General features: G+C 53.9%; 49 protein-coding genes and 2 tRNA genes (1 of these 51 running past the window's edge). 36 read left to right on the top strand and 15 right to left on the bottom strand.

Translation table 11 applies throughout. The features are described from left to right. The 9 genes from AAC086_RS20790 to AAC086_RS20750 form a co-directional block, all read left to right on the top strand. Positions 1 to 3,153, top strand: partial view of an AsmA family protein gene (locus AAC086_RS20790; RefSeq protein ID WP_339781650.1) — the 3' portion only. It extends 399 nt beyond the left edge of the window; 3,153 of the gene's 3,552 nt are visible here — the last part of the coding sequence; its start codon lies beyond the left edge, outside the window; the stop codon is at positions 3,151 to 3,153. Positions 3,154 to 3,379: 226 nt separating this feature from the next. Then, positions 3,380 to 4,858 (top strand): inorganic phosphate transporter, encoded by a 1,479-nt coding sequence (locus AAC086_RS20785; RefSeq protein ID WP_339781648.1) that lies wholly within the window; start codon positions 3,380 to 3,382, stop codon positions 4,856 to 4,858. A 234-nt stretch (positions 4,859 to 5,092) separates the two neighbouring features. Then, positions 5,093 to 5,653: a queuosine precursor transporter gene (locus AAC086_RS20780; protein ID WP_339781647.1), complete on the top strand. Its 561-nt coding sequence runs from the start codon at positions 5,093 to 5,095 to the stop codon at positions 5,651 to 5,653. Between the two features lie 38 nt (positions 5,654 to 5,691). Next, positions 5,692 to 6,750 carry a tRNA preQ1(34) S-adenosylmethionine ribosyltransferase-isomerase QueA gene (queA, locus tag AAC086_RS20775; RefSeq protein ID WP_339781646.1) on the top strand — a complete coding sequence of 353 codons (1,059 nt, stop codon included), beginning with the start codon at positions 5,692 to 5,694 and terminating at the stop codon, positions 6,748 to 6,750. Further along, positions 6,747 to 7,889: a tRNA guanosine(34) transglycosylase Tgt gene (gene tgt, locus AAC086_RS20770; RefSeq protein WP_339781645.1), complete on the top strand. Its 1,143-nt coding sequence runs from the start codon at positions 6,747 to 6,749 to the stop codon at positions 7,887 to 7,889. The genes queA and tgt overlap by 4 nt, the downstream gene beginning before the upstream one ends. An 18-nt stretch (positions 7,890 to 7,907) precedes the next feature. Then, complete coding sequence (queF, locus tag AAC086_RS20765; RefSeq protein WP_339781644.1) at positions 7,908 to 8,375, top strand: preQ(1) synthase; 468 nt, start codon at positions 7,908 to 7,910, stop codon at positions 8,373 to 8,375. A 251-nt stretch (positions 8,376 to 8,626) separates the two neighbouring features. Beyond that, the gene (locus tag AAC086_RS20760) at positions 8,627 to 9,154 is read left to right on the top strand and encodes an RNA polymerase sigma factor (RefSeq protein WP_339781643.1); all 528 of its coding nucleotides are present in this window, start codon (positions 8,627 to 8,629) and stop codon (positions 9,152 to 9,154) included. 100 nt (positions 9,155 to 9,254) lie between these two features. After that, entirely contained in the window at positions 9,255 to 10,415 is a 1,161-nt protein-coding gene (locus tag AAC086_RS20755) for a FecR family protein (protein WP_339781641.1), read from the top strand. Positions 10,416 to 10,575: 160 nt separating this feature from the next. Further along, positions 10,576 to 13,092, top strand: coding sequence for a TonB-dependent siderophore receptor (locus AAC086_RS20750; protein ID WP_339781640.1), 2,517 nt, complete (start codon positions 10,576 to 10,578; stop codon positions 13,090 to 13,092). Positions 13,093 to 13,218: 126 nt separating this feature from the next. On the opposite strand, the gene AAC086_RS20745 is transcribed toward AAC086_RS20750, so the two are convergent. Genes AAC086_RS20745 through AAC086_RS20735 form a run of 3 tightly spaced genes read right to left on the bottom strand, consistent with a single transcriptional unit; the run spans position 13,219 to position 15,839 of the window. Further along, on the bottom strand, positions 13,219 to 14,121 hold the full coding sequence (locus tag AAC086_RS20745; RefSeq protein ID WP_339781639.1) for a zinc ABC transporter substrate-binding protein: 903 nt from the start codon (positions 14,119 to 14,121) through the stop codon (positions 13,219 to 13,221). A gap of 36 nt (positions 14,122 to 14,157) precedes the next feature. Beyond that, positions 14,158 to 15,039, bottom strand: coding sequence for a metal ABC transporter permease (locus AAC086_RS20740; protein WP_339781637.1), 882 nt, complete (start codon positions 15,037 to 15,039; stop codon positions 14,158 to 14,160). Then, positions 15,036 to 15,839, bottom strand: coding sequence for an ATP-binding cassette domain-containing protein (locus tag AAC086_RS20735; RefSeq protein WP_339781635.1), 804 nt, complete (start codon positions 15,837 to 15,839; stop codon positions 15,036 to 15,038). The genes AAC086_RS20740 and AAC086_RS20735 overlap by 4 nt, the downstream gene beginning before the upstream one ends. Positions 15,840 to 16,213: 374 nt before the next feature. Here AAC086_RS20735 and queG point away from each other — a divergent pair, with 374 nt between their 5' ends. Further along, entirely contained in the window at positions 16,214 to 17,389 is a 1,176-nt protein-coding gene (gene queG, locus AAC086_RS20730; RefSeq protein ID WP_339781633.1) for a tRNA epoxyqueuosine(34) reductase QueG, read from the top strand. A gap of 9 nt (positions 17,390 to 17,398) precedes the next feature. On the opposite strand, the gene AAC086_RS20725 is transcribed toward queG, so the two are convergent. Next, positions 17,399 to 18,181 carry a phosphodiesterase gene (locus AAC086_RS20725; RefSeq protein WP_339781632.1) on the bottom strand — a complete coding sequence of 261 codons (783 nt, stop codon included), beginning with the start codon at positions 18,179 to 18,181 and terminating at the stop codon, positions 17,399 to 17,401. A 112-nt stretch (positions 18,182 to 18,293) separates the two neighbouring features. Here AAC086_RS20725 and AAC086_RS20720 point away from each other — a divergent pair, with 112 nt between their 5' ends. The 3 genes from AAC086_RS20720 to AAC086_RS20710 are packed head-to-tail and all read left to right on the top strand — an operon-like array spanning position 18,294 to position 21,657. Beyond that, on the top strand, positions 18,294 to 18,566 hold the full coding sequence (locus AAC086_RS20720) for a ribbon-helix-helix domain-containing protein (protein WP_339781631.1): 273 nt from the start codon (positions 18,294 to 18,296) through the stop codon (positions 18,564 to 18,566). Further along, on the top strand, positions 18,567 to 19,550 hold the full coding sequence (locus AAC086_RS20715; protein ID WP_339781630.1) for an NAD-dependent epimerase/dehydratase family protein: 984 nt from the start codon (positions 18,567 to 18,569) through the stop codon (positions 19,548 to 19,550). Positions 19,551 to 19,563: 13 nt separating this feature from the next. Continuing rightward, on the top strand, positions 19,564 to 21,657 hold the full coding sequence (locus AAC086_RS20710; RefSeq protein ID WP_339781628.1) for an asparagine synthetase B: 2,094 nt from the start codon (positions 19,564 to 19,566) through the stop codon (positions 21,655 to 21,657). On the opposite strand, the gene AAC086_RS20705 is transcribed toward AAC086_RS20710, so the two are convergent. After that, positions 21,649 to 22,749 carry a response regulator gene (locus AAC086_RS20705; protein WP_339781626.1) on the bottom strand — a complete coding sequence of 367 codons (1,101 nt, stop codon included), beginning with the start codon at positions 22,747 to 22,749 and terminating at the stop codon, positions 21,649 to 21,651. The genes AAC086_RS20710 and AAC086_RS20705 overlap by 9 nt on opposite strands. Before the next feature lie 321 nt (positions 22,750 to 23,070). Here AAC086_RS20705 and AAC086_RS20700 point away from each other — a divergent pair, with 321 nt between their 5' ends. The 3 genes from AAC086_RS20700 (at position 23,071) to AAC086_RS20690 (ending at position 26,515) form a co-directional block, all read left to right on the top strand. Further along, positions 23,071 to 24,051 carry a TAXI family TRAP transporter solute-binding subunit gene (locus AAC086_RS20700; RefSeq protein WP_339781624.1) on the top strand — a complete coding sequence of 327 codons (981 nt, stop codon included), beginning with the start codon at positions 23,071 to 23,073 and terminating at the stop codon, positions 24,049 to 24,051. A gap of 719 nt (positions 24,052 to 24,770) precedes the next feature. Then, on the top strand, positions 24,771 to 25,649 hold the full coding sequence (locus tag AAC086_RS20695; protein WP_339781622.1) for an SUMF1/EgtB/PvdO family nonheme iron enzyme: 879 nt from the start codon (positions 24,771 to 24,773) through the stop codon (positions 25,647 to 25,649). Positions 25,650 to 25,783: 134 nt separating this feature from the next. Next, a complete protein-coding gene (locus AAC086_RS20690; RefSeq protein WP_339781621.1) occupies positions 25,784 to 26,515 on the top strand; it encodes a hypothetical protein in 732 nt (243 codons plus the stop codon). 111 nt (positions 26,516 to 26,626) lie between these two features. On the opposite strand, the gene AAC086_RS20685 is transcribed toward AAC086_RS20690, so the two are convergent. Beyond that, positions 26,627 to 27,025, bottom strand: coding sequence for a c-type cytochrome (locus tag AAC086_RS20685; RefSeq protein WP_339781619.1), 399 nt, complete (start codon positions 27,023 to 27,025; stop codon positions 26,627 to 26,629). Positions 27,026 to 27,282: 257 nt separating this feature from the next. Between AAC086_RS20685 and AAC086_RS20680 the strand changes: the two genes are divergently transcribed. Further along, positions 27,283 to 28,416 (top strand): DUF2336 domain-containing protein, encoded by a 1,134-nt coding sequence (locus tag AAC086_RS20680; RefSeq protein WP_339781617.1) that lies wholly within the window; start codon positions 27,283 to 27,285, stop codon positions 28,414 to 28,416. A 178-nt stretch (positions 28,417 to 28,594) separates the two neighbouring features. Here the strand turns inward: AAC086_RS20680 and AAC086_RS20675 are convergent. Continuing rightward, positions 28,595 to 28,671: transfer RNA gene (locus AAC086_RS20675), tRNA-Pro, on the bottom strand. 211 nt (positions 28,672 to 28,882) lie between these two features. Continuing rightward, on the bottom strand, positions 28,883 to 29,875 hold the full coding sequence (locus AAC086_RS20670) for an AraC family transcriptional regulator (RefSeq protein WP_339781615.1): 993 nt from the start codon (positions 29,873 to 29,875) through the stop codon (positions 28,883 to 28,885). 61 nt (positions 29,876 to 29,936) lie between these two features. Between AAC086_RS20670 and AAC086_RS20665 the strand changes: the two genes are divergently transcribed. Beyond that, a complete protein-coding gene (locus AAC086_RS20665; protein ID WP_339781614.1) occupies positions 29,937 to 31,187 on the top strand; it encodes an MFS transporter in 1,251 nt (416 codons plus the stop codon). 88 nt (positions 31,188 to 31,275) lie between these two features. Here AAC086_RS20665 and AAC086_RS20660 read toward each other — a convergent pair. Together AAC086_RS20660 and AAC086_RS20655 are read right to left on the bottom strand one after the other, a co-directional pair. Next, a tRNA-Pro gene (locus AAC086_RS20660) sits at positions 31,276 to 31,352 on the bottom strand. Positions 31,353 to 31,439: 87 nt separating this feature from the next. Next, positions 31,440 to 32,450 carry a polyprenyl synthetase family protein gene (locus AAC086_RS20655; RefSeq protein ID WP_339781613.1) on the bottom strand — a complete coding sequence of 337 codons (1,011 nt, stop codon included), beginning with the start codon at positions 32,448 to 32,450 and terminating at the stop codon, positions 31,440 to 31,442. A 386-nt stretch (positions 32,451 to 32,836) separates the two neighbouring features. Between AAC086_RS20655 and AAC086_RS20650 the strand changes: the two genes are divergently transcribed. The 9 genes from AAC086_RS20650 (at position 32,837) to AAC086_RS20610 (ending at position 43,889) form a co-directional block, all read left to right on the top strand. Next, positions 32,837 to 33,118 (top strand): DUF2007 domain-containing protein, encoded by a 282-nt coding sequence (locus AAC086_RS20650; protein ID WP_339781612.1) that lies wholly within the window; start codon positions 32,837 to 32,839, stop codon positions 33,116 to 33,118. A gap of 34 nt (positions 33,119 to 33,152) precedes the next feature. Continuing rightward, positions 33,153 to 33,959, top strand: a complete 807-nt coding sequence (locus AAC086_RS20645; protein ID WP_339781610.1) for a methyltransferase — start codon at positions 33,153 to 33,155, stop codon at positions 33,957 to 33,959. Between the two features lie 85 nt (positions 33,960 to 34,044). Further along, entirely contained in the window at positions 34,045 to 34,290 is a 246-nt protein-coding gene (locus AAC086_RS20640) for a hypothetical protein (protein ID WP_339781608.1), read from the top strand. A gap of 377 nt (positions 34,291 to 34,667) precedes the next feature. Next, positions 34,668 to 36,356 (top strand): methyl-accepting chemotaxis protein, encoded by a 1,689-nt coding sequence (locus AAC086_RS20635; RefSeq protein WP_339781607.1) that lies wholly within the window; start codon positions 34,668 to 34,670, stop codon positions 36,354 to 36,356. Between the two features lie 931 nt (positions 36,357 to 37,287). Continuing rightward, positions 37,288 to 38,178 carry a glycine--tRNA ligase subunit alpha gene (locus tag AAC086_RS20630; RefSeq protein WP_339781605.1) on the top strand — a complete coding sequence of 297 codons (891 nt, stop codon included), beginning with the start codon at positions 37,288 to 37,290 and terminating at the stop codon, positions 38,176 to 38,178. A gap of 3 nt (positions 38,179 to 38,181) precedes the next feature. After that, a complete protein-coding gene (gene glyS / locus AAC086_RS20625) occupies positions 38,182 to 40,245 on the top strand; it encodes a glycine--tRNA ligase subunit beta (RefSeq protein WP_339781603.1) in 2,064 nt (687 codons plus the stop codon). 47 nt (positions 40,246 to 40,292) lie between these two features. Further along, positions 40,293 to 42,956: a pyruvate, phosphate dikinase gene (gene ppdK / locus AAC086_RS20620; protein ID WP_339781601.1), complete on the top strand. Its 2,664-nt coding sequence runs from the start codon at positions 40,293 to 40,295 to the stop codon at positions 42,954 to 42,956. A 146-nt stretch (positions 42,957 to 43,102) separates the two neighbouring features. After that, a complete protein-coding gene (locus AAC086_RS20615) occupies positions 43,103 to 43,381 on the top strand; it encodes a hypothetical protein (RefSeq protein WP_339781600.1) in 279 nt (92 codons plus the stop codon). Continuing rightward, positions 43,365 to 43,889 (top strand): hypothetical protein, encoded by a 525-nt coding sequence (locus AAC086_RS20610; RefSeq protein ID WP_339781598.1) that lies wholly within the window; start codon positions 43,365 to 43,367, stop codon positions 43,887 to 43,889. Before AAC086_RS20615 ends, AAC086_RS20610 begins: the two co-directional genes overlap by 17 nt. 88 nt (positions 43,890 to 43,977) lie before the next feature. Here the strand turns inward: AAC086_RS20610 and AAC086_RS20605 are convergent, their stop codons facing one another. After that, on the bottom strand, positions 43,978 to 44,880 hold the full coding sequence (locus AAC086_RS20605; RefSeq protein ID WP_339781596.1) for a folate-binding protein: 903 nt from the start codon (positions 44,878 to 44,880) through the stop codon (positions 43,978 to 43,980). A 204-nt stretch (positions 44,881 to 45,084) separates the two neighbouring features. On the opposite strand from AAC086_RS20605, the gene AAC086_RS20600 reads away from it, so the two are divergent. The 8 genes from AAC086_RS20600 (at position 45,085) to AAC086_RS20565 (ending at position 53,107) form a co-directional block, all read left to right on the top strand. After that, positions 45,085 to 46,119 carry a glycosyltransferase gene (locus AAC086_RS20600; protein WP_339781594.1) on the top strand — a complete coding sequence of 345 codons (1,035 nt, stop codon included), beginning with the start codon at positions 45,085 to 45,087 and terminating at the stop codon, positions 46,117 to 46,119. A 2-nt stretch (positions 46,120 to 46,121) separates the two neighbouring features. Further along, positions 46,122 to 47,072, top strand: a complete 951-nt coding sequence (locus AAC086_RS20595; RefSeq protein WP_339781592.1) for a glycosyltransferase family 9 protein — start codon at positions 46,122 to 46,124, stop codon at positions 47,070 to 47,072. A gap of 4 nt (positions 47,073 to 47,076) precedes the next feature. Then, positions 47,077 to 47,871: a glycosyltransferase family 2 protein gene (locus AAC086_RS20590; protein WP_339781591.1), complete on the top strand. Its 795-nt coding sequence runs from the start codon at positions 47,077 to 47,079 to the stop codon at positions 47,869 to 47,871. 4 nt (positions 47,872 to 47,875) lie between these two features. Continuing rightward, the gene (locus tag AAC086_RS20585) at positions 47,876 to 48,913 is read left to right on the top strand and encodes a glycosyltransferase family 4 protein (RefSeq protein ID WP_339781589.1); all 1,038 of its coding nucleotides are present in this window, start codon (positions 47,876 to 47,878) and stop codon (positions 48,911 to 48,913) included. A gap of 227 nt (positions 48,914 to 49,140) precedes the next feature. Beyond that, the gene (locus AAC086_RS20580) at positions 49,141 to 49,413 is read left to right on the top strand and encodes a hypothetical protein (protein ID WP_339781587.1); all 273 of its coding nucleotides are present in this window, start codon (positions 49,141 to 49,143) and stop codon (positions 49,411 to 49,413) included. Between the two features lie 44 nt (positions 49,414 to 49,457). Further along, a complete protein-coding gene (locus tag AAC086_RS20575) occupies positions 49,458 to 49,703 on the top strand; it encodes a DUF1232 domain-containing protein (RefSeq protein ID WP_339781585.1) in 246 nt (81 codons plus the stop codon). 122 nt (positions 49,704 to 49,825) lie between these two features. Beyond that, positions 49,826 to 50,833, top strand: coding sequence for an MDR family oxidoreductase (locus AAC086_RS20570; RefSeq protein ID WP_339781583.1), 1,008 nt, complete (start codon positions 49,826 to 49,828; stop codon positions 50,831 to 50,833). A gap of 303 nt (positions 50,834 to 51,136) precedes the next feature. After that, on the top strand, positions 51,137 to 53,107 hold the full coding sequence (locus AAC086_RS20565) for a response regulator (RefSeq protein WP_339781582.1): 1,971 nt from the start codon (positions 51,137 to 51,139) through the stop codon (positions 53,105 to 53,107). A gap of 188 nt (positions 53,108 to 53,295) precedes the next feature. On the opposite strand, the gene AAC086_RS20560 is transcribed toward AAC086_RS20565, so the two are convergent. Together AAC086_RS20560 and AAC086_RS20555 are read right to left on the bottom strand one after the other, a co-directional pair. Then, on the bottom strand, positions 53,296 to 53,961 hold the full coding sequence (locus AAC086_RS20560) for a response regulator transcription factor (RefSeq protein WP_339781580.1): 666 nt from the start codon (positions 53,959 to 53,961) through the stop codon (positions 53,296 to 53,298). Between the two features lie 298 nt (positions 53,962 to 54,259). After that, the gene (locus AAC086_RS20555; protein ID WP_339781579.1) at positions 54,260 to 55,168 is read right to left on the bottom strand and encodes a putative metalloprotease CJM1_0395 family protein; all 909 of its coding nucleotides are present in this window, start codon (positions 55,166 to 55,168) and stop codon (positions 54,260 to 54,262) included. A 263-nt stretch (positions 55,169 to 55,431) separates the two neighbouring features. On the opposite strand from AAC086_RS20555, the gene AAC086_RS20550 reads away from it, so the two are divergent. Continuing rightward, positions 55,432 to 56,463: an NAD-dependent epimerase gene (locus AAC086_RS20550; RefSeq protein ID WP_339781578.1), complete on the top strand. Its 1,032-nt coding sequence runs from the start codon at positions 55,432 to 55,434 to the stop codon at positions 56,461 to 56,463. A gap of 84 nt (positions 56,464 to 56,547) precedes the next feature. Here AAC086_RS20550 and AAC086_RS20545 read toward each other — a convergent pair whose 3' ends face one another. Both AAC086_RS20545 and AAC086_RS20540 read right to left on the bottom strand, forming a co-directional pair. After that, entirely contained in the window at positions 56,548 to 57,387 is an 840-nt protein-coding gene (locus AAC086_RS20545; RefSeq protein WP_339781577.1) for a hypothetical protein, read from the bottom strand. 60 nt (positions 57,388 to 57,447) lie between these two features. Next, a partial coding sequence (locus tag AAC086_RS20540; protein ID WP_339781575.1) for a hypothetical protein occupies positions 57,448 to 57,671 on the bottom strand: 224 nt, incomplete at its 5' end.

The following is a 57,671-nucleotide window of genomic DNA, read 5'->3' as shown; positions in this document are numbered from 1 at the left end:
AGCCACGGCCCGGTAGCCGGGACAATCAACAATCCCCAGGATCAACCCGCCGCCCCGTCGGGCACCGCACAGGATGCGGCCCCATCCGCTGCCGACAATAACAGCAGTTCTTTTGCCAGTTCGGTGCGCATCGACAGCCTGTCGGTTGAAAACGCCACCATCATTTACCGTGCGCCTGGCACCGAAGAAAAAATCGAGGGCCTGACCCTGAGCGTGGAGGCCGATAGCCTGAATGGCCCGGCTACGGGCGAAGGTTATGTTTTCTATCGCGGCATCCCGATGACCTTTAAGCTTAACCTGGGCGAATTTAGCCAGACCAAACCGTTCCCGGTTTCGGTGCGTTTGGGCATTGACGATGTCGATGGCGGCATTGATGTGGGCGGGCAGGTTGACCTTTCCGGCGCGGCCCCCGATTTTAATGGTGAAATTAACGGCAAGTTCGACGATTTGCGTAAAGCCGCCTTGCGCATTGCGGGCGACGATGCCGACATTCCCGATATTGCCGCCAAGGAATTTGATCTGTCGGGCAAACTTGCGGCTAATGCCAAGGCGGTAACGGTGAATGATCTTGCCGTCCGGTTTGGCGAAACCCGTGGGTCGGGGGCGCTGTCGGTTGCGACTGAACCCAAAATGAAGGCCGACCTTGCCTTGCGTTTTAACCAGCTGGATCTGGATGCGATCATGGCGCTGGCCACGGCATCGGGCGGACATAAGGATGCTGCGGCCCAAAGCAGTGCCGATGCAAAAACCGCCGCCGATATGTCGGATGCCGCCAAATCAGCCGGGCAGTTCATTCCCTCGCAAGGTCGTAAAGACGATGCCGCCAGGGCCAGCACGGCACCGCTTATTCCTGCGGACCTGACCGGATCGATTGATCTGGAAGTGGAATCGCTGATTTATAATCAGACGCCAATCCACAATGCGCGCATCAATGCCGGTATTGCCAATAGCAAAATCACGTTAAATGAAGTCTCCGCCGGGTTGCCCGGTGGCACGGATTTGCAGGTTTTTGGCTCTATTTCCGGGGCAAAGCCCACAGTCAGTGCCGATTTGCGCTATGAAATTGCATCGGAAAATATCCGCGCTGTCATGCGGTGGCTGGGTGTCGATATTGAAGGTGTGCGTGCCGATCGCTTGCGTCGGTTCTCGCTGACTGGCGGGTTAAAAGGCACGCCCGACCAGATAAATATCAATAATGTTGATATGCGCCTGGACGATACCGCCGTTCGCGGTGCGATTGTTGCCAACCTTGATAGCAACGGGCTTCCCGCCCTTGGTATTGGGTTGAAGCTCGATAAAATCAATCTTGATCAATATATCGGTGCGTCATCGGCGGCAAAACCGGCCATAGACGACACCGCAAGCAGTGGTGCATCTGGCGCGGCCAGTGTGGGCGCTGGTGGCAGCGGGGCAAAGCAGGATCTGGTGAAAACCATCCATGATGGCCTGGCACCGTTAAACGGCCTTGCCATTAATTACCGCATCGGCGCCGATGAGGTTATTTCGTCGGGCGTTTCCATTCGCGGGATTTCGGTTGAAGGTAGCCTGCGCGGCGGCGACATCACCCTGAAAAACCTGGCTGTTGCCGATGCCGCGGGCATGTCGCTTCAAGGCAGTGGCACGTTTTTGGGCCAAAAGGATGTGCCGGAATTTCAAAATCTGAAACTGGGTGTGACGGCGAAAAACCTGGAACCCCTGGTCAAGCTGACAGGGATTACCTTGCCGGCCCCGGCGGCAAATTATAAATCGATGAAGGTTGATGTGGCCCTTGATGGTGCCATCACCGGGCCCGATATTGACGCCAGCCTGTCAAATTCGACGATGCAGGTTGCCCTGAAAGGCCAGTTGCAAGACCTGTTGGGCGATGCGCCTGGCCTTAAAGGCGACATTACCGCACAGGCAGGCAGCCTGAACCGGGCCTTGCCATTGGTCGCCCCGACCTATGAGCCATCGGGCGATTTGGGCCGCCTTGCTTTGCAAGGAACGGTTAATGGCAATGCCAAAAACGTTGCCATCACGATTGCCAGGCTGGCTGTCGGGGCGTTTGAAACCAGTGGTAGCGTTAAAATGGATGCCACAGGTGAACGGACCAAACTTGATGTCAGCCTGAAAGGCGGCAAACTGACGGTGGATCCGTTTTTGCCTGCCGCCAAACGGGCCTCGATTGAGGTGCCGCGCACCGGTATGCGCCGGGCGGCCCTGCCCGCATTTGATAATGAGATGCTGACCCGTGTCGATGCCCGGGATGGCACACCGTGGGACGATACGGTTATCGATGTATCGGCCCTTCGTTTAATTGACGGCACCATCGCTATTGCGCTGGACCAGCTTGATTACGATCATTTTTCGCTGGTGAATCCGGACCTGTCGGTAAAGATGGATCAGGGGCTGGTGACGATTGACAAGCTGACTGGCAAGCTCGGCGATGGCCCGCTAGTGGTTTCCGGCGCCTTTGATGCCCGCAAGGATACCCCGAAGCTGGATCTGACCGGTACGCTCGATAATGCCAATGTCGCCAGGGTTTTCCCGATCCGGGTGGCAAACGATGATGTGACCGGCATTGCGGGAACCAAATTTACGGTAACGGCGACCGGTAAAACGTCGCGCGCCCTGGTCAAGGCCCTGAACGGGACGGCGACTTTTGCCCTTAAAGACATACGGTTTAGCAATGCCGATAAACGGTCGGTCGATCCCAAGCTGGATCTGCGGGCGTTGCTGCGTCAGGGGCCCGCGTCGATGGTGGTTGAAGGGGTTGGCAATAACGATCTTTTGCGCACACTTGATGCGGATCTGAGCATCACCAATGGCATTGTTAAAACAACACGGGTTGATGCAACATCGCGGGTGGGCACGGCCGATGCCGATGCGACCCTTGATTTGCCGAAATGGATTATGGATACCACGGCCGATTTCGATTTTTCCCAGAAAATCACCGATCTGCCGCCGTTCAGTGTTTATGCCAAAGGCAAAATCGATGATCCCGCCATTAGTGGCCGTATGGACAAGGTTGCGGTTAAAACGCTGGAAAACCTGCTGGGCAAGGCGCTGGGAACTAAAAATTCCGATAGCGGTGAAGACCGGTCTGACCGGGACAAGGCAAAGGATGCTGCCAAAGATGTTCTTAAAGGCCTGTTCAACCAGTTTGGGCGTTAATTTTTCCGCCTGATACGGATTAAAAGTGCAAAAACGGCTCCGATTTTGGGGCCGTTTTTGTATTTTTGGGCACACGCAATACGGACATGTTCATAAATACGTAAAAAAACCTTAACAAATAGCGATTGCTTCGACATGATCCGCCCGTCGATTCCCCGCAAAGGTTATGGTTGGTATGGTCGCGAAAAAGACGGCGCTCGATAAAGACCTGAAGTGGCAGCGCAGAATGGACGCCGGCCTTGGCGAAACGGGCTCGCTTAGCGCAAAGCTGGGCTTGTCACTTGTATTCCTGCTGGCGTGCAGCGCATTTGTTGCCTTTCATATGGGCGGGCTGCCACGAAGCGGCTTTTTGATCGCAGCGGCGGTCATTGGTGGCTATATGGCGCTTAACATTGGCGCCAACGACGTTGCCAACAATGTTGGACCCGCCGTGGGGTCTCGGGCGTTAAGCATGCTGGGCGCGTTGATTGTGGCCGCTGTGTTCGAAGCCGCCGGGGCCATTCTGGCCGGTGGCGATGTGGTCAGTACCATTAAAAACGGTATTATTGATCCTGCCCAGATGCCCGATGCCCAAACGTTTATCTGGGTGATGATGGCAGCGCTGCTGGCTGCGGCCTTGTGGTTGAACCTTGCGACTTATCTTGGTGCCCCCGTATCCACAACCCATTCCATTGTGGGCGGGGTGATGGGGGCCGGTATGGCCGCTGTGGGCACCCATGCTGTCAACTGGTCCAATATCGGCGCCATTACGGCAAGCTGGGTGATATCGCCCGTGCTGGGCGGCTTGATTGCGGCGGGGTTTTTGGCCTTCATCAAATTCAGGGTGTTATTTGTGCCCGACCGCGTGGCGGCGGCGCGCAAATGGGTGCCGCTTCTGGTCAGCGTCATGGTGTCGGCTTTCACCATGTATTTGATGATGAAGGGGATTAAGAAGGTTTGGAAGGCCGATACTTTCACCATCATTCTGGTGGGTATCGGTGCCTTTGCGCTTACCTTGTGGCCGGTGCGCAAGGCGGTTTGCCGGGCATCGCGCGATATGACCGGGCGGCGCAAGGAAATTGCCTCGCTGTTTCGCATTCCGCTGATTGTGTCGGCGGCATTGTTGTCTTTTGCCCATGGCTCAAACGATGTGGCCAACGCGATTGGCCCGCTTGCTGCGATTGTATCGGGTGTGGATCAGGGGCAAATTGTGACATCGGCACCCATTCCGATCTGGGTGATGGTGATTGGGGCTGTGGGTATTTCAGCCGGGTTGATCCTGTTTGGGCCGAAGCTGATTAAAACCGTTGGCAGCAAAATCACCAAGCTAGACCCGATCCGGGCCTATACCGTGGCCCTGTCGGCGGCAGTAACCGTGATTGTGGCATCGGCCTTTGGCCTGCCGGTCAGTTCAACCCATATTGCGGTGGGGGCGGTGTTCGGGGTTGGTTTCCTGCGCGAAACCCTAAGCCATCGTCGCCGCCTGCATGATGCACCGATGCTGATTGATCAAACCGGCGACCTTAATGCGCAAAACCAGGATATCGAAGCCCTGCGCCAGTTGGACCCCAACCTGGCCGAACGGGCCGAGCGCAAATTGCATAAACGCCTGCTGGTGCGTCGCCGATATGCGCTGACGATTGCTACCGCGTGGGTGGTTACCGTGCCTGCCGGGGCGTTTTTAGGCGCGCTGTTATTCTTTACCATCCGCGGCATGATGCTGTGAGCATGGAATGGCTTCGCTGCATTTCTCTATAATTCCCCGGAGCAAATGCGCGATCTGCGGCAAAGGCCGGAACATTCTTTTGAGTGTTCCGGTCTTTGTTTTTGCTTGACCGGGGCCGGTGCGCGGCGTAAACAGCGCGCACTATTTTTGCGACCCGATTTGCGCATCGTCGTTCCGGATACCGGCACCGCGAGATTTGTTATGCGCGGGTTTTACCAACAAGGTTCTAAAAAGATGAAAGCCATCATTGCAGGCATTCTGGCAATGGCCGCCACGGTTGTTGCGTCGAACATTCTGGTCGAATATCCGTTGCCCGGTGTTTTGGCAAATTGGCTGACCTTTGGGGCCTTTACCTATCCGGTGGCGTTTCTGGTAACCGATCTGACCAACCGCGCACGCGGGGCACGTGCCGCGCGCTTTGTGGTGTTATCGGGCTTTGCCATTGCGGTTGTGCTGTCATTGCTGTTTGCCGATGCGCGCATTGCCATGGCATCGGGCACGGCATTTCTGGTGGCGCAATTAATGGATGTTACCGTATTTGACCGCCTGCGCCAGGCCAGTTGGTGGAAAGCCCCATTGGTGTCTTCCACCATCGGGTCGATGCTTGATACCGCCCTGTTTTTTTCAATCGCCTTTGTTGGCACCGGCCTTCCGTGGCATACATGGGCGCTGGGCGATTTTTCGGCGAAAATGATCATGGCCATGACCTGCCTGGCGCCGTTCCGTTTGTTGATGTCGGTTGTGCGCCCTGTGCGCCGGGACGGGGGCGTTTCGGCCCAGTCTGCCCGTGCCTGATCGCAAAGCCGCCCTGATTTTGCCAAGATGGAAAACCAATGAAAGTCGATCTGTTCGATTTTGACCTGCCGCGCGACTGCATTGCCGAACATCCGGCTGACCCGCGTGATTCCGCCCGGATGCTGGATTTAACCGGTGGGCTGATGAATGATCGTATTGTGCGCGAACTGCCCGATATGCTGCGCCCCGGCGATTTGCTGATTTCCAACGATACCCGTGTTATTCCCGCCCGCCTGTTTGGCAAACGCGGGGACGCCAAAATTGAAGTCACCTTGCACAAGCAAGAAGGGCTGGGGCAATGGCGTGCCTTTGCCAAACCGGCCAAAAAGCTGCGCATCGGCGAGATTTTCAAAGTGAATGACACCTTTGAAGCCGAGGTGATGGACAAAAAGGACGGCGGCGAAGTTTTGCTGCGCTTTAACGTTTCGGGTGCTGATCTGATTGCCGCACTTGAAAAATATGGTGTGATGCCGTTACCGCCCTATATCCGGCGCGAGGCCGGGGGCGATGACCAGGACCGCCACGATTATCAAACCATTTTTGCCCGCCATGACGGGGCCGTGGCAGCCCCCACTGCGGGTCTGCATTTTACGCCCGAATTGCTGGCAAACCTGGATGCGCGCGGCATTGCCCGGCGGACGATTACGTTGCATGTGGGGGCAGGTACATTTTTGCCCGTGAAGGTCGATGATACTAATGATCATAAAATGCATGCCGAATGGGGCAGCATTTCGCCCGAAATTGCCGCATTGATCAATCAAACCCGCGCCAATGGCGGGCGGATTGTGGCGGTGGGCACCACATCGTTGCGCCTGCTCGAAAGTGCGGCGCGCGAAGACGGTGTGGTGGAAGCGTTCGAAAATGAAACCAGCATTTTCATTACACCGGGCTATAAGTTTCGCGGTGTTGATATGTTGCTGACCAATTTCCACTTGCCGCGATCCACCCTGTTTATGCTGGTATCGGCCTTTGCCGGGTTTGAGCGCATGAAGGCGGCCTATGACCACGCGATTGCGCAGAAATACCGTTTTTATTCCTATGGCGACTGTTCGCTTTTAGAATGCGCCCACCCTGTTGAAGCACTGAAAAAGTCATGACCGAATTTCGTTACGAACTGCTGGCAAAAGATGGCAAGGCGCGGCGCGGGCGTATTCACACCGCGCATGGCACCATTGAAACCCCGGCCTTTATGCCGGTGGGAACGGCGGCCACGGTAAAGGGCATGATGCCCGAAAGTGTGGCCGCGACCGGTGCACAGATTTTGCTGGGCAATACCTATCATTTGATGTTGCGCCCCGGTGCTGAGCGCATTGCGCGCCTGGGGGGATTGCACAAATTCATGAACTGGGACAAACCGATCCTGACCGATAGCGGCGGGTATCAGGTGATGTCGCTGTCCAGCCTGCGCAAAATTACCGAAGAGGGCGTAACGTTTAAAAGCCATATTGACGGGCGCAAATTTTCGCTTTCCCCGGAACGGTCGATGGAAATTCAGCATTTGCTGGGATCGACCATCACCATGGCGTTTGATGAATGCACCCCCTTTCCCGCCACCGAAGATGTTGCGGCCGAAAGCATGCGCATGTCGATGCGCTGGGCCAAACGGTCGCGCGATGCCTTTGTGAACCGCGAGGGCTATGCCCTTTATGGCATTCAGCAAGGCAGCGTGTTTGAAAACCTGCGCCGCGAAAGTTCGGAAAAACTGACCGAGCTGGATTTGCCGGGTCATTCTGTGGGCGGGCTTGCGGTGGGCGAAGGCCAGCAGGTGATGTTTGATACGCTCGATTTTTGCGTTGATATGCTGCCTGCCAACAAACCCCGTTATTTGATGGGGGTTGGCAAGCCGTCTGACCTTGTTGGTGCTGTCATGCGCGGGATTGATCAGTTTGACTGTGTGTTGCCGACCCGGTCGGGCCGTAATGCCCAGGCCTTTACCCACCGTGGCACGGTTAACCTTAAAAATGGCCGTCACCGCGATGATGACCGCCCGCTAGATGACACCTGTTCCTGCCCGGCCTGTTCGCACTATTCGCGCGCTTATTTGCACCATCTGATCAAGGCCAACGAAATTTTGGGGGCGATGCTGTTAACCTGGCATAACTTGCAATATTATCAGGACCTGATGCGCGGCATGCGCGACGCCATCGCCGAAGGCCGGATGGATGCCTTTGTCAAACAATTTTATGCCGACCAGGAAGGCGGGGATATTGATCCTGTGCCGATGATCGCGGATTAAGGCCAAGGAACCAATATCATGTCAGACCAAAGCATTTATCAGAACCTGACCATGCTGGGCGGTGATACCAAGCAGCCCGCCAGCCCCGAAGAAGCCGTGCTGGAAAAAGTGCAAAACCCGCAGGCCGGAACCGATTATTGCGTGCGGTTTGTCGCCCCGGAATTTACATCGCTTTGCCCGATTACCGGCCAGCCCGATTTTGCCCATATCGTGATTGATTACATCCCCGATGGCTGGCTGGTTGAAAGCAAGTCATTAAAGCTGTTTTTAACCTCGTTTCGCAATCACGGTGCCTTTCACGAAGATTGCACAGTGAGTATTGGTAAACGCATTGCCGAAACATTGACCCCCAAATGGCTGCGGATTGGCGGTTACTGGTATCCGCGCGGCGGCATACCGATTGATGTGTTTTATCAAACCGGCCCGGCCCCTGCAGGGGTGTGGATCCCCGATCAGGGTGTTGCCCCCTATCGCGGGCGGGGCTGATAAGGCTGTTGGCGGCGGTTCATGCAAGAACGATTATTTAAAATTGTATCTGTGGGACATGTTCTTGAGGCATCATATTACATCAGCAGGGCATCTTTTGGGGTGCCCTGCTTTTTATTGGCAATTTGATAATATTGATACTTATTCTCATTGCGAGGCAGCAAAGTTGTTGTTATGCAAGGGGCGTTGTACGCAGCTGTAATACCATGCGGCGGGATGTGCAGCATGTATGTGCAAGATGGGCCTGATAGATGCGTCGCGATACAGCGTCGATTTTACTTTGCAGTTTTCAGGAAAATTACGATCATTTGGTGCGGTTTTTAACCCGCCGTATGGGCGGAGATTCCCAGCGGGCTGCCGATATTGCCCAGGATACCTATTTGCGTCTGGCATCATCGCCGCCCGGTGATGTGCCAATTGATAATCCGCGCGCCTATATTTACCGTGTTGCCGGTAATCTGGCGATTGACTGGTTGCGCCATGAAAAACGCCATACTGCCAGTGGCGCGGATACAGCACAGGATGCCAGCCTGGTGGCCGACCCAAAACCGTCGCCCGAGGCAACGGTGATGGGCCGCGAACAGCTGGCCCTGCTGGATCGTGCGTTGGACCGGTTGCCGGAAAATCCGCGTCGGGCCTTGTTGATGTTTCGGGTTGATGGCCTGCCTCATGCTGAAATTGCGGTGCAATTGGGGGTTTCCGAAAGCATGGTTGCCAAATATATTGCCCGCGCCTTGCAACAGTGCCGCGATGAACTTTGGCGGGCGGACCAAAAATAATGACATTTGAATTGCCGGTTTGGCCGTGCCTGAACGTCTATAGAGCTGGGGGTGGATTTTCCCTGTGCCTGATGGATGGCCAAACAACAGGAATGCGCCGGTGACCAAGCATACAGACGGGCTAGACCGCGATCAAAACCATGACAGCACGGATATTAGCGATATCGCCATTGACTGGTTGGTTCGTTTGTCGTCCGGGCATGTCAGTGCTGATGTGCAACAGCAATATCAACACTGGCTGGCGCAATCGGCGGATCATGCCGTGGCAATGGATGAGGCGCGCCTGTTATTGTATGGCATCGGCCAAACCAGGACGGCACAGCATTGGCGGGATGAAAACGCCGCCAATTTGGGTGATACCGCTTCGTCCGTAATGCCGCCTGCATCGCGCCAGAATATCCCCGCTGCCACGCCGGGCTTTGGTCAAGCGCCGCGCCGCGCAATATCGGTTGAGCCAGCATGGAAAAAGCGCTCTGGCGCGTATTTCCTCGCCAGCGGGGATGTGAAAATGCGCACATCGGCATGGCGATTGGGGCGTGGTGGCGGAGCCGCTGTGGCAATGCTGGCTGTGCTTGTTTGTTTGGCTGCAGGGGTAATTGTGCCGGGCATGGTTGGCCCGGTGGCCGGGATGTTTGCCGATTACGCAACGGGTATTGGCGAACGTCGCACCGTTTCGTTGCCCGATGGCACATTGGTGCATTTAAATACTGCATCGGCATTGTCGGTTAACTATTCGCCCACCCGGCGCGAAGTGCATTTGGATGCGGGCGAGGCCTTGTTTGAAGTGGCCAAAAATCCGGCCCGGCCCTTTGTCGTGCTGGCACAAAACGGGCAGGCACGCGCCGTTGGTACCGTTTATGACGTGCAATTGACGGATGATACGGTGCGTGTTGGGGTGCGCGAAGGTATTGTTGCGGTTTCAACCCGGCAAGGTGCGACAACGCCGGTGAATGTGACGGCAGGGCAACGGGTTTCCTATAACGGGGCCGGGCAGGTGTCGAACATTGTCGCCGATGGGCCAGATACCCAGACCGCATGGTTGCGCGGCAAGCTGATTTTTAATCGTCAGCCCTTGTCGCTGGTGATCAATGAAATTCAACGCTATCGCAAAGGCCGGATCATTTTGGCAAATCAGCACCTGGCGGACCTTAAAGTCAGTGGTGTTTTCGATTTGAATGACCTGGATGACCTGTTGAAATCGATTGATGAAACCACTGATGCCCATGTTTTTTCAACCCCTGTCGCAACGGTAATATATTGATTTAAAGGTAATAAATAACATCAGGCAGAATGCGCACAAAAATTTCTGAAATTTTTGCTGCAAGTTTGGCGTGCCGGTTTCGTCATATGACCAATAGCAAGTGATAACAATTATCAAAATCATTTGCATTGGGGTGACCAAGATTAAAAGGTTCAACAATATGACGCTGGGTTTCAACCGTGCCAACCGGCAGGCCGCAGCCTTTTTTGCGGCATCTTCAAATCGTGCAGCGGGTCGTGCTGCCACATGCTGGGCTGGTCGGCTGCTGATGACGACCATGATCTCGGGCGCGACCCTGGCCGGGGTGACGATACCGGCAACTTCTTCATGGGCGCAAAGTGGCCCGGTTGCCGATGACGCGGTGATTAATTTCAGCATTCCCGCCCAGAACATGGACAGCGCCTTAACCCGTTTCGCCGATCAGGCCAATGTGAAGCTGTTTTTCCCCAGTGGCGGCGTTGCCAATGTGCGCGCGCCCGCTGTGATGGGCAGTTTTACCCGTGATCAGGCGTTGCAACGCTTATTGGCAGGTTCGGGCTATAGCTGGCGTATGACCAATGGCGATACCATTACGATTGAAAAGCTTGCAACCGCGGGTGCGGCGGATGGCGCGGCGGTGCTGGACCCGCTTCGTGTTGAGGCCGACAGGGAATTTGAACGCGCAGACGGCCCGGTGCAGGGATATGTCGCCAAACGGTCGCTATCGGCCACCAAAACCGACACACCGATTTTGGAAACACCGCAAAGCATTTCGGTGGTGACGTCGGACGAAATCGAAGATCAGGGATCGCAAACCGTGATGCAGGCGATGCGCTATACCCCCGGGGCCTTTACCGGGCAGGTGGGGGCATCAAACCGTTATGATTACGTTATTTTGCGCGGGTTGGTCGATCGTAGCATCGATAATATCTATCTCGATGGCATGAAAACCATGAGCGATGATTCGACCTATAGCTCAATGCAGATTGACCCGTATTTTGTGGAACGGATTGATACCGTAAAAGGCCCGGCATCGGTTTTATATGGCCGGTCGTCGCCGGGCGGATTGGTCGCCCTTAGCAGTAAAAAACCCGAATTTGATCAAAAGGGCGAAGTCGAGGTTTCATATGGTACGCGCCAGCAGCGCGGCGTTGCCTTTGATATAACCGGCCCGATCCGTGAAGGTGGCAAGCTGGCCTATCGGCTGGTTGGCAAGGCCGATGCATCTGATACCCAGTTTGATTATGCCAAAGAAGAACGTTATGTCATCGCACCGTCGTTAACGGCGAATTTTACCGATGATACTCGCCTGACCCTGATGGGGTATTTTCAGCGCGACCCCGAAGGCGGTACCCACAATGGCGTGCCCGCAGAAGGAACACTTTACCCCCATAACGGGCAGTATCTTCCACGTGATTTTTTTGATGGTGAACCGTCTCTGGAAAAGTTTGATCGCACGCAAAACATGGTTGGCTATCAGTTCGAGCATGATTTTAGCGACGATCTGACATTCAAACAGAATTTCCGGTTTCTGGATTCTGATGTTGATATTGACCAGATTTATCAAACCGGCTGGGACGGTAGCACCAACAATTTGAAACGCGCCTATTATGGCGGTTATGAAAGCCTGCGGGCCTTTACCGTGGATAACCAGCTAACAGGCAATTTCAGTACGGGAAATGTGGACCACACCGTCATTGGCGGGCTGGATTATCAGCATCGCCGATCGCGCACCAATTATTGGTACACGGCGGTATCAAGCATCAACCCGTGGAACCCGTCCTATGGTAATGCCAATGTTACATTTGGTACGCCTTATGCGCTGGCCACCAAAACGCTGGATCAAACCGGGCTGTATGTGCAAGACCAACTGGCCTATGAAAACTGGCGTTTGTCACTGGGCGCGCGCGAAGACTGGGTTGAAACCGATAATCTGAACCGTTTAACAGAAAAGCGTACCGGTGAAGACCGCAACAAGCTGACCACCCGTGCCGGGCTGTTGTATTTGTTTGATAACGGGATCGCGCCTTATGTCAATTATTCAGAATCGTTTAACCCCAACCTGTATGTTGATGCCAATGGCGATCCGCTGGCGCCAACCGAAGGCGTGCAATATGAAGCCGGAATCAAATATCAGCCCAAAGGGCGTGATTTATTGCTTACCGCGTCGGTTTTTCATATTGAACAGGAAAATGTCGCGATTGCCGATGCGGTAACCTTTGTTTATTCCCCGGCAGGTACGATCAAATCGCAAGGGATCGAACTCGAAGCACGGGCAAAACTGACCGATCATTTCAGCATGACAGCCGGATACGCCTACACCGATGCCAGCTATGATGCGCCAGGCGATGCCAAGGACGGTAAAACACCGATGCAGGTGCCCGAACATACCGCCTCCTTGTGGGGTAAATACAGCTTCGATGCCGGGGTTTTGGCCGGGCTTGATGTGGGGACTGGCGTGCGTTATGTCGGCGAAAGCTGGGCGAATGAAAGCAATACCCAGCGCGTGCCCGATTACACCCTGGTTGATCTGTCGTTCGATTACGATCTGTCGCACCTGGGCGTTGAAAATGCCGATATGCGCTTTAACATCAACAACCTGTTCGACAAGGAATATATCGCGTCGTGTTATAAACTTGCGAACTGTTATGTCGGTCAGGAACGGACCATGCTGGCGACCTTGCGTTATCGTTTCTAGAATTCTGGTTGCCTGACTGCGCGCCACGCAAGGCGATACATAATATGATGGGCGCGGCCAACCAAAGGTGCCGCGCCCAGATTTTTTGCCAAATCCTGTCCCGGTTTCGGGGCCTGGTTGGCTGATTTATTGGGTTTGGCTGTTCATCGCCTTGACCATAAGGGCGGTGTTATATTTCATCATTTCCACATAGGTCGGCGTTGGGCCGCTGGGGCCTGAAAGGGATTCGGGGTAAAGTTCGCCGCCGGGCTGCGCACCTGTCGCCAGGGCAATCTGTTTGACAAGGCGGGAATCATTGGAATTTTCCAGAAAATAGATATGCACATTTTCTGATTTGATCTGCGAAATCAGATCAGCCACATCTTTGGCCGAAGCTTCGGTTTCGGTTGAAACCCCCAGCGGGGCCAGAAAACTGACGTGATAGGCCTGGCCGTAATAGCCAAAGGCGTCGTGGCTGGTCAGAATTTTGCGGGCCGATGCCGGTGTGCTGTCAATCTCGTTATGAATGTTTTGATTAAGCTGTTGCAAAACCAGATCGTATTCAGCGGCATTTTTGCTGAAATAGGCGGCATCAAGCGGGTCGGCGGCGATCAGGGCCTTTTTGATATTATCCACCCAGACCATGACATTGGCGACACTGTTCCAGACATGCGGGTCGGTTACTTTTTTACCGTCTTCGTCAAATTCGTGGGTTTGAATACCCTTGGAAACCATAATTGGCGGCTTGGCCCCGTTCGCGGCCTTGGTGATGCGGGCAAACCAGCTTTCCAGCCCTTCGCCACTTAAAAATGTGACATCGGCATTGTGAATGGCAATGGCATCTTGCGGGGCCGGTTCGTAATCATGCGGGTCGCCGTTTGGCCCAACCAGATTGATCACCTTGACATGATCGCCGCCAACATTTTCGACCACATCAGCCAGAATGGTAAAGCTGGTGACAACATTTAACGTTTTGGCCGATGCGGCACCGGCGTTAAAGGCCAGCAGCGACGATGCCAGTGCTGAACATAGCAAATGACGGTATTTCATAAGGATTTCCTTTCGGTATTGCGACGTGAGGGGGGATTATGGGTGGGGGGAAACCTTGCGCTTGCGCAGGCCCTTGCCAGCAAAAATACCCTGCGGGGCAAAGACCAGTGACAGCCCGTAAAACATGCTGGCGGATAAAATGATGGCCGGGCCTGAAGCAACGGCGAGGTAGAATGAAAACAGCAACCCCGATAAACCAGACAGCGCGGCAACAAAGGCGGCTGTCATCATCATGCGGGGCAGGGTGCGGGTCCACAGGCGGGCGACAATGGCGGGCAATGTCATCATGCCAACAGCCATCAGCGTGCCCAGTGTCTGAAACCCGGCGACAAGATTGATCACGACCAGAAACAAAAACAGCAAATGATAATGCTGCCCTTTGCCCGATACCGCGCGCAGAAAACCCGGATCAAAACATTCGGTGACCAGGGGGCGATAGATCAGGGCTAAAATGATCAGCGAGACCGACGAGATAAGCCCCACCAGCGTGATGGCATTTTGATCGACCGACAGAATGGTGCCAAACAGCACATGCAAAAGGTCGATATTGGACCCTTTAAGCGAAACGATCAGCACGCCAAAGGCAAGCGATGTCAGATAGAAACTGGCAAAGCTGGCATCTTCGCGCAGCACGGTTTTGCGGCTGACAAGGCCCGACAGCACAGAAACGCCCAGCCCGGCAATTAACCCGCCCAGCCCCATCGCCGGAAGCGACAGGCCCCCGGCAATCAGAAACCCGGTAGCGGCACCGGGCAGGACAGCGTGGCTCATGGCGTCGCCCACCAGGGTCATACGGCGTAATAACAACAGCACGCCAACCGGACCGGCACTGCACCCCAATACAAAAGTTGCCACCAGGGCGCGGCGCATAAATCCGTAATGAATGAACGGGTCGATCAACCCCATTGCCGTTGTCATGATATAATCCTGATTTGGGCTGGGGTAGCGTGCCGGGATAAATCGTGCAGGTCGGCATGTTCGGGCATGTTACCGGGCCGGGGTGGCACATACGGGTTGGGTGGCAACACCCTATCGGTTGGCCCCCAGGCATGGCCATTTGCGTGCAGCAACAAGGTTTGGGGGAAATAAGTGCGGATATGGGCAAAATCGTGCAGCACGGCGATAACGGTGCGCCCGTCCTTGTGCCAGCCACGAATAATGTCGATTAAATCGCGGATGGTTGCCATGTCGATGGCATTAAAAGGTTCATCAAGAATAATGACCGCCGCATTTTGCAAGATCAGCCTTGCAAACAGCACACGCTGTAACTGTCCGGCTGACAGGGTGCTGATGGGGTGGTGGCCGTGTTTTTCAAGCCCAACCTGACACAGCGCCTGGTGTGCATTTTGCGCAATTTTGCGGTTAACGGCCCTGAATGCGCCCATTTGCGCCCATGCCCCTAAAATCACGGTATCGGCAACGGTAAAGGGAAAGGATCGTTCCAGTGTGGATGTTTGCGCCAGATAGGCAATGTGCGCGCTGGTCATGCCGCTGGTATCGATATGCCCCGCTGCCAGCGGCAGTTCACCGACCAGCCCCTTGACCAGGGTTGACTTGCCCCGGCCATTTTCACCGGCAATCGCGGTCAGGCTGCCAGGCGCAAAACAGCCCGAAAGATTGCGGATAATCGCATCACCGTCATAGCCGATGCTGATATTGTGCAGATTAATCGGCGCTGGTTTCATGGCAGCGATACTGACCAGAAAATCGCCGACCATATGGCAATCAACAATAGTAAAACCAGAACAAGACGATAAAGGGCCGATCGCGCCAGAAATGACGTGATAAAAGCAGTGGGATTGGACATGGGGCGCCCTGGATAATGCGAAACAGGAATGACGGCAGAAAATGCCTTGGGTCAATTGTTATGATATAACATAACAATTTTACGCCTGTGTCCAGCGTAATTTTCCGGGCCGGTTTTGGGGCGGCGGTGCAGGCATTTTGCGTTTGGTGAAAAAGGCCGGTATACAGGGCCACCAGATCGGGCAAAGTTCCAGGATGCAGGCGACCGCCGTTTTGCGAGGCGGTTTGGCATTGCAGGGCGGGGATTTTGCCGGTGGTAAGGATCTGGAGTCAAGGATCTGGTGCGATGGGCAGATATGGGGATGAGTTGCAAAATATGGGATCAAAGCGGTGCATTTCCTTTAACGACCTTCAGGACAAGGCCCGTGAAATAGGCTTTGATGTGTGTGGTGTGGCCGCGCCCGAAATTGATCGGCGCAACCAGAACCGCCTGGACGAATTTGTGGCCAGGGCCGAATATGGCAGCATGGCCTGGATGGCAGACCCCGAACGGTTGCCGCGCCGCCATGACCCGCGCGTTTTGTGGGAAGATGTGCAAAGCGTGATTGTGCTGGGTACCAATTATGGCCCGGCAGAAAACCCGCTTGCTTTGCTAGATCATCCCGACAGGGCAATGATTTCGGTTTATGCCCAAAATCGCGATTATCACGACCTGATCAAGAAGCGCCTGAAACAACTGGCGCGCTGGCTGGTGGAGCAAAGTGGCGGGACGGAACAGGTCAAGGTGTTTGTTGATACCGCACCGGTTCTGGAAAAACCGCTGGCCCAGGCCGGGGGCATTGGCTGGCAAGGGAAACATACCAATGTGGTGTCGCGCACATATGGGTCGTGGTTATTTCTGGGCGAGGTTTTTACCACCTTGCAATTTGATGATGCCACCCAAAAAGCCGAGATCGACCATTGCGGGTCGTGCCGCAATTGTCTGGATGCCTGCCCGACCGATGCGTTTCCCGAACCCTATAAACTTGATGCCAGGCGCTGCATTTCATATCTGACCATCGAACATGACGGCGTTATTCCGCGTGAATTTCGCACGGCGATGGGCAACCGTATTTATGGTTGTGATGATTGTTTGTCGGTGTGCCCGTGGAACAAATTTGCCAGCCGCACCGAAGAACTGGCCTTTATGCCGCGTGCCGAACTTACCGCCCCGCGTCTGGCCGATTTTTTGGCAATGGATGACGCTGCCTTTCGCGCCTTTTTCGCCGGATCGCCGATTAAACGCATTGGCCGGGCAAAGTTTTTGCGCAATGTGCTGATTGCGATTGGCAATAGCGGGGATGCCAGCACCATCGCGCAAGTGCGTACTTTGTTAGAGGACCCATCCGCCCTTATTCGTGCCAGTGCGGTATGGTCGATGGCACAATTAATGGACCTGGCATCGTTCAACGATGTGCGCGCACAACAGTTGGTGATGGAAACCGATGAAACGGTTTTGGCGGAATGGCATGATGCTGCCTGAATCCCGATCCTAAGGCATTCGCACCATTTCAAAATGATAGCGCACTGTGGCGTCATGCTTATTGATCAGGGCAATGCCATATCCTGGTTCCAGCCAGGGTTTATCGGGCAGGCCCATGCCCGGTTGCATCGCAAGTGGCTGCCCGGCAAAGGTACTGGCACCCCCGGTAACGGGAATACCCCGCCAAATCGCGTGGAACGGGCGATGTGTATGACCAAAAAAGATGTGGCGAATGGCAGGGTGGGTTTGCAAAACATCGCCAAATGCGTCGGCATTTTGCAAATTGATGGCATCCATAAACGGTAATCCAAGGGCGAGCGGTGGATGATGCATGAAAATCAGACAGGGCAGATCTTGCGATTGTTGCAGTTCGTTTGCCAGCCATGCCAGGCGTTGCGGGCATAAATTACCGAAATCTTCGCCGTCTGCCAGGGTATCAAGCATAATTATTCTAATGCCTTGATGTGTCAGGGCATAATTGATGAAACCGTTTTCATCGCGCGCCGTTGCAGGCAGGGTGGCCAACAAAGGTTCACGTTCGTCATGGTTGCCCGGAATGACATGTACCGGCATGGGCAAGGCGGCGATGGTTTCGTCAAACAGCCGGTATTGCGCCAAGGTGCCATCATGGGTCAGATCCCCCGAAACAACGCACAGGTCGGCATCTTTATGCCATTGGCAAATATCGGTAATGATGGCGCACAGGGTTTGGTGGGGCCGTGGTTTGGCGGCGGGCTGGTTTTTTGGGGCCGGGTCGATGATATGGCAGTCACTAAGATGGATAAGTTTCATTTTCGCCCGTTTGTCCCTGACTGTACGTTTGCTTACTGGTAAGACTATATCCTGGTGTTTAGGGTTAAGCCTATTAATCTGACCTTGCCCTGTTCGTTCAATGGATTTTTTGATGAATACCGAAGTTCGCAAACGGTCGATCACGATTGCCGGTCATCGGACCAGTTTTTCGCTGGAAGACGCCTTTTGGCAGGAATTGCAGCGCATTGCGATGCGTGAAGATTACAGCATTGCCGAAATGGTTGCCCTGATTGATGCGGGGCGCGACGGAAATTTATCAAGCGCGTTGCGATTGTATGTTTTGCGCGATTTGCAACAGCGCCTGAATGTGGCAGGACAGGATAAACCATTAATGAACAACCCCGATCAAGGCGAGCCTGCATAAATGAGCGACCAGAAACGAATGGCCATTACCGGTGCAAACGGGTTTGTCGGCCAGGCTGTGTGCAAGGCGGCTCTTGCCGCGGGATATGCCGTGCGGCCCTTGGTGCGCAGTGAAACGGCCAAGGCACAATTGCCTGCCGATCTGGCGCAATATGCCCGGGTGGTGGGCGATATTGATGGCGATACCGATTGGGCCGATCATTTACAGGACGTGAATTGCGTGGTGCATCTGGCCGCGCGCGTCCATGTGATGCGCGATATATCGACCGACCCGCTGGCGGCCTTTCGGGCCGTGAATGTGGCGGGCAGTTTGCATCTGGCCCGTGCGGCCGATGCCCAAAATGTAAAACGCATGGTTTTTGTAAGCTCGGTCAAGGTCAATGGCGAAGAAACACGGTTTTCGGCATTTAACGAACATAGCCCGGTGAAGCCAAAAGACCCGTATGGGCAATCAAAGGCCGAAGCCGAAAACGCTCTGCGCCAGTTTTCGCAAATATCGGGGCTGGGCCTGACCATTTTGCGGCCACCATTGGTCTATGGGCCAGGGGTAAAGGCAAATTTTGCCGCTATGGCGAAGCTGACACGGCGCGGCATTCCCTTGCCGTTTGGTGCCATTCGTAACCATCGCAGTTTGATCCATGTGGATAATCTGGCCGATGCTTGTGTCGTGGCTGTCGGGCACCCAACGGCTTGTTACAAAACCTATTTGGTGTCGGATGGCGAAGATTTTTCGATTGGCGAAATGATGACATTGCTGGCGGAAGGTATGGGAAAAAAGCCGGTCATGGTGCCGGTTCCAACCTGTATTCTGGGGTTCTTGGGCCAGATAACCGGGAAATCAGCTGAGGTTCAGCGCTTAACAAGTTCCCTGCAAATAGATAATCGTGCCATTCGCCGCGATTTGAACTGGCTGCCCCCGATTGAGGCGCGCGACGGCTTGCGAAGTGTTGGCGCATGGTTTGCGCAGCCCGGCAAGGTCGATTAGCAGGTAGCTGTTGATGTGTGGTCTTGCCGGTACAACCGACCCTGTCGCCCGCCCGTGGGCTGTTGCGGCATCTTTGGCATTGGCACATCGCGGGCCGGACGGGGACGGTATCTGGCCGGAAAAAGATCAGCCTTGCCCGGCAAAGCGCGATTTTGATCATCCTTTTGATGGGCCAAACCCGGTTCTGATCCATCGCCGCCTTGCCACCACCGACCTTGATCCCCGTGCGCACCAACCCATGGTGAGCCGCGATGGCCGGTTTGTGCTGGTTTTTAATGGTTATATTGCCGGGTACAACCGGTTGCGCGCCCGTTTATCGCCATCGTTTGCCGATTGCGCACATCCGGGGGAGGTCGCACCAGATACCGACAGAAGAAGCCTTGCTGATACCGAAATTCTGCTGGAACTGTTGGCGCAGACATTATTGCGGGCACGTGCCGCTGGCGAAGCTGAGGCGGTGGCCGACATGCTGGCGGGCCTTTCGGGCGCCTATGCCTTTGCCTTGTGGGACTGCGCCAGAGCATCCTTGTGGCTGGCTGTGGATGGTATGGGGCAAAAGCCGTTATTTGTGGCACCTCGTGCGGATGGGCATATCTTTTTTGCATCCGAATTATCCCCGCTTTTGTCTGCGCCGGGGATTGACCTTGCCCCTAATGCGGCCGCGTTTGAGGCGGCATTGGCGCATTTGTTTATTCCTGCCCCGCAAACGTTCTTTGGGTCGATTGCCCAATTACAACCCGGTGAAATCATGTGCTGGAAAAACCAGCGCCTGTCGCACCATTTTGGTGCCGGGACACGGCAGAAAAGTAACGCCAATCGGCGGATGAAAAGCGCAACATCCCATTTGGGTTCGTCAACGGATATGGCCTTTGCCTCCCGGTCTTTTTCGCCATCTGGGGTGGATCAGCAGACCGTTTCAGCGATGCGTCGCCTGGTATATCGGGCGGTGGTGGATGCGATGTCATGCGACAGGCCGGTCGCGTGTTTGGTATCAGGGGGGATGGACAGCGCCGGGATTGCCGCACTGGCGTGCCGTGCCGCGCAAAACAGAGCAACAAGCCGGTCCTTGCCAACGGCAATTGTGATGGGGTTTGCCGATCAGAAAACAGATGAAACCGGGCGGGCGCAGCGACTGGCCGATCATTTGGGATTGCCCTTAAAAGTGGTTGCCGCCCCGCATGACCCGGAAGACCTGTTGTACCGTTTAAAGGCCGGTTTGAAAGCCTTTGGTGGGCCGTTTGCCAACCCGTCAATGATATTGGCCCATTGTTTAAGCCAGTCTGTTGCCGAAATTGCGCCGGTATGTTTGACCGGCGATGGCGGGGACGAAATTTTCGGCGGTTACCGCCGCTATCAAATGGCGGTGCGGGCGGCATCATGGCGGGCTTTGCCGCATTTTATGCGCCGGGGTATCGGGCATGTTGCCAATGGTGCAATGCAATGCTTGCCGGTCGGGCTTATCCGTCCTGTCGCGGGACCGGCAAAGTTTTTACGCGCCATTGGCGGCAATGGCCGCGACGTTTTTAACCAGTGGAACAATCGCTGTGTTTTGCCTGGATATGGCATCTTGCAGCGCGATGCGCGGGGGATGTTGGGAAACGGGCATGATCTGGCATCGATGATGATGCTGTTTGATCAATCTGTGACTTTGCCCGGCAACCAGTTGGCGATGAGCGACCGGATGGGCATGGCATTTGGCGTTGAATATCGCCCGCCGTTACTGGGCCATGCGGTGCGACAAATGGCGAACGCCCTGCCAGTTGCGCAGCATTTGGGCGGGGCAGGCAAGGACATATGGCGGGCTGTTGTTAAACCGATGGTGCCAGCGGGCCATCTTGATCTGCGCAAAATCGGGTTTAACCCCCCGGTCGGGCAATGGGTGCGTGATATTTCCATGCTGCTGTGGGGAAATGAAATTACGGCGCAAAAATATCTTTTTGCCCGTGTCCCGGTGCGCGATGCCATACGGCGCAAAACATGGCAGATGGCATGCGCCAATGATTTTGATGCCGCCCTGACGGTGTGGAACTTGCTGGTTTGGCAGATATGGGACGGGGTGAAAGACGAAATACCCGCCTCCGGGCAAGGTGGATGGCTATCAGCTTAGGGCCCATGATCGACTGCGGCGATACAGGTTAAGGGCGGTTAGCGCCGTGGGGGCCAGTTGCACCACCTGGCGTGACAGTTTGACAAGATGGTGGTGATCAATATCGTTGCGGCCAAAATCATTGCGGTCAAAAATGGTATGGGCGGCATCACATAAATCGGCCAGTTGGCGCAGGCCAAACGTACCCGATGTGCTTTTTAAGGCGTGGACTTCGTTGCAGACGGCGCGAAAATCGTGTCGCGACAGGGCGTCATCAATCTGGACCAGGCGGGCTTCGGTTTCGCTGATAAACAGTTCAATGCCGCTTGCCGCCCCATCCAACCCGGCATCCCGGTAGAGTTTTTCCAGAATATTGACATCCAGAACAGGGCTGGCAGGCAACGCGCTTTGCAGGGGTTTAAAGCTGCGGGCGTTTTGTTTCATCCGGGCGACAGGGGCCGGGGCGGGCAGGTCGGATTTGGGGGTGCCCGGGTTGTGGCTTGGCAGGTTTTCGCTGATAACCCGCAGCAGGCTCGCCCGTCCGATCGGCTTGCTGATAAAATCGTTCACACCGGATTGCCGGGCAACCATGTTCCAGTCGCGGGTGCGATGGGCGGAAAAGGCAATAATCGGAATGCGCGATGACGGACCATCCATATGACGGATGCGTCGGGTGGTATGCAGCCCGTCCATATCGGGCATTTCAACATCCATCAGCAAAATGTCGACCGGCCTGCCGCGCCGCAAAATATCCAGCACAGTTTGTCCATCGCCCGCTTCAATCACGCTGAAACCTTCGGCCTGTAACATGCGGCGTGCCACCATGCGGTTGGATGCGCTATCGTCTGCGACCAGCACGGTGCCGCGTTTCCTGTTATCAACATCGGTCAGGGACGGGGGCCGTTCGCGGGCGTGAATTTGCGGGCGGACAAGACATACCGAGAGCATGCCGCCATTGTCGAGACTGGTTTCATCAAATAAAAGATCGTCCTCGGCAATACCGGTAATCAACTGATTCCAGGCCGGATTTGCAAAAATAAGACGTTCATTGGCATCAAACAGAGCGATCCCCGCATTGGTTTGCGAGAGCGCATCCAGGATCTGCTTTTCCATGGGCCACCTTGTTAAACCGGCGTCCGCGTCTCGCAACCAAAAGATTTTTATTTTTGAGGGTTTGAAATTTCATCCCGCTTCTAAAACCATGTTCCCTGTTTTTACGCAATAAGTCCATGATTTTATTGTGTTGCACAATTTTTGCCGACGTCGGTTGTGCCCGGTATGTCAAATTTTGTGTGAGGTCAAATTTTCTGCGCAGTGTGTTATTTTGCTGGCGCGGGGCGACGCAGGGACAGGCAAAAAACATCGGTCAGGATTGTCTGTTTTATCGTACATTGAGCACCGGTGGCATAAACTGTTCTTTTCAGGGGGGAAAGAATGAAGCGGGCATTTGATATGGCATGTTGCCTGGTCTGGCTGTCTGCGGTTTTTCTGTGGGGGGATGTTGCCCAGGCAGAAGGCCAAAGCCGGTTTATCACCATTGGTACAGGCGGTGCCAATGGGGCTTATCATCCTGTTGCCAGTGCGATTTGTGGTTTGATCAACCGTATGTACAGGTCAAACGGGCTTCGCTGCACGGTCGAGCCCACCAATGGGCCGGTTTATACAATTTATTCTGTCCATTCTGGCGATTTTGATTTTGGCATTGTGCAGTCGGATGTTCAAAGCGAGGCCAGCCACGGCACCGGTGATTTTGCACAAACCGGCAAAATCGATGATTTACGGTCGGTGTTTTCTGCGTATTTGCAAACTTTTACGGTTTTGGCCCGGGCAGATGCAGGGGTGACTGACTTTGACGACCTGAAAGGCAAGCGGGTTAATATCGGTAATCCCGGGTCGGCACAGCGAGATACGATGGAACGTGTGATGGCCGCCAAAGGCTGGACGCTTGATGATTTTGCCATGGCATCTGAACTGGACCCGATGGCGCAGGTTAAAGCACTGTGCCAGCACCGAATTGATGCAACCGTTTATGCGGTTGCCCATCCTTCGCAGATGATCCGTCAGGCGGTGCAGGCATGTGATACGGTGCTGGTCGATGTCGAAGGTCCGGCAATTGACCGGCTTTTGGTCGAAAATCCTTATTATCAAAAAGAGACCATTCCCGGCGGATTGTACTATGGCAACCCGGAACCGGTGCAAACATTCCGCGCCAGTGTGACCTTGATGGCTGCGGCAAAAACCGATGCCGCGATTGTTTACCAGTTGGTGAAAACCGTTTTTGGAAATTTTGGCGCGTTCAAGGGGCAGCATTCCGCGTTGGCCGGTCTGTCAAAAAATGCCATGGTGCATGACGATTTGCCTGCCCCGTTGCATGAAGGGGCGCTGCGCTTTTATCGCGAAGCCGGATTAATGTGAAAACGGTTTGCTTAACCGCAGGCCTGATACAAAACCGGCACCACCCCGGGGGAAAAGGGTGATGCCAGTTTATGCTGCGCGGGGAGGGGAGAAGACCCGCTGAAAAAGACGTGTTTCGTCCGGTTATTGGCCGGTCCGGCAAATGTCGGGGGAGACAACATTTACCGTTTTAACAACCCGGCACAGGGTGCTTGTTATTGGCCAACACAGACATCGTGACAGAAAAGTGGGCCTTTGTGGGGTCACGTATTTTCACGCTTTCGTGAGGGTCTGGTGCTTTTTGCTGCAATGGCAGAAACATTGAGGGTGCGAGGAAGTTCTGCCTGGCGTTGCTTGACAAAGCGGCACGGGTTTTACAAACATGTCATTCTTGAAAATCCTGTAGCAGGAAGGAGAGAGCCGGTTACGGAATGTGACTTTTTGATTCTGAGGAACCCGTATCAAGATGATGATGTCTCAAGCATGTTTCCTGTAATATGACCCATTTTGACAGCTCAGTCTGCCGCCTGGCAAGGAGAAGTCCGCAGGGCGTAACGGGTTTACGGACAAGGATTTCGACGCGGCCAGGCGGCAGACTGCGCTGGCCCACAGGGTTTGATTTTGGCGGTGTTTGGCGGCGTTACACCGCTCGCCCGATGCGCCGCATCGCGCAGCGCGCTGTGCCTTGCCAAACGACACGCCAAAAACAAACAAAATGGGTCATATTAAAGGAAATATGCTTGAGCGGTCGCCGCTTTTGCCGAACCGCTGTCGGGCTGGCGACAATGATGGTGCTGTCGTTGCAGACATCAACAGTTTTTGCCGCAGATGACAGCAAACCCGACGTTACCGTTGTGCCCGCAGAATGGTTCTGGCAGGGCTCCGACGCGATTGAACGCGATTATGCCTATCGGATCGATGAACAGATTTACGGGCAGGGTGTGGCCCATCGCAATCGCTGGTACGATTCTGAAATAGCAAAATGGCGTATTTATCTGCCGGAATTTGAAATTTCGACAACACCGGTAACCAATCGCCAATATGCCGCCTTTATCAAAGATACCGGGTATCCCGAGCCGGGCGTAACCCGCGAAATATGGAATAGTTATGGGCTGGTCCATGGATTTGAGGCCACACGCCCGTTTGCCTGGAAAAACGGTGCCCCGCAATCGGGGCGTGAAGATCATCCGGTGGTGCTGGTTTCCTGGCAGGATGCGGTGGCTTATTGCCAGTGGCTTAGTCAGAAAACCGGCGAGACATGGCGCCTGCCTAACGAAGCCGAATGGGAAAAGGCTGTGCGTGGCCCCGATGGGACGTTTTATCCGTGGGGTAATATTTATGATCCGACATTATTAAACAGTGCAGATCGCGGCAAGTTTGACACCATGCCGGTCAAATCTTTTCCTGCCGGGCCATACGGCCTTTTTGACGGGGCAGGGCAGGTTTTTGAGTGGACCATGACCCGGCAGCAGCCCGGTGCCCGCATCGTCAAGGGGGGCTCGTGGGATGATCGGGGGTGCGGTGTTTGTCGCCCGGCAGCGCGCCACAGCCGCCCCGAGCATTTGCGTCATATATTAATCGGTTTTCGTGTATTGCACGTAACATCAAAAGACAGGTAAGGATTTTCACTTGTGGTTTTTTGGCAGAGGCGTGACTGTATGCGAACCGGTTTCCTGCCGGATTGGCATTTCCATTCGGCCCGGAAGGGCCAGGTCAGGAGTGGACGGTCGACACATCAAGTGGTGATACAATCATGACTGAACGAGACATAAACTGGTCGGAATTGTCCACCAGCCGACTTAAAACCATGATTGCTGCCGGGCGTGATGTGATGGAATGTCATCGTGTCCTGTCTGCGACGGGCGACAACATTGTTGGCGAACTGATCCGCACGACAGGGGCGTTTTATGAATGGACGCATTACCCGCAAGGTGACGTTTACGATCGGACCAGCCACGCCCAGTTTTATTACCATGCCCATCCCAAGGACGAACAGCGCGACTGGAACGAGCACGGGCATTTTCATAGTTTCATGCGTCCGCGCGGTATGCCCGAGTCGGCACGGCCGTTGCAGATAGAGGGCTTTGAAATCCCCAAGGGTCCAAATGAGGCTTTGTCGCATCTGGTCGCCATTTCGATGGATCAGTACGGCTTTGCCCAGAGGTTATTTACGACCAATCGCTGGGTCACCGGCGAGGTCTGGTATGATGCCGAAACGGTTCTGTCCATGCTCGATAATTTCATTATTGATCATGCGCAGCCATCCTGGCCGGTGAACCGGTGGGTGTCGGGCATGATTGCGTTTTACCGCCCCCAGATCGAAATTCTGGTGCGTCAGCGCGATGAAACCGTTTCGGCCTGGGCGCAGGCGCATCCCGGCAGCGATGTTTACGAAGATCGTGACCTGGAAGTAACGTCGGAATGTACGATCCGGGTTGAAGAACAGATGCGCAGCATTGCAACCGAACTGGATAATCGACGTTAAAGCATGTTTATGGAAAGACCTTTGTAAAACCGACAAAAGGCCAACCCGTGCAGGGTCGGCCTTTTGGCTTGGATCGTTCATGGCGCACAGGATATGTGGCGCAAAACGAGATCAGTTTTGTTTCAGATATTCGGTAACGGCTTTGATATCGTCTTCTTTTTTCAGCTTGAACGTCATCTTGGAACGTTCTTTGTTCTGCGCGATCGAGCTGATCTTGGCAGACGGGTCTTTCAGATAATCGTCAAGAAATGCTTCATCAATGGTGAAGCCCTTCTCGCAGGCATCCAGATACCCTTTGCTGTATTTAAAATCGGAAATTGCGCCGCATTCGCGACCAATTACACCATGCAAGGACGGGCCAACCTTGTTTTTGCCTTCTTCAATGGAATGGCAGGCGGCGCATTTCTTAAAGACTTTCTCGCCCTTGGCAGCGTCACCATCGGCAAATGCAGCGGTGCTGAACATTGCGGTGGCGGAAATTGCAATAGCAAGTATTTTGATCGAATTCATTTACAAGGCCTCTCTCTTGGCATGTGGCGTGATGCACACGCCGAACGCAACGTGAAACTTTCTGACAGCCCCCGGCGGGTAACGCAATCAAAGCTCGACAGTTCGTGGAATCATTATAAGTCGCGAAAGATGATCACGTACAGGTTATCCTACCCAAATTCGCAAGCGAATAAATTGCGTTCAATCAATTGGCTGTTGGGTGTATAGTCACAAATGTAACGGTTGGTGGAATTTCCGACCGTAGCAGGAGAGGTTACGTGGCCCCGATTACAAAAAACGACGTTGCAAAACTGATTAATGATCCTTCGGGCAACAACCGCGCAGAAGCGGCGGATAAAATCAGCAAGCAATTCAGTGACGACCAGTTGACCGATAACGAGCGTTCGCTGGCCGAAGAGATATTTCGCATCATGATAAAGGATGCGGAAGTCCGGGTGCGCAAGGCGCTGGCGCGCAATCTGAAACAGACGCCGCTTTTGCCCCACGATGTCGCGCTGACACTGGCGCGTGACGTGGATGCGGTTGCCCTGCCGATATTGCAGTTCTCCGAAATTCTAAGCGATAGTGACCTGGTTGATATTATCGGTGATGGCCCTGACAGCATTGAAAAACAGCGCGCCATTGCCACGCGCGGCACCGTTTCCGAAGCGGTTTCCAGTGCGCTGGTCGATGCCGGGCATGAAGATGTTCTGGTCGAACTGATCGGTAATGACGGTGCTGAAATCAGCGAAAAATCCCTGCAAAAGGTGGTTGACGATTTCGGTCAAAATGAACGTATTCAGAAACCGATCATCTCGCGCAACCATTTGCCCATCACGATTGCCGAACGCATGGTGACCCTGGTTTCTGACCGTTTGCGCGGTGAACTTGTGTCGCGCGGGCATCTGCCCGAAGGCATTGTCAATGCCGTGATGACCCAGTCGCAGGAAAGCGCAACCATCGGGTTGCTGGGCGATGACAGCGAAAGCCGCGATGTCGAAATTCTGGTCGAGCATCTATATGTCAATAACCGTTTGACCGGTGGTTTGATTCTGCGGGCGTTATGCATGGGGGATATTTCGTTCTTTGAAGCCGGAATTGCCCGCCGTGCTGGTGTGTCGCTGATAAATACCCGGGTCCTTATTCACGATTCCGGTCTTTACGGATTGCAGGCAATTTACAACAAGGCCGACATGCCGGCCAGTTTCTTTACCGGTGTGCGTGCCGCCCTTGAGGTCGCCCACGAAACCGATATGGATGGCCGTGAAAAAGACCGTGAACGTTATTCGCGGCGCATGATCGAACGCATTCTGACCCAGTATGGGGATCTTGGTGTTGAATTTGACTCCGACGACGTCGATTACCTGATGGGGCGGATGTTGCAATTGCCCAGTGAAAGCAGCCTGCATTAGGGGTGCAACCCGGGATTTGTCCCTTTGTTATAAAACGCACCCATCGCATATGCTGGCGGGTGCGTTTTTGTTTAGGGGCGGTCAGGTTGGTAATGAAGGGCAGAAAGGAAGGGGGAATTCAGCGGTGAAAAAAAAGAAACCCCGTCGCCATGTTTCAGGCGCCAGGGTTCCTAACTGATGGTCGGAGCGAGAGGATTCGAACCTCCGACCCCTGCCTCCCGAAGACAGTGCTCTACCAGGCTGAGCTACGCTCCGTCAGTGTGGGCGATTATCTATCCTGTATGATTAAGCAGTTCAAGTATAATTGCGGCATGTCGCGGCATTTTTTGGTATCTTGATCACTGAGTTGAAAATGTCGCAAATTGATCGTGTTTTCGGTTGTTCGTCAGTTGCGGTATGTTCTGGTGCTTGGCAGCGTCAAAATCAGTAAAAATGATACTTGTTAAAGAAACATGATCTATCACATTCAGGCCTTCCGGCTGATGCCAGGGGGCTGACCGTTGATACGCTTAAAAGCGCGACTGAACGCTGCCTGAGACGTATAGCCGAGGCGTTGAGCGGCAGCCTCGATAGATAGTCTTTCGTCGCTCAGCCATAGGCGGGCGAGATTCATTCGCAGTTCTGTCAGATATTTTAGGGGCGGGATGCCGATCGTGGACTGAAATCGCTGTGCAAAGGCAGAGCGCGAAATGCGTGCCTCTGCTGCCATGTCCGTAACGTTCCAGTCACGGCCTGGCTGCCGGTGTAACGCCAATATGGCACGGGCCAGACGGGGATCGCGCAGTGCGGCAACAAGACCGGATGCGTTTTCACATCCTCCTTCTATCCAGCCACGTACGATCAGGGCGGCCGCCACATCGGCAAGCCGCGCAAGAATACCGGCGAAACCAATGCGGCCAGCACAAATTTCACGTTTCATGGATTCAAGAATGGGGAGTAATCCCGGGTGGCGGTGTTCTTGCGTGCTTGTCGTCATGACGTCTGGCATGAGCTTGCCAAGCCCTTGCATGCCGCCGAGATTGAATTCCATACAGCCATAAAAGAGAACGGCACTTGGCGTCGGATGTGTGCTGGGGCATGTGTTGACGCCGCTTACCGCTTCGCCAAGGGGGGCCACATCAAATGTGTCGATATTTTCAAATGCGTTATCTGGATCCGATAAAATCTGATGCGCCTGGCCCCGTGGCATCAGGACTGCACTCCCTGCTGACAGGTCGTGCAATGCGCCGTCTTCAGTCCGCAACACAGCTTTGCCGAAAGCCAGAAAGTGGAAATAGACATGCTCTGGCCTGGCATCAAATCCCATACCAAAGGATGGACCGGTTTGAATGCGTCGGTACTTGACACCACGCAGACGCATGTCGGCGAGCAGCTCGCTGATAAACTCGGACGATAAGGCAAATTGATTTTGCATGGTCATTTCTGGCGTTTTGATCAAAATATCAAGACCAGCCATCATAGATCATCCTGAATTTTGCATCTAGTCTTTAGGTAATCGTTGTTTCCTAGGGATATTCAAGATGAGTGATGATGTTTTTAAGACCGGGTCTGCTATCCAGTGCGATAGCGGATCGGCTGTGGAGTCCGCGGCACCTGCCTGGATGGCCGTGTTTTCGCTGACAATGGGGGTGTTTGGCCTTCTGACGGCAGAATACCTTCCTGCCAGCCTTCTGACACCAATGGCAACTGATTTGGGCGTATCTGAAGCGCTGGCGGGTCAGGCGGTGACGGTGACGGCGGTGGTGGCCCTGTTTGCCGGGTTGCTGGTGCCCAAACTAACACGCGGGCTTGATCGTCGTGCTGTCCTGCTTGCTTTCACAATATTAATGATCATGTCCAACTTGCTGGTTGCGCTTTCCTCCAGTCTGGCCGTGTTATTGGCGATGCGGATTTTGCTGGGCATTGCGCTGGGAGGGTTCTGGAGCATGGCGGCAGCTGTGGCCATGCGTCTGGTGCCAGCCTGGCTGGTGCCAAGGGCATTGTCGATTATTTTTAGCGGCATTGCCGTTGGTACGGTGGTGTCTGTGCCCTTGGGAAGTTATCTGGGCGGCTTGTATGGCTGGCGTAGTGCCTTTGTTGCGGCGGCGGCGGTTGGCGGGTTAACGCTTGTCTTTCAATTGTTCACATTGCCCCGTATGGCACCGCGCAAGATGGCACATACCGCATCGGTGCTGGAACTGCTCCGCCGTCCCGGCATCGGGTTTGGGATGATGGGCTGTGTGCTTGCCCATACCGGCCAGTATGCGTTGTTTACCTATATCCGGCCTGCTCTTGAAAGTGTTGCCCATGTCGATGTTCCGGGCTTGTCGTTAATGTTGCTGGGCTTCGGGGCCGCCAATTTTGTGGGGACCTTGCTGTCGGGCTGGCTGATGGAACGTAGTTTGCGCGCGACATTGGTCGTGATGCCGGCGTTGGTCGGTGGTGCTGCGTTGGCAATGATTCTGCTGCCCGTACAGGGAACCGGTTTGATGCTGCTGGTTGCTTTGTGGGGGCTGGCATTTGGCGGTGTTCCGGTCGCATGGTCCAGCTGGGTTGCGCGGGCGGTGCCTGATCAGGCCGAGGCTGCGGGTGGCATGGTCGTTGCGTCGGTGCAATCTTCCATCGCCTCGGGTGCGGCATTGGGCGGTGTGGTTTTCGGTTTGGGCGGTGTAACGGGTGTTTTTATTGTGGCCGGTGCCGTGATGCTGCTGGCAGCATTTGTGATCGCCCTGAAAGTTCAGGTCGAACTCCCCCGGCATGGAGCTGTTGCGGATGCCGCTTCGGGTTTTTAGGCAACTGTGATTACGGCATAGATTAAAAACGAAAGTTTTGCATGAAAAAGGCCCTGAGATGCCAAAGCATTTCAGGGCCTTTGAATGATGGTCGGAGCGAGAGGATTCGAACCTCCGACCCCTGCCTCCCGAAGACAGTGCTCTACCAGGCTGAGCTACGCTCCGTCATTCTGCGAGCCGGGTATTAATCGGTATTGATCCGGCACGCAAGGAATTTTTCACAAAATCCGGGCAAAGAAAGTGACCCGTCGATCAATAGGGCCGCGAAATGCAAAACTCGACGGCTTCGATCATGGCATCTTTGATCGCACCATCGGGAAAGCGGGCAAGGTCGTTAATCGCCAGTACGCCATATTCACGTGCCCGGTTCATCGTGGCTTCAAGGGTGTTGTATTTGTGGATCAGGGCTTGCGCCCGGTCCAGGTCACCTTCCTCGAAATCCTGATCTTCCATGCACCGGCGCCAGAAGGCCTTTTCCTCGTCGCTGCCCTTGGCATAGGCAATAATCACGGGCAGGGTGACCTTGCCATCGCGGAAATCGTCGCCAACGGTTTTGCCAAGGGTGGCCTGGTGGGCGGAATAATCCAGCACGTCGTCAATCAGCTGAAACGCGGTGCCCAGATGCAAACCATAATCGCGCAGGGCAAATTCATCGGCTTCGGGCCGACCGGCAATAACCGCGCCAATATGTGATGCTGCGCCAAACAGGGCGGCGGTTTTCGCCATAATGACATCAAGATAGGCCTGTTCGGTGGTTGCCATGTCATTGGCGGTCGCAAGCTGCATCACTTCGCCTTCGGCAATAACCGCCGATGCGCGTGCCAGAATATCAAGCACTTTAAGCGAGCCGTTTTTAACCATCAGCGTAAACGAGCGGGCAAACAGAAAATCGCCAACCAGAACGCTGGCCTCGTTGCCAAACATGGCATTGGCCGATTCCTGCCCCCGACGTAACAGGCTTTCATCCACCACATCGTCATGAAGCAGGGTGGCTGTGTGAATGAATTCAACACAGGCGGCCATGTTGACAGCGGAAAAGCCGGTTTCATAGCCGCATAATCGCGCCGAGGCGAGGGTAAGCATCGGGCGCATTCGTTTGCCGCCTGCGGCAATCAGATGGCTGGCCAGTTGCGGGATAAGGGCAACGTCGCTGTGCATGTTGTCGATGATGACCTGATTAACCCGTTTCATGTCGGTATCGACAAGACGGACCAGGGAATCCAGGCTGGGTTGTGTGGTATGCTGCGGTGCAGTGTTATTCACGCTCTTTTCCGAAACAATTCGTGCGTCTTGACCTGGTTGCTAGCCACAGGTAACGCTGGTTTCATAATTCAGGGTCACGAACCGCTCATATGATTACAGCGGTCACCCGGATTTCTGAGGGTATGTGACGCAAAATCACTGGAAGATATATACATCTTTCAGGATTTTGCCACAAAACAGCCTGTGTAAATCCAGACGATCTGAAGAACAACTGTTGTCATACTCGCAGCTCCTGACCCTTGCCCAACATAGAGACGCCAGGCGTTGACGGTCAAGTGGACAAATCAATACCTCTTTTCGCTGTATTGAACAATTATATGCTATGCTACGGTCATATATACTGAACAGATTTACGCTACAGCGATTGAAAAGGTGTTGTGTCTGAAATGATTGAACTGGTACGCAGCAATGATCCGGTTGAGCTTAGCTGGGTTCAGTCGGTGCTGGCCGACGAGGGAATTGACTGCCTGATATTTGATTTTCATGCCTCCATCCTTGATGGATCGATCGGGGCTTTGCCCCGGCGTTTGATGGTAACACCCGATGATGAAAGCCGGGCGCGTTATATTCTTGAAATTGCGCGGCGCGATTTGCCTGGAAATAACGAGATTGACGCCGATAGTGATGCCGATGACGACGTTAACCCCTCTCGCCGTGACGATGTTTAAGACTGGTTTGGCCCGTGATGTTGCATAAAGATCCATGATCAAAACAGCGATGGCCGCTGCACCGGACGGCCCATATTTAACGGTGCCCGATTTCGCGCAAGACCGTATCAGCCATGATTTTTTGCTTGGCGGGGCTGTGACCCTGAAACAGCCGGTTGACGGGTATCGGGCGGCGGTCGATGCGGTGTTGCTGGCGGCTTCTGTCAATGTGGTGCGAAATCGGGACCGTAAAATACTCGATGTCGGGGCGGCAGTCGGATCTGCCGGGTTGTGTGTGGCCCGACGGATCGAGAACGCAATTGTGACCGGGGTTGAAGTGCAGGACGATTTATATGCCCTGTTTTGTCGCAACATTGTTGAAAACGGTTTTGAGGGCCGCGTGACGCCGGTTCACGGCGATATCAATAATCGGCATTTGCCACTGGTGGCAGAAAGTTTTGATCAGGTTATTTCCAACCCGCCTTATTATGCGGGGGGAACGCGGCCAATTAACGAAAGCCGGGCAACAGCCCACCAGGAAGGCCGTGCCGATCTGGCGGCATGGATCGGCTTTTGCCTTAAAATGGTGCGCCAGAAAGGACGGATAACACTGGTGCATCGTGCTGATCATCTGGACCGGATCATCGGCTTGCTATATGGCCGCGCCGGGGATGTGACGGTTTATCCGGTCTGGAGCAAGGCCAGCGCCGATATGCCGCTTCGGGTGATTGTTTCGGCCCGCAAGGGGGTTTCATCGCCGCTTAAAATGCGTCGGGGGCTGGTTTTGCATGACGAAACCGGCCAATATTTGCCTGAAACAGATCAGTTATTGCGGCATCCAGCGTCATTGCCCGGTTTCTAAAAGTATGTTTTTTGACTATAACACGGCCAGAAGCTGGAACGGGGCTGCCCCGTTCCGGTAAAAATGAGCATTTCCGGGGACGTTCATGCTGAGTTTTTCGCAAATTCTATTTACAGCCCTTGTCATTGTTGTGGTGTGGCAGGTGTCGCGGTTTTTGGGGCGAAAGGGCGCAAACCAGGCGCCTCGCGAAAATGCACGTGCGCGCTGGACCGGTCGGGTAAAACCGCGCAGCCAGGGCGAACCGGCACGCCCGATCGCACAGGACATGGAAAAATGTCCCCATTGCGGTGTTTATCATGCTGAAGGGCTGGCACATCGCTGCGATTCCTGATTTTCAGGGCGGTTCTTGTTTAAAAATTTATTTTATCATCAAAAAACCAGGCCACCTGCGCGCTGGTATTAAAACGCGACCCATTTGCACCAAAAGCCAGGTGCGAAAAACGCAATGCGGGTCGCAAATTATTTTTCCATGATCTTGAAGTCAAATAACGTGCCGCCAATGTCTAGGGGCAGGATAGCAGATGATGGTTCTGCTGCTGAGCCATCTGTATTCAAAAATACAGTTGTCGATATCTGTTCCGAATTAACAAAACGTGGAACGTGCAAGATCTGATCTTGCACAAAGTACGTAGGGATTATGTCGATGGCTATGGCGGGGGCAAGACTGCGCCTGTTGGCGCGGTGGAAACGTTTTAGAGGCAATGTATTATGGAATTTTTTTCTAATCTGAAGATTTCCCGAAAACTTGTCGTGGCTTTTGGGGTCATGTTGGTGCTGAATATTTTCGCAAGTGTTTTTGCGATTATCAAGATGCAAACCATCAATAGTACATCAACTGAAATTGCCGTGAACTGGCTGCCCAGTATCAAGGTGATTAACGAGATTAATGACAGCGTAAATAAAATGCGGTTATTTCAGTTGGCACATGTGCTCTCGAATGACGCCGATGACATGGCGGCATACGAAAGTAAAATTCAGCAGCAGATCGCAACCGAGCAGCGCGAGGCAAAGACCTATGAATCGCTGATTTCCTCGCCCGAGGAACGTGCGATGTGGCAAAAGGCAAGTGCCCTGATCACAAAATATGACAAGGCCTGGGAAGAGATTCTCGGTCTTTCACGCGCCAATCAGAATGCGCAGGCGCGCGACCTGATGCTGGGGGATGGCGAGAAACTTGTTGTTGAAATTCGCGAGATTCTTCAGGGCCTGGTGAAGATGAACCAGGAAGGGGGCAACGCAGCCTCGGCGCGGGGCGATGCCGAATATGCCTGGTCGCGCCTGTTGATGATTTGTGTGGCGGTTTTTGTTGCCGTGCTGACAATCGGGTTTTCCATTATTTTGTCCCGCGGGCTTGCAACACCCATCGTCAATATGACAGCGGTCATGTCGCGTTTGGCGGCGGGCGATAAATCGGCCGAGATTCCCGATATGGATCGCAAAGATGAAATTGGTGAAATGGCTGCTGCCGTGCAGGTGTTTCGCGACAATATGATCGAGGCCGAACGTTTGGCGCAGGCCGAAGAAACACGAAACAGGGACCGCGCCGCCCGGACCGAACGCATTGACGGTTTGACCCGGGAGTTTGACCGGGATGCCGGCATGACGATCGCTGCTGTGGCGTCTGCCGCGACCGAACTGCAATCCAACGCGCAATCCCTGTCGTCCCAGTCGGACAAGGCAACCCATCAGGCATCAACGGTGGCGTCTGCTGCGACACAAGCGACAGGCAATGTTCAGACGGTGGCCTCCGCCGCCGAGCAGCTTTCGGCATCGATCAGCCAGATTGCCAATGATGTTGCGCAGGCGGCTGCCGTCTCGAAAGAAGCTGTCAATCAGGCCGGTCATACGGGCCGTGTGGTCGGCAATTTACAGCAATCGGCGGTTAAGATTGGCGAGGTCGTCAGTTTGATTAATGATATTGCCAGCCAGACCAACCTGCTTGCCCTGAACGCCACCATTGAAGCCGCGCGGGCCGGGGAAGCCGGAAAGGGGTTTGCCGTGGTTGCCAGCGAAGTAAAAAACCTTGCCAATCAGACGGCACGGGCAACGGCAGACATTGGCGAACAGATATCGGCGACGCGTTCGGCAACCGATGAAGCAGTTAAGGCAATTGCTGATATTGTCGAAACAATTGAAAAAGTTAACGAAATCGCCAGCAGCATTGCCGCAGCCATCGAAGAGCAACAAGTTGCCACCGGTGAAATCGCCCGGAACGTTGAAGAGGCCGCCAGGGGCACGCAGGATGTGAATTCAAACATTTATGAAGTGACCAATGCCGTCCAGGGAACCGGTGAAGTGGCAAAAGATGTTTTGCAGGCATCTTCCGAACTTTCGCGGGAAGCCGAAAAGATGAGAACGATTGTCAGTACGTTTCTCGATAATGTTAAATCGGCCTGATCACACGATAAAACCAGACAGAACAGAAATTAACCGGGTCATTCATGGGAATGGCCCGGTTTTTTATATCAGGATTTTATGGAAAAGTTTTATCCAGGAGATCAAGGTTTTCAATCTTTCCGGGAAAATTGTCGGATGAAATCTATTTTTTAAAAATTTTAAATGAAAACTCAACTTAAAATATTGCTATGGTAATTATGATAACCTGTGAGTGTTGTTCAAAGGGTATCATTCTAACATCACTGGCGATAGAAAATATTGTTGGTTATTTAACCGGAAATAATTGTAAAGCAGGGCCAACTTTAACGGGTCAGCGGAATATTAATTTCTATTTACAGTATTTTCTGCTTAAATTCTGCACGCCGCTTTGCGATGTGGGAAACAGGGCTGATATCTTATTTTGCGGGAAGAAAAGGTATGCCTTGTCTAATTTCAAGATACCCCGAAAGCTGACGGTATCTTTTATGATGATGCTTATATTGAACCTGATCGCAAGTATTTTTGCGATTGTAAAAATGAACACGATTAACAACACCGCGCACGAAATCGCCGGCAACTGGTTGAATTAAACCAGGAAGGCGGAAATGCCCCATCCGTGCGCGGTGACGATACCTATGCGATGTCGCATAGTTCCCGGAACAAAGCGCGGGGATGGGGCATGCTGCCCGCGATGTTCTGCATGCTTCGAGTGAACTGTTACAGCAGGCAGAAAAAATGTGCGATTGGGCGCTTTGGGGATGAGGATCATTCTGCATGGCGACAATGCGCAAATAGAGGGTCTATCTTGCGACTGTGGCCTATAAAGTCCCAAAATCATCGTTAAAGCCGATCTTTGGGGGGGATCAGGGGGTTTGACTTCTTGACCGCGACAGGGTGGGGCGGTAGCTTGCCGCACGGAATTTACTGGCAACATTTACAGAGAGTACGCGCAATGGCGCTTGACGGTTCGCAACGTCCGCCTTCCTTTCAGGAAATTATTCTTCGGCTGCAAAGCTATTGGGCGGATCAGGGATGTGTCATCCTTCAGCCTTATGACCTTGAAGTTGGCGCGGGTACGTTTCATACCGCAACCACCCTGCGCGCGCTGGGCCCGGAAAGCTGGAATGCGGCCTATGTCCAGCCGTCGCGCCGCCCGACCGATGGCCGTTATGGCGAAAACCCCAACCGGTTACAGCATTATTACCAGTTTCAGGTTTTGATGAAGCCCTCACCGCCCAATGCCCAGGATTTGTATCTGGGGTCGCTGGCACATCTGGGCATTGACCCGATGGAACATGACATCCGCTTTGTTGAGGATGACTGGGAAAGCCCGACTTTGGGTGCCTGGGGTTTGGGCTGGGAAGTGTGGCTTGACGGCATGGAAGTTACCCAGTTTACCTATTTTCAGCAGGTTGGCGGGTTTGAATGTGACCCGGTGCCGGTTGAGCTGACCTATGGTCTGGAACGGTTGGCGATGTATATTCAGGGTGTCGAAAACGTTTACGACCTGGATTACAACGGCAATGGCGTTTCCTATGGCGATGTGTTTTTGCAAAATGAAAAAGAACAGTCGGCCTATAATTTCGAGGTTGCCAATACCGAAATGCTGTTCCGTCATTTCAAGGATGCCCAGGCGGAATGTGCGGTCAATATTGACCGCGGATTGGCGCTTCCTGCCTATGAACAGGCGATGAAAGCCAGCCATATCTTTAACCTGCTTGATGCACGCGGTGTCATTTCGGTTACCGAACGGGCTGCTTATATTGGTCGTGTGCGCGAAATGTCCAAATCCTGCTGCGAAGCCTGGCTTCGGTCGCGCGGGCATTTGAAAGAGGGGGCATAAGACATGGCCGAACTTCTGCTTGAACTGTTTTCCGAAGAAATTCCGGCCCGGATGCAGGCGCGTGCCAGTGCCGATCTTGAAAAGCTGGTCACCGATGGCCTGAAGGCCGCCGACCTTGGCTTCGATAAGGTTGAAAGCCTGGTCACACCGCGCCGTTTAACTCTGATTATTGACGGCCTGCCCGACAAACAGCCTGACTTGCGTGAAGAACGCCGTGGCCCGCGCGCCGACGCCCCGGAAAAGGCGATTAACGGCTTTTTGGCTGGCAATGGCGTGACGCTGGAACAATGCGAAAAACGCGAAACGCCCAAGGGTGTTTTCCTGTTTGCCATTGTCGAGCAAAAGGGCCGTGCCGCATCGGTTGTGATCAAGGATATCATTGAAGATGCGATGAACAAATTGCCGTGGCCAAAATCCATGCGCTGGGCGGATCATAAAGTGCGCTGGGTGCGCCAGCTTGACCGTATTTTGTGCCTGTTTGACGGTGCGGTTATCCCGGTAAGTTACGGTGTGGTGACGGCGGGAAATGTTACCAGTGGTCATCGCTTTTTGGCACCGGCTGTTTTTGCCGTTAACAATGCCAGCGAATACAAAGCCAAATTGAACTTTGCCAAGGTGATGCTGGACCGCGAACAACGCAAACGCGTGATCGCCGAAGGCTGCTTGAAACTGGCACGTGATGCCGGGTTGAAACTGGTTGATGATCAAGGGTTGCTTGATGAGGTTTGCGGACTGGTTGAATGGCCGGTACCGGTAATGGGCAAGATCGACGATCATTTCATGGATGTCCCGCGCGAGGTTTTGGAAACCTCGATGCGGGAACACCAGAAATATTTCGTTCTCGAAGATACCAGCGGCAAACTGGCGGCCCGTTTCATTACCATTTCCAATATGGTGACAATGGACCACAACGCCCGGATCATTGCCGGGAATGAGCGTGTTTTGCGCGCCCGCCTTCATGATGCCAAATTTTTCTGGGATCAGGATCGTAAGGTTACATTGGAATCGCGTCTGCCCAAGCTTGAGACCATCGTTTTTCATGCCAAACTTGGCACTGTTGCCGAACGTGTTTTGCGCATGCGCGGTCTGGCGCGTGAGGTATCAACCTCGATTGCTGGCTGTGATGTGACGCTGGCGGATCGGGCAGCCCAAATTGCCAAGGCGGACCTGGTGTCGAACATGGTGTTCGAATTTACCGAGCTTCAGGGCCTGATGGGCAAATATTACGCCGAAAATGACGGCGAAAAACCCGAAGTGGCCCAGGCCATTGCCGAGCATTATGCCCCGGCTGGCCCGTCTGACATGTGCCCGACGGCACCTGTTTCGGTTGCGGTGGCCCTGGCCGAGAAACTCGACACTTTGGCGGGTTTCTTTACCATTGATGAAAAACCTACCGGGTCGAAAGATCCGTTTGCGCTCCGCCGTGCGGCATTGGGCGTTATTCGCCTGGTGCTGGAAAACGGTCTGCGTTTGCCGTTGCGGCGCTTGTTTGCCTATGCGGTGTCTCAATACCCGGCTTCTGTTCGCCGGGACGCGGCGGTCGAGGAACTTCTTGTCTTCTTCGCTGACCGTTTAAAAGTTCATCTGCGTGAACAGGGTGTGCGCCATGATCTGGTGTCCGCCGTGTTTGCGCTCGATGGCGAGGACGATCTTGTACGCCTGCTGGCCCGGGTTGATGCGCTTGCCGATTTTGTATCGGGCGAAAGCGGCGTTAACCTTATGGCTGGCTATAAACGGGCTTCCAATATTCTGCGGATTGAAGAGAAAAAGGACGATATGTCCTATGACGCGACAGTGGATGTTGCGCTTCTTTCGCAAGACGAGGAACGGCGTTTGTATGAGGCGCTCATCGACGTCCGGCATAAGGCTTTGCCCCTGCTTCGGGCCGAGGATTATGCCGCGGCGATGGCCGGTTTTGCGGAATTGCGCGGGCCGGTTGACGCATTCTTTGAAAAAGTAACGGTCAATAGCGACAATGCCGATGAACGGGCCAACCGTTTGAAGCTTCTTGCGCAGATCCGTGCGGCGATGCATGACATTGCGGATTTTTCAAAGATCGAATCGTGAATAAGGCTGCGGACTGAAATACCAATGCCAGATGAGGAACAGGCAAGATGACCAAATGGGTGTACGGCTTTGGCGGTGGAAGCGCTGAAGGACGTTCGGAAATGCGTGAATTGTTGGGCGGCAAGGGGGCAAACCTTGCTGAAATGTCCAATCTCGGGCTTCCGGTTCCACCAGGATTTACCATCACAACCGAAGTTTGCACGGCGTTTTATGACAATGACCGTAATTATCCGGCGGACCTGAATGATGAAGTGGAAGCCGCCCTCGTCGCGGTGGAAAATCTGGTCGGGCGTAAATTTGGGAATACCGCCGATCCCTTGCTGGTCTCTGTCCGATCAGGTGCGCGCGCCTCGATGCCGGGCATGATGGATACGGTTCTGAATTTGGGCCTGAATGACGATACGGTAGAAGGTTTGGCGGCGGTCTCGGGTGATCGCCGTTTTGCGTATGACAGCTATCGTCGGTTCATTCAGATGTATGGCGACGTTGTTTTGGGCGTCGAGCATTACAATTTCGAAGAAATCCTTGAAATCCACAAGGAAGACAAGGGCTATATCCTTGATACCGAAATGTCGGCGGATGACTGGCAGGAAATTGTCGAAGGCTTTAAAGCCAAGGTCGCCGAAGAACTGGGCCGCCCGTTTCCGCAAGACCCGCGTGAACAGTTGTGGGGTGCCATTGGTGCCGTTTTTGGCAGCTGGATGAACGCGCGGGCCAATACTTATCGCCGTCTTCACAACATCCCCGCAAGCTGGGGCACGGCGGTGAATGTTCAGGCGATGGTCTTTGGCAATATGGGCGATGAATGCGCCACCGGTGTTTGCTTCTCGCGCAATCCCTCGACCGGGGAAAACCGTTTTTACGGCGAATATCTGATCAATGCGCAGGGCGAAGACGTGGTTGCGGGCATTCGTACGCCGGCACCGCTGACCAAAATTGAACGGGAGGAATCAGGGTCGGACCTTTTGTCGATGGAAGAAGCCATGCCCGGTGTTTTTGCCGAGCTGGTGGAGATTCGCGACAAGCTGGAATCGCATTATCGCGACATGCAGGACATGGAATTTACGGTGGAATCCAACCGTTTATACATGCTGCAAACCCGGTCGGGCAAACGGACGGCCAAGGCGGCCCTGCGGATTGCTGTGGAAATGTGCGAGGACGGTGTGATTAGCCGTGATGATGCCCTGATGCGGGTGGACCCCGCCCAGCTGGACCAGATGTTGCACCCGACCCTGGACCCGGATGCCGATAAAAAAGTGATTGGCATGGGTCTTCCGGCGTCACCTGGGGCGGCGTCGGGACAGATCGTGTTTTCCGCCGAAGTCGCCGAAGACTGGGCCCATAACAAGGGCCGCAAGGTTGTACTGGTGCGTATTGAAACCAGCCCCGAAGATATTGCCGGGATGCACGCCGCCGAAGGTATTTTGACCGCACGTGGCGGCATGACCAGCCACGCCGCTGTTGTGGCGCGCGGCATGGGCAAGCCCTGTGTGTGTGGTGCGGGTGCGATCAAGATTGACTATCGCGGTGGCACGCTGAATGCCGGTGGCGTGATGCTGAAAGAAGGCGACGTCATTACCATTGATGGCGGGACGGGCGAAGTGATGCTGGGCGAAGTTGCCACCTTGAAGCCCGATCTTTCAGGCGATTTTTCGCAGTTGATGGAATGGGCCGACGGGGTGCGCCGCCTGAAGGTGCGCACCAATGCCGAAACCCCGGAAGATGCCCAAACCGCGCGCGGATTTGGCGCCGAAGGCATTGGCCTGTGCCGCACCGAACATATGTTCTTTGATCCGGCCCGGATCATTTCAATGCGCGAAATGATTTTGGCTGAAACCGAGGCCGGGCGTCGCACGGCGCTGGGCAAACTTTTGCCCTATCAGCGCCAGGACTTTATCGACCTGTTTCGCATTATGAAGGGCTTGCCGGTTACCATTCGTCTGCTCGACCCGCCTTTGCATGAATTTTTGCCGCATGGCGATAATGAAATTGCCGAGGTGGCAAAGGCCGCCGACGTATCGGAAAGTGTGGTTCGCCGCCGTTTGCTGGATCTGGCGGAATCAAACCCGATGTTGGGCCATCGCGGGTGCCGTCTTGGTATCAGCTATCCTGAAATCTATGAAATGCAGGCGCGCGCCATTTTTGAAGCCGCGATCGAGGTGTCAAAGGCTGGCGGCGATCAGGTTATTCCTGAAATCATGATTCCGCTGGTGGTCGGCAAAAAGGAACTCGAAATCCTTAAAGCTGCGATTGTCAAAGTGGCAGGCGAGGTTGAAGCCGAGCAATCAGCCAAACTGACCTATCTTGTCGGCACCATGATCGAACTGCCGCGCGCCGCTCTTCGTGCCGGTGACATTGCCGAGGAAGCCGAATTTTTCAGTTTTGGCACCAACGATTTGACCCAGACCACCTTTGGTCTGTCGCGCGATGATGCTTCGCACTTCCTTGATACATACATCGCCAAGGACATTTTCGCGGGCGACCCGTTTGTATCGCTTGATCAGGAGGGTGTGGGCGAATTGATTGCGCTGGCCGCCGAACGGGGCCGCAAAACCCGCCCCGACATCAAACTGGGCATTTGCGGCGAACATGGTGGCGACCCGGCATCAATTGCGTTCTGTGAAAAACAGGGCCTTGATTATGTTTCCTGCTCGCCCTATCGCGTGCCGATTGCCCGGTTGGCCGCCGCACAGGCGGCTTTGAAAAAATAACGATACGCTGCCTGGTTCGCCTTGAAGACTGTATTGATTGATGCCCGCCTTGATCCTTATAAGGGATCAAGGCGGGCATTTTTCGATTTCAGGTTTTACGTCAACAAAGTTGTCAATTGACAACTTTGTTGACGGGGAGTATGAGTGTGAGCAGAAAACGACATCCTAAAAAAGATGTGGAAAAGGTTTTGTCACATCTGGAATCCATTGGCTGGGTTGTGGAGGTTCGCCATAGCAGCGGACATGCGTGGGGCCTTTTACGATGCCCCAATAATGACCGCGACTGCCGGTGTGGCGAATTTTGTCAGATGTCGATTTCCTCTACACCGCAAAACCCCGCAAGCCATGCCGCGAAACTTGAAAACAAGGCTTTAAGCTGCATTTACCTGCTAGATGAAAAGGAAAAAGATGATGGAATTGTTTGAATTTGATCTTGTTTTTTCCCTTCCGGAAGGCAGCACGCATGATGCTTTCGCCCTTGCCGATTGCATTTATGCTGCGGGCTTTGACGACGCAGTGATTGGAACAGGGCAGCCGGGACTTTTGGCCGCTTCACTGGAATGCGCGGGAGAGGACGCCGAAACTGTCATTCGCCAGGTTGCGCGTGCGATATTGCCGCATCTGCCAGCAGGTTCATGGTTACGCGAAGTTCGCCCTGATCTGGTAAGCTTGGCCGATGTAGCCGGACGGCTGCAAATTAAACGCCAGTCTTTGCAAAAGCGCCCTATGCCACAGCCGGTAACGCACGGGCTTTATCGCGTTACGGAAATATTTGGCGTTCTTACACAACAGCTAAATGAAAAACCGAGTGCTCGCTTCGATATCGATAACGCAAAGCCATGGTTCGCGGCCGGAAAAGGGGCGCAACGATTAAATGCCCGATTGGCACTTGGGGATTTGGATGCGGCCTCTCTTGATATCGCAACGGCATAATCCGTCATTTTAATCGCAAAATCCCCCGAACATGTTATTCGGGGGATTAATCGTGATCAGGTTAAAGGAAAAGTGCTTTAAATAGTGGTTATTCAGTTGCAGGTAGTTGCACCCAGTCTGGCACCTTAACGGTGATGGTGGCGTCACCGGCTTTTAAGCTGGCGCCGTCTGAAATGCGTTCCAGGCGGATCATGGCCAGTCCGGCCGTGCCATGGATGCTTTTGATCGTGCCCGCTTCGCGGTCGTTATTCATGATCAAGCTGCCAATTTCGGGTGTCGGGCCGTCAATTTCAATGGGCAGCAGGCGTTTGCGCACCAGCCCGCGATATTTGGTGCGCGCGGTTAATTCCTGGCCCATATAGCAGCCTTTTTTAAAATCAACGCCGTTTAGCTCTTCAAACCCGTTTTCTAGCAGGATCGCTTTGTCAACCTCAAGCTCTTCGCTGCCATTGGGCAGGCCAAGGCGGACGCGCCGTGCGTGATAGGCATCGGGTGTGCTTTGGGTTGCACCAATGCCTGCCAGGGCGGATTCTTCGCCGGTTGGTAACAATATCCGGCATCCCATTGCCGCCAACCGCGGGTCGACGGCCTTGATGCCTTTGCCAAAGGGGGCTGTCGCACCGGCCTGTTGGGGCAGGGCAAGGGAGGCCAGGGCTGTGTCGCCGAAAACAGCAAATACATCATAATCTTCGCTGACATCGGTCAGTTCGACCTTGGCGCGCAATTTATACATGCGCAGCTTTTTAAACAGGTTTTCGGCCCGTTCCCCGCCTTCACACTCGACCAGCAGGCTGTTGTCATCCTGATAATACATGAAAAAATCAAACAGGAATTTACCCTGCGGGGTTAGCAAAGCCCCATAACCCGATTGCTCCGGGCTGATTTTTTCGACATTGTTGGTGACAAGCCCTTGCAGAAAATCGATGCGGTCTGCACCACTAATGCGGATAACAGCGCGGTTGGGCAGGGGGGTATACAAAGTTTTGCTCATTTCCAGGGTGGCTCCGTAATATCGGAATTCGTTGCCGAAATGTGGGGCAAGTGCGATGGTTTGGCAAGGTCCGAGGTGCGTTGCAGTCGGGGTCATCTGGCAGGGCAGCAACCTTGTTAACACATATCACTTCAAAGCGTGCCCTGATAGAAAACCCTTCATTAACCCGCAACAACACGATAAAACCCAGCTATGAAAATATTGATGCTTGATCGTTCCATCGGGTTCGACCCCGCCGATATCACCGCCCGCCCGTTAGGCGCGCGCCAAAGGGGTTTCATTGCCCTGGCAGAAGCCTTTGTGGGGCGTGGCCATGATGTGGTTGCCCGGCGCAGTGGCGGGGCTTATGTCACATATCATGGTGTGCGCTGGGGCTTGCTCGACGATAGCGCGCCCGCCTTTGGCGCGCAGTTGCCGGACCGTATTCTGGCGTGGCGCGATCCGTTATTGCTTGATGACCGGCCTGTCGCCGAGGATGGGCAGCGGTGGTTATGGTTTGATGGTGATGTTGCACGGTTAGATCAGAACGATGCGCGCATGGCGTTGCTCAGCAGTCTGGCGCGGTTGATTTTTACCGATCCGCGCCAGCGTGACAGTTATCATAATGATCTGGGTTTTATCCCGCGCATGATCGCGCCCGGTGCCTGCCCGGCCTTTGTCGGGGCGGGGAACGATCATTTATCGGTTGGCGCACGGGAACCGGTTGCGATCAGTGTGGCTGGCTGGAACGATGGGATTGATCATTTGATCCGGATATGGTGTGACGAAATTGCCGTCAAACCGGTCAATGCCCGGTTTGAAATATATTCGGCTGCCCTTTCCCATGCGTTGGCAGGGCAGGAAAGTTCGGTGCCGGACGTGCTGGTTAATCTGGTGCGTGATGCCCTGTCGGACGGGGTTCGGGTATGTATGCCGCTGGCCGAAAGTGAAATGGCGGCAAAAGTGGCCGGGGCGCGGGTGTTTTTGCACCATGGTGCGACAAAAACCACCCATGACCATGCCGGAACCTGGCTGTGCGATGCGCTGGCGGCGGGAACGCCGGTTGTATCCTTTGGCGGGGTGGCCAAGGCGCGGATCGATAATGGCCGTAATGGTTATATCGTTCCCGATGACGCGGCTTACGGGAATTTGGTTGCGCAAATGCTGGGGGATGATGCCTTTTTTGTCGGGCAGTCGGAAGCGGCGCGAAACGGGCATCGGGAATGGCTTAATGTTGCCGCCGATCTGGAGAAACTCTAAGCGTGCGCCTGCTTTTTATCACCTCTAACCGGCTGGGCGATGCGGTGTTATCAACATCGGTGCTGCGCCATTTTGTCGAAACCCGGCCCGAGTTGCGCATTACCGTGGCCTGCGGCCCGGTTGCCGCCCCGATTTTCGAGGCTGTGCCGAACCTTGAACGCATTATCAGAATGCCAAAGCAAAAACGCGGCGGTCACTGGTGGCATTTATGGAAATCGGTGGTGACGACCTGGTGGGATGTGATTATTGATTTGCGCGGCAGTGCAACAGCATTTGTTTTGCCCGGTCGCAAACGCATTGTTCTTTCCGGCAATGACGATAGCATCCATCGGGTTGAGCAACTAGGGCGCTTGATTGGGGTTTCGCCGCCCTTAATGCCGCATATCTGGGTTGGGGCGGATAATGTTGCCGAGGCGAACACCTTGTTGCCCGCAGCACCGCGCCCGGTTCTTGCCATCGGACCAACGGCCAATTGGCCGGGAAAGATGTGGCCGGTCGAACGGTTTGTCGATCTGGTGAAACAATTGCGTGCACCAGACGGTTTGTTGCCCGGTGCGCATGTCCTGATTGCGGGTGCACCCAATGAGCGTGATGCGGCAATGTCGGTGATTGATAGCGTTGATGAAGCGGACAGGACGGTGTTGTTTGGCGAATGTTCATTGTTAACAGTACAGGCCTGTTTGGCGCGGGCCAGTTTGTATGTCGGTAATGATTCCGGATTGATGCATATGGCCGCTGCTGCAGCCGTGCCAACACTGGGTCTTTTTGGGCCGTCGCGGGTGGAAAATTATGGTCCGTTTGGTTCGGTAACGGCCTATGTGCGAACAGATCGCAGTTACGACGAAATCTGGTCAACCGCGAATTATCGGGCACAAGATAGCGAAATGTACGATCTGGCTGTTGAAAAGGTTGTTTCCGCTGCGTCCGAATTAATGCATCGGGAAAGGGCCTGATTTGATGGCAAACATCGAAGCAGATGAAACCGCTATTTCGACGCCAACGGTGAAATTATCAGCCGTTATTGTCGCGCATAACGAGGAAGACCGGCTTGCATCGTGTTTGGCACATGTGGCCTTTGTCGATGAAATCATTGTTGTTTGCGATAAATGCACCGATCAAACCGAACAGATTGCCATTGAAGCCGGTGCAAAAACTTATACCGGGAGCTGGGATATCGAGGGCGAACGGCGTAATTTCGCCTTGGCCCGGGCCAGTGGCGACTGGATTTTGGAAGTGGATGCCGATGAACATGTATCGGCAGAGTTGGCCGACGAAATTCGCCAGGTAATCGCGACCACCCCTTACGATTATCATCAGTTGCTGGTGGATAATTATATCGGCGATCGTCTGGTGCGTTATGGCTGGGGCGCGTCATTTGGCAAGCCGGGCTATGCCGGGTTGTTTCGACGGGGTGCGAAACAGTGGGGACCGCAACGGGTTCATCCGGCGGTTAGATTTGAGGGCCGAAAAGGGTTCGAACTTAAATACCGGGTGCGCCATTATGTTGATCGCAACATCTCCGATATGATCCGGCGACTTGACAGCTATAGCACTGCCCGTGCTGCCGATTTGCGCGACAGTGGAAAAATTGGCAGTTTTTCAAATAATTTGCGCCGTATGTTTTCGCGGTTTTTTAAATGTTATGTCCGACGTAAAGGGTATCGGGAAGGGGGAATGGGGTTTATGGTTGCCATTTGCGCAGCGCTATTTCCCATGATTTCCTATCTTAAGGCCAGATACGAGGACAAATAGCATCATGGCGAAAATTGTACTGGCAGATGACGGCATAAAATTCGATGCCTTTACACTGGATAAAAAAGCACTCGGCGGTGCTGAAACTGCGGTTATTTCGCTGGCCGAAAGTATGGCGGCCCTCGGACATGATGTTACGATATGCAATCGTTGCGACACGCCGCATCGTCGCAACGGGGTAAACTGGCAGCCGATTGATCATGATTTTCCGGCAATGGCAGATCTGTATATCGCAAATCGTGGTGACCGGTTGATTACCAAAATGCCTCAAGCCCGGCGAACTGTGTTTTGGATTCATAACCCGGCCGGGTTTTTAAAAAAGTGGCGCTTTTTTCGCCGTCTTTTCGCTGTTCGTCCGGCAATTGTCTTTTCCGGGCAGCATCATTTGGCGACCCTGCCATGGTGGGTACCGTCGGGTGAAAAAGTGATTATTCCTTGTGGGATCGAGAACCGTTTTCTTAACGCGGATGTAACCGATGACATACGGCAGAAGCGGGCGATTTTTACATCTAACCCGTTACGTTCGTTAGATTGGCTGGTTGATCTTTGGGCGGAAAAAATCCACCCGTTGGTCCCGGATGCCCAATTGCATATATTTGCCGGTCCGCAAACATATGGTGCCGCCGGTGACCGCAAGGCACTGGTGATGAAGGGCATCCTTGATCACGCATCATCCCTTGCGGATCGCGGCGTGGTTTTACGGGGTCCAGTTCCCAAGGCCGAGTTGCTTGATGAAATGCAGGCCGCCCGTGTCATGCCTTATCGCGGGGATGTGGGCGAAACCTTCTGTCTTGCGCTGGGCGAGGCACAGGCAATGGGAATTCCCTGTGTTATTCAGGATGTTGGATGTGTTGCCGAACGTATCGTGGATGGCGAGACCGGATTTGTCGCCAGTAGCGATGACGCGTTTGTTGCGCGCACGGCGGAACTTTTAACCAATGACGATCTTTGGTTAAAGCAGCACAAGGCTGCTGTAAAATTGCAGCGTGACTGGGGGTGGTCAGATGCAGCACAGGCCTTTGTAAATCTGATTCCTGAGTAACCAGTCGTCATAGCCAAAAGAATATGGAAATAGATCTTGGTATATCTCGCATTATCTTAAGTTGAAATACTTATGCAGAAATATACAAAGTCATAGACAACAGTATCGTGATCCAAGGCATTGTTTTTCAAATAAAACACTATACGGCATCTGCCTGGGAACTTTTCCCGGTCCCGCATGTTTAGATAGTAATGTTTTGTTAAAGAACGTGTCCGGAGGACGCAATAATGTCGTGGATCGAGCATTTCGCCTTGGGCGGCATTCTGGTTTTTGCTGCAATTGTTTCTTTTCTGGCAACAAGCAATATCGGACATGATCTGAAAAACGAGCCTGTCATGGTAAATGGCACGCGCATGTATGACTTTGACAGGCTGCACCAGACATATAGCCAGGCCTGCCTTGCCGAGTGCGAAATGATGGTTGTGCATCGTGCACATACGGGGGCTGCACAAACGGCGATGGCCGCAGACCTGGCAAAAACCGATTTTCAGGTTAAATAACCCCCATACATTGTGACTGGTTTTATCAGGGACAGGGGCCGATATTGGCACGAAGCGGATTAGCGATTGTTCCTAATTTGATCAAGGGGCTGGTGCGCCCGGATGTGCCGATGCGCAGCAAGGCGCTGTTGCTGGGGGGGCTTGTATATCTGATCAGCCCTGTTGATTTCATTCCCGATTTTATCGCGGGGCCGGGCTGGATCGATGACCTGGTGATCGTGCCATTATTGGGCTGGTTTTCATGGCGGGTGTTGCCGCCTGCTGTTCAGGATGACATGAAAAAAGACTGACGCCTTCGCCAGGGTTTGGCGAAGGTTACCTTGGCAATATGTCGCATTGACAGTGTTGGTGTTTGACAAGTTTTGATCCGGCTCCCTACCTTGCACGTATAAAATATTTTCCGGAGGTGAGGATGAGCGACAGTTTTCGTGCCTTGGTGCTGAACGCATCAGCTGATGGCAAAAAAATCACCCCGGAATTTCAGACCTTAACCGTGGATGATCTGCCCGCAGGCGATGTTTTGGTGCGGGTATCGCACAGCACGCTGAATTACAAGGACGGGATGATCCTCAATGGACTGGGCAGGCTGGTGCGGGATTATCCGCATGTGCCTGGTGTTGATTTTGCCGGCGAGGTTGTGACATCGTTCGATGATCGATACCAGCCCGGAGACCGCGTGATCCTGACCGGATGGCGGGTGGGAGAAAGCCATTGGGGCGGTTATGCCCAAATGGCGCGGGTAAAGGCGGACTGGCTGGTGTCGTTGCCTGCCGGGTTAACCGCCGCACAGGCGATGGCAATCGGCACGGCCGGGTTTACGGCGATGCTGGCGGTGATGGCACTGGAAGAACAAGGCGTTGCCCCGCAAGCGGATGGCGAAATTCTGGTCACCGGGGCTGCGGGGGGTGTGGGTTCGGTTGCGATTTCCATTTTGGCACATTTAGGATATCGGGTGGTTGCATCGACCGGGCGCCCTGAAAACAGTGATTATCTGAAGCATTTGGGCGCCAGCGACATTGTGGACCGTAACGAACTTGCAACCGCCAGTGCACGCCCTTTGTTAAGTGAACGCTGGCAAGGTGCAATCGACAGTGTTGGCAGCACAACACTGGCCCATATTCTGGCTGAAATGAAATATCACGGGGTGGTTGCGGCGTGTGGCCTGGCGGGTGGGGCCGATTTACCCGCTACCGTTATTCCGTTTTTGTTGCGCGGTGTCCGGTTGATTGGCATTGATTCGGTCCTGTGCCCCTATGAAAAGCGGGTTCGCGCCTGGCAAAGGCTGGTTCGCGACCTGCCAAAGGAACGCCTAACCGAGGCAACAGAAGTTATTCCTTTGTCAGATATTCTACCTTATGGCGAAAAAATCCTTAAAGGCGAAGTGCGCGGGCGACTGGTGATTGATGTTCAAGCCTGCTAGAGTTGGCCTGTCGCTTTTTCGTTTGGTTGCCATGGAAAATATCTGTCGGGCGCAGCCGCTTGCTGAGTTGTGAAATACAAATTTACCGCTGTTGTTTCAGGGGCCATACGGAATAGATCGATGGGGTCCGGGGGCGTTTTACACGCTTTTATGGCTACCCGGTCGGGTTGTGTGGCCTTTTGGGGCGGGCAACGGACACTGAATTAACATGGCCTGACGTCGGCAAACGGCGCAGGTCTTTTGCGATTGGTAATGCCGGGCTGTGTCGGGCTTTGCCAATTTGCAGGTTGGATGCCGGGACACATGAACGAAAACCGTTTTCGAATATTGCTGGTCGAAGATAATCCGGGTGACGCCTTTCTGGTCAAGACATTGCTGGAAGAAGCCGGTGAAACCTTTGATATCGAGCATCGTATAAACCTTGCTGGCGCACTGGAACTTTTGTCCCATCAGGGGACGGATCAGCGGTTTGATGTGGTTTTGCTGGATTTGACCTTGCCCGATTCATCGGGCGTGCAAACTATTAGCTGTATTCGCAATGCCGATAGCCGGGTGCCGATTGTGGTGCTGACCGGGCACAAGGATGAAGAACTGGCCTTTGATGCCTTGCAACATGGTGCCGAAGATTATCTGACCAAGGAATTTCCCGATGGCCGTATGATCCGGCGCTCTATTCGCTATGCGATTGAACGTTCGCGGTCCGAACAGGCATTGAAGGAAAGCGAGGAACGCTATCGCAAGCTGGTGGAACTGGCCCCCGAACTGATTGCCGTTTTAACAGGCGACCGTATTTCCTATGTCAATCGGCAGGGCCTGAGCATTCTGGGTTTCGCCGATGCTGATACGGTGACCGGGATGAGCCTGTTTGATTTGCTGTTACCCGATAGCCGCGATATTGCGGAAGAACATATTGAACGCTATGCACGCGGCTATAATGGCCGTGCCGATTTTGTGATTTTGTGTCGTCGCAGCGATGGCGTGAGCGTCGAACTGGAAGTTTCGGCAATGGCCTTTACCCACGAAGGGCAAGCGGCCATGCTGATCGTGGCCGAGGATGTTACCGAAAAACGCAAAATCGAACGCCAGCTGGTTCAGACATCTAAACTGGCAACACTGGGCGAAATGGCCGCTTCGGTTGCGCATGAAATGAACCAGCCGTTAAATGTTATTCGCATGGCGGCTGATACCTGCGCGTTGCAATATGACATGGATGGGGTTTCGCCCGCCTTTCAGCGCGAGAAACTGGATCTGATCAGCGGGCAGACCGAACGCATGGCCGAAATTATTCGTCATTTGCGGGTTTATAGTCGCCCTGATGAAGATGACTTTGAATTGTTTGAGCCCATGCAGGCCATTGAACGGGCTGTAAACATGGTGGAGCATGATTGTCATCTGGCGGGAATATCGGTTGATGTTATGATTTCCCCCATTCCGTGTCAGGTTTCAGGGCGTCTGGTTCAGCTGGAGCAGGTTTTGGTCAATATGCTGACCAATTCGCGTGATGCCATTGTCGAAAGCCACGAGGATTTTAGCAATATTGGCGGCCTGATCAGGGTTGTTGCCACGGTTGACGAGGAAAACGAGCTTCTGAGAATTGCGGTTAATGATAATGGCGGGGGGATCCCGCAGCATGCAATTGATCTGATTTTTCATCCGTTTTTCACGACCAAGGATGTTGGCAAGGGCACTGGCCTTGGTCTTTCGGTCAGTTATGGCATTGTGGAAGGCATGGGCGGTGAAATTGAGGCCCGAAACGAAGGCGATGGCGCCTGTTTTGAAATTATCTTGCCTGCTGTGAATATCGGCCAGGAAATTGTCGAGCCGGTTGAGAGCGATATAGGGGCAAGTGCGCGCGAGAAATATCACCATGACCCGGAACAGATTTTGCGGCGTAGTAACATTCGCATTATGGTGGTGGATGACGAAATTGATGCGATGGAAATTATTTCGGCCTATCTCGAAGGGCTTGGATATGCGGTAAGTGCCGCCAATGACGGGCAAGATGCCCTGGCCATTGCCGGTGTTATCGCCCCGGATATTCTGATTACCGATATCCGTATGCCGCAAATGGATGGCAATCAACTGATCCGATCCATTCGGGAACGCAATCCGATGATCCCGGTAATCGTCATGACCGGACATCCGGGGGATGCGGAAATGCCCCATGATACTGGCGATGATGCCCCTGTTATGGTCATGGCAAAGCCTTTGGACCTAAAAGAGCTTCATGCCGTGATCGACGAACTGGTATTGGCCCTTGATATCGCGGTGTGATATCTGACTGATTGATGAGGAAATACCCCCATCGCCCAAGGGCAGATGTGTGATGCGCCGTGACGGCAGAATGCCAGATACGCAAACAGGCGCACGATGGCGCCTGTCTAATGCAGATCCGTCAGGGGTTTTGCCGCAACAAATTTATGCGCGACAACAGCAGCCCCTGGCATTCATGTCTGTTGTAATCAGGCTTCCCAGCCCAATTGCATGGCAATTTTGACCGCCTGGGTCCGGTTTGCAGCCCCCAGCTTTTTGAAAATGCCGGTCAAATGCACCTTGACGGTGATTTCACGCACACTTAGCTGTTTTGCAATTTCCTTGTTCGACAGGCCCTTGGTCAGCAACGCCAGAACTTCGCGTTCACGGTTGGTCAGTTGACGCAGGGGATTGTCAGGTTCCAGCCCGTCAAGATCGATTTCGCCAGGGCGGATGGTGCCGCCATCGTCTTCAAGCAAAGCCGACGGAATGTACTTTTCGCCCGACATAACCAGGCGCAAGGCGTTGATCAGGGATTTCCCGGACAATGTTTTGGGCAGATAGCCTGATGCGCCATGTTCGAGTGCGTTCAAGACATCGCTGCGTTTAACCGAACCAGAAAGAATGACCACAGGAACATCCGGGCATTTCTGACGCATGACGGTCAAACCCGACAGGCCGTTCATGCCAGGCATGTTCAAATCAAGGATGGTCAAATCGATTGTTTGGTCACCATTCACAATTGCCAGTGCTTCGGCGAAGTCCTTCGCCTGGGCAACTGTTACATCTGGTGCCGCAGTTTGCAGAAATGACGTGATGCCATCCCTGACAAGATCGTGGTCGTCCGCAAGCAGGATGTTCATGTTCTTTGCCATATTCTTTCTTTGACGTGCGCATATACATTACACCCACACATCCAGCGCTGCCGCACCGGGAAAAGTGCATTGCAGCGCGATATTGTACATTTTCCCAAACCCCACATTCATCAGGCGGGGCCGCAGAATTAAATAAAACCGAACCGCTGTCAAACGGATGAGGTTTACGGTGTTAGCATGATTATACGGGTGGGTGGCATTCAATCCTAAACAAAATCAGGCTCCCCCACATCAGCATAGCGTAAAGGTATAGGAGGGTCGAAATTTGAAGCCGGAAAGGGTGTTTGAAAGCAAGGGCCTACGCGTTTGAGTTGAAAATACTGCCGCGCTGGTGACGTTTTTCCGCCGACCCGTCTGCGGATAGGGCAAAAGCGGATTCGTTTTCATTTTCTTCAAACTGACGGTTGGTTGCATCATAGGCGGATAATGCGGTGTCACGTCGGGCTTGCGCCGAAGCCGGATCCTGTATGGTGGTATCGATCATGATTTGCGCTAAAGACGTATCGGTTTGCGTGACGTTACTTGCCGAGTCGTTTCGGGCGGTTCCGTTTGATGTGGCGTCGTTTTTCTGGTTCTGCATGCCAAGAAGCATTGTTGCCTGACGAAAGGCTGCCATATCGGCACCGGACGGTGCATTTGGCGACAGGGCGGCATTTTGCAGGGCAGCAAGTGCTGCTTTGTTATCCTTGCCGGTGCCGCCTTGTGACGAAATGCTGACATCGACATGCCCGCCAATCGCATAGGCTTTGCCATCCGGGCCGATGGCATATTGATATTGCGGCGCGGATGCATATTGCCCGGCAGCGGCAGCATGGCCTTTTTCTTCCTGCTTTACCGCAGAATCACGCGCTTGCAGGCGGGACAGTTCGGCGCGTTCGCCATCGCTCATTTGGGCGGGTGTTTTTGCGCTGTCATTGGCGCCGCCAGCACCATTTTTGTTCGCTGCTTCCAGGGCTTCCTTGTATTGTGCGCTGGAAACGCCGCCATCACGGGCCTGTGCTGCCGTCAGGGTGCTGGCATCAACCAGCCGGGTACGCTTGCCTTCAATGCCGCTATAGGCACCAGTGCCGCTTTGAGACGAGATTTCAGCAGCTTCATATTCGGTAAGAATGTCGCCATTGGCCGTGCGTGCGATCTCGCGGACATTCAGGATGACTCCCAAACTGCCTTTGGCCGCATTTGTTACCACACCGCCTGGTCCGATCATGGCCGACTGAAACCTTCATTTTCTGTTTAGACTGCACGATAAGTTCATGATAGCGCATTTTTGCCCGAAAGTCTTGTGACGGTGAACACAGCGGGCATCGCGCGCATGCCGGGCAAAGGCTTGCACCTTGTCGGGCGCACTGCTAGATCATTGTGCATTCGGGGGCGGGCTGTTTTTGCCGTTTGTTCCCATCTGTGTGACAGGTTAATTTACAGGGCTGCGTGCCGCGAACGCAGCGAAACAGCTTAAACAGGGCAATCCATATGACGTCGTTTGTTATTCCTGCCAATGAAACGGTGCTGGTAACTGGTGCTGCGGGTTTTATCGGTTCGCATCTCAGTCACAAGCTGCTCGATCAGGGGGCACAGGTTATTGGCCTGGACAATGTAAACGATTATTACGACGTCACATTAAAAGAAGCCCGTCTGGCCCGACTGGAAGGGCGCGCCGGTTTCAAGTTTGTCCGTATGAATTTGGAAGACCGGGACGACATTGCTGATTTGTTTGCAACTGAAAAACCAACCTATGTGGTGAACCTGGCTGCACAGGCCGGAGTGCGTTATTCGCTGACCAATCCGCATGCCTATATTGATGCCAATGTGGTTGGTTTTACCAATATCCTTGAAGGGTGCCGTCATAACGATGTGAAGCATCTGGTTTATGCGTCGAGCAGTTCAGTTTATGGCATGAATACCGAAATGCCATTTTCAGTCCATCACAATGTTGATCACCCGATCAGCCTCTATGCGGCGTCGAAAAAGGCCAACGAACTGATGGCGCATACCTATAGCCATCTCTACCGGATGCCGACCACAGGGTTGCGGTTTTTCACCGTTTATGGCCCGTGGGGCCGCCCGGATATGGCACTGTTTTTGTTTACCAAGGCCATTCTGGAAGGCCGCGCGATTGATGTCTTTAACGAAGGCAAAATGCGCCGCGACTTCACCTATATCGACGATATCGTTGAAGGCGTTTATCGCTGCATTTCCAGTGTGGCGCAGCCCAACCCTGACTGGAACCCGGCAATGCCGGACCCGGCCAGCAGTTCGGCCCCGTATCGGGTGTTTAATATCGGTAATAATAACCCGGTAGAGTTGATGCATATGATTGAAACGCTGGAAGATAAACTGGGGCAGAAAGCGCAGAAAAATATGCTGCCGATGCAGCCCGGCGACGTTCCGGCAACCTATGCCGATGTGGATGCCCTGATTGACGCGGTCGGCTTCAAACCCGAAACCTCGATTGAAACCGGCATTGGCAGGTTTGTTGACTGGTACCGCGAATTTTACGGCTAAGGTTCGACGTCTGCCGTAATTTGATAGATTTGCAAGGGCACCGCGCGATCATTCCGCGGTGTCCTTTTTATTTGGCAACCTGTTTCAGGCTGGAGATTGTTCCATCAGCCCGACCAGATAGTTTTGCATGTCGCGCAGGTTTGATTGTATGCGGTCATACGTATCTTGTTGTCGCAACAAGTTGTTGCGGGCTTCTGCCAGGGCTGTGGCGTAGTCCTGATCAATATCGTGGCCGGGATACCATGTTTGTGAAAATTCGCGCCGGGTCGGGGCCGTTTGGTCGGTGTATTGACTGACCTGAAGGTTCGGATATTGCTGTGACAGGGCCTTGCTGCCTTCGCGGACGATATAGTCCTCTCGCGCCTGGCCCGATAAGCCCAGTTCATTTGCCATGCTTGAAACGGCTTGCAGGGCGCTTGCGCCGCTATGGCTGGCGATGCCGCCATTTTTGTCCATATATCCCAAAATCTGATCGCCGTTCGAGAAAACCACGCGCACATCCGACTTTGTGTCGGGGCTATGGTTCTCAAGGGTCGTAACCGACTGTTTGGCATGTTCGAGCATCTGTGCGGTTTGATCCTCAAAATCAAATGCCGAGACCAGTTGCTGTACTTCAAGCCATTTATCAAAGCTGGGAATCATTTTTTCATATTGATCTGCGCTTAATTCCTGCGCGACCGTACCGTCCGCCGTTGTGATCGTCGCCGGGTCGTCGCGTTCGCGCATTGCTGCGATACGTTCGCGTATCGGGGCATAAGATTTGTTGTAATATTGCTCCAGATACGGACGCATGGCCGGGTCGGAATACATTTCCTCGCTAAATTCGAAATCCCCACCATTCCGGGGCGCGTTTGCAGACGCCGATGTCCCAGTGGTTGACGAAGACGCTATGGTGGTGGCGGTATTTGCTGCGATTAAGGACATCTGGTTACCCCATCAGATTACAATAAACTGATGCATTGCAAGCAAGGATTGTGCCGATTTTTAACGCAGCATTCTGCCGTTGTGACATCGGCGATATACAAAGGGGGGAGGGGGTTTTTCCGCCCTGGGCAATGGGATAGGAAAGAACTGCCCGGCGGCGGGAGCAGGTGCGCCGATTTTGTGCCCGCAATGAAACGCGAGTATATTTAACGTTGATTTTGTCGATATCTGGAAAATGGTGCTGCCGGAGAGATTTGAACTCTCGACCTCTCCCTTACCAAGGG

It is taken from the genome of uncultured Thalassospira sp., assembly GCF_963976115.1.
Lineage (GTDB): Bacteria > Pseudomonadota > Alphaproteobacteria > Rhodospirillales > Thalassospiraceae > Thalassospira.
The sequence above is the reverse complement of the archived record's forward strand: the minus strand, read 5'-3'. Positions and strand labels throughout refer to the sequence as shown.

Excerpts from the sequence above, each read along its gene's own strand:
- AAC086_RS20555 (WP_339781579.1), bottom strand. The coding sequence starts at position 55,168 with ATGATCGGACCAGGCGGTGTGGTAACAAATGCGGCCAAAGGCAGTTTG.
- AAC086_RS20565 (WP_339781582.1), top strand. The coding sequence starts at position 51,137 with ATGAACGAAAACCGTTTTCGAATATTGCTGGTCGAAGATAATCCGGGT.
- AAC086_RS20740 (WP_339781637.1), bottom strand. The coding sequence starts at position 15,039 with ATGACAACGGCAATGGGGTTGATCGACCCGTTCATTCATTACGGATTT.
- AAC086_RS20720 (WP_339781631.1), top strand. The coding sequence starts at position 18,294 with ATGAATACCGAAGTTCGCAAACGGTCGATCACGATTGCCGGTCATCGG.
- AAC086_RS20745 (WP_339781639.1), bottom strand. The coding sequence starts at position 14,121 with ATGAAATACCGTCATTTGCTATGTTCAGCACTGGCATCGTCGCTGCTG.
- queF (WP_339781644.1), top strand. The coding sequence starts at position 7,908 with ATGTCAGACCAAAGCATTTATCAGAACCTGACCATGCTGGGCGGTGAT.
- AAC086_RS20780 (WP_339781647.1), top strand. The coding sequence starts at position 5,093 with ATGAAAGCCATCATTGCAGGCATTCTGGCAATGGCCGCCACGGTTGTT.
- tgt (WP_339781645.1), top strand. The coding sequence starts at position 6,747 with ATGACCGAATTTCGTTACGAACTGCTGGCAAAAGATGGCAAGGCGCGG.
- AAC086_RS20760 (WP_339781643.1), top strand. The coding sequence starts at position 8,627 with ATGCGTCGCGATACAGCGTCGATTTTACTTTGCAGTTTTCAGGAAAAT.
- AAC086_RS20560 (WP_339781580.1), bottom strand. The coding sequence starts at position 53,961 with ATGGCAAAGAACATGAACATCCTGCTTGCGGACGACCACGATCTTGTC.
- AAC086_RS20750 (WP_339781640.1), top strand. The coding sequence starts at position 10,576 with ATGACGCTGGGTTTCAACCGTGCCAACCGGCAGGCCGCAGCCTTTTTT.
- AAC086_RS20550 (WP_339781578.1), top strand. The coding sequence starts at position 55,432 with ATGACGTCGTTTGTTATTCCTGCCAATGAAACGGTGCTGGTAACTGGT.
- AAC086_RS20690 (WP_339781621.1), top strand. The coding sequence starts at position 25,784 with ATGACTGAACGAGACATAAACTGGTCGGAATTGTCCACCAGCCGACTT.
- AAC086_RS20600 (WP_339781594.1), top strand. The coding sequence starts at position 45,085 with ATGCTTGATCGTTCCATCGGGTTCGACCCCGCCGATATCACCGCCCGC.
- glyS (WP_339781603.1), top strand. The coding sequence starts at position 38,182 with ATGGCCGAACTTCTGCTTGAACTGTTTTCCGAAGAAATTCCGGCCCGG.
- AAC086_RS20605 (WP_339781596.1), bottom strand. The coding sequence starts at position 44,880 with ATGAGCAAAACTTTGTATACCCCCCTGCCCAACCGCGCTGTTATCCGC.
- AAC086_RS20585 (WP_339781589.1), top strand. The coding sequence starts at position 47,876 with ATGGCGAAAATTGTACTGGCAGATGACGGCATAAAATTCGATGCCTTT.
- queG (WP_339781633.1), top strand. The coding sequence starts at position 16,214 with ATGGGCAGATATGGGGATGAGTTGCAAAATATGGGATCAAAGCGGTGC.
- AAC086_RS20725 (WP_339781632.1), bottom strand. The coding sequence starts at position 18,181 with ATGAAACTTATCCATCTTAGTGACTGCCATATCATCGACCCGGCCCCA.
- AAC086_RS20610 (WP_339781598.1), top strand. The coding sequence starts at position 43,365 with ATGATGGAATTGTTTGAATTTGATCTTGTTTTTTCCCTTCCGGAAGGC.
- AAC086_RS20635 (WP_339781607.1), top strand. The coding sequence starts at position 34,668 with ATGGAATTTTTTTCTAATCTGAAGATTTCCCGAAAACTTGTCGTGGCT.
- AAC086_RS20650 (WP_339781612.1), top strand. The coding sequence starts at position 32,837 with ATGATTGAACTGGTACGCAGCAATGATCCGGTTGAGCTTAGCTGGGTT.
- AAC086_RS20670 (WP_339781615.1), bottom strand. The coding sequence starts at position 29,875 with ATGATGGCTGGTCTTGATATTTTGATCAAAACGCCAGAAATGACCATG.
- AAC086_RS20710 (WP_339781628.1), top strand. The coding sequence starts at position 19,564 with ATGTGTGGTCTTGCCGGTACAACCGACCCTGTCGCCCGCCCGTGGGCT.
- AAC086_RS20580 (WP_339781587.1), top strand. The coding sequence starts at position 49,141 with ATGTCGTGGATCGAGCATTTCGCCTTGGGCGGCATTCTGGTTTTTGCT.
- queA (WP_339781646.1), top strand. The coding sequence starts at position 5,692 with ATGAAAGTCGATCTGTTCGATTTTGACCTGCCGCGCGACTGCATTGCC.
- AAC086_RS20705 (WP_339781626.1), bottom strand. The coding sequence starts at position 22,749 with ATGGAAAAGCAGATCCTGGATGCGCTCTCGCAAACCAATGCGGGGATC.
- AAC086_RS20640 (WP_339781608.1), top strand. The coding sequence starts at position 34,045 with ATGCTGAGTTTTTCGCAAATTCTATTTACAGCCCTTGTCATTGTTGTG.
- AAC086_RS20715 (WP_339781630.1), top strand. The coding sequence starts at position 18,567 with ATGAGCGACCAGAAACGAATGGCCATTACCGGTGCAAACGGGTTTGTC.
- ppdK (WP_339781601.1), top strand. The coding sequence starts at position 40,293 with ATGACCAAATGGGTGTACGGCTTTGGCGGTGGAAGCGCTGAAGGACGT.
- AAC086_RS20735 (WP_339781635.1), bottom strand. The coding sequence starts at position 15,839 with ATGGTCGGCGATTTTCTGGTCAGTATCGCTGCCATGAAACCAGCGCCG.
- AAC086_RS20545 (WP_339781577.1), bottom strand. The coding sequence starts at position 57,387 with ATGTCCTTAATCGCAGCAAATACCGCCACCACCATAGCGTCTTCGTCA.
- AAC086_RS20785 (WP_339781648.1), top strand. The coding sequence starts at position 3,380 with ATGGACGCCGGCCTTGGCGAAACGGGCTCGCTTAGCGCAAAGCTGGGC.
- AAC086_RS20685 (WP_339781619.1), bottom strand. The coding sequence starts at position 27,025 with ATGAATTCGATCAAAATACTTGCTATTGCAATTTCCGCCACCGCAATG.
- AAC086_RS20570 (WP_339781583.1), top strand. The coding sequence starts at position 49,826 with ATGAGCGACAGTTTTCGTGCCTTGGTGCTGAACGCATCAGCTGATGGC.
- AAC086_RS20590 (WP_339781591.1), top strand. The coding sequence starts at position 47,077 with ATGGCAAACATCGAAGCAGATGAAACCGCTATTTCGACGCCAACGGTG.
- AAC086_RS20630 (WP_339781605.1), top strand. The coding sequence starts at position 37,288 with ATGGCGCTTGACGGTTCGCAACGTCCGCCTTCCTTTCAGGAAATTATT.
- AAC086_RS20665 (WP_339781614.1), top strand. The coding sequence starts at position 29,937 with ATGAGTGATGATGTTTTTAAGACCGGGTCTGCTATCCAGTGCGATAGC.
- AAC086_RS20645 (WP_339781610.1), top strand. The coding sequence starts at position 33,153 with ATGATCAAAACAGCGATGGCCGCTGCACCGGACGGCCCATATTTAACG.
- AAC086_RS20700 (WP_339781624.1), top strand. The coding sequence starts at position 23,071 with ATGAAGCGGGCATTTGATATGGCATGTTGCCTGGTCTGGCTGTCTGCG.